Origin of the sequence: Hymenobacter algoricola (assembly GCF_039539525.1) — a bacterium.
Taxonomy (GTDB): Bacteria; Bacteroidota; Bacteroidia; order Cytophagales; family Hymenobacteraceae; genus Hymenobacter; species Hymenobacter algoricola.
This window is the reverse complement of the sequence record NZ_BAABDH010000020.1, coordinates 57,480-108,539: the sequence shown is the minus strand read 5'-3', so window position 1 is coordinate 108,539 and position 51,060 is coordinate 57,480. Positions and strand designations below refer to the sequence as shown.

The window sequence follows — 51,060 nt, the reverse complement described above, 5'->3', positions numbered from 1 at the left end:
TGCGACCACCTGCTGCGCCTGCGCGTAGCCTACAAAAGCCGTAAGTTTGACCTCGTCACCCAACTGCTCAAAAACAACCAAGCGAAGATTTGAATTGCACCCGGTTGTCTACGACCAAATCCACTTTGGCAAACAACTTTTGGGCGAATTCCCCGCTAGTCAGTGAGTAGTAAAAGCGCCACTGCTGCCCATCGGTGATAATCGTGAAAAGAGCCGAGTGGTTGCGGTTGTAGTCCCGCAGCTGACGCTCCACTTTGGCTAGATCGTCGCCGATACGGCCGTGGCCTTTGCATTCAATGAATATGGTGTCGGCTTCAAAATTCTTGGCAAACAAAGCCACATCCACACGGGTGTTGTCCTCCTTTTCGGTAGCCTTGAATTCGGTGTATACTTCAGTCGGGTCCCATATATTCCAGCCGCTAGCCGCTACAATCCGGGCTACCAGCGACAGGCGCACATGCTCTTCATTTTTGTACTCATTAGCCCGCAATCGGGCCCGGATATCCTGCAGTATTTCGAGCATAGCGTTGAAAGATGAAGTCACAAGTTGCAGCTTTTGCCCGGTCTCACAAAAATGCCCCGGCATCTTCCGATACCGGGGCATTTTTGGTAACCGCGACCAACCGGGCGGGGTCTACATCCCGGCGCCGGCGGCGTCCTTCTCTTTTTTCCTCTTGACTTTGGTTTTGCCGCCATCGTCGGTTTTCACCTTCATTTTCTCCACGTCGCTCATGCCGTTGAGCAGGGCCGCGCCGCTGCCGGCCGCGCCCACGCCGGGGTTCGGACCGTTGTTGACGATGGTCATCTCGTCCACGAGGCTTTTGGCGCCGCCGAGCTTCTCCACGCACCAGAGCACGTAGCGGATATCCACGTTGATGCAGCGCTTCAGGTTCGGGTCGTAGGCCAGGTCGCCGGTCATGGCTTCCCAGTTGCCGTCGAAGGCAATGCCGATGAGCTCCCCGCGGCCGTTGATGACGGGGGAGCCGGAATTGCCGCCGGTGATGTCGTTGTCGGTGATGAAGGCTACCGGCAGCTGCCCGTCCTTGCCGGCAAAGCGGCCGTAGTCCTTGGCTTTGAGCAGGGCAATTTCCTTGGTGGGCACCACAAACTCCGGGTTGGTGGCGTCTTCCTTCTCCAGAATGCCCTGGGCCGTGGTTTTGTAGTCAAACTTCACCGCGTCGCGGCCGGTGTAGGAGCGCACGGTGCCGTAGCTCAGGCGCAACGTCGAGTTGGCGTCGGGCGAGTACACCTTGTCGGTGTTCTTGGCGCGCAGCGCGGCCACGTACGCCCGGTTGGCCCGGGTGAGTGGGGCCTGGAAGCCCTGCATCTTCGGCAGAATGTTCTGGGTGTAGTTGCTGTAGAGCGAGTTCAGGGTGGCAAACGCCGGATCTTTCTCCAGCTGGGCCAGCGTGGGCTTGGCCAGGAAGGCCTCGACTTTGCTTTTCGAGGTTAGGAAGGAGCTGGCAAACACGTAGTCGGCGTACTTCTTCATCGAGCCCCCGTACTGCTTCTCCACGGTCCGGAATATTTCGGGCTGCTGACCTTTCGGCACGTCGTTGTAGTAGAGCTGCATCAGGGCCGCGTACACCTTCTTGTCGGTGGCCACATTGTAGTCCTTGAAGAAATCTGCGGTGGGCTCCTTCAGGTCGTCGGTGGCTTTCTTGACGGCGGCGGGGTCGGCTTTCGGGTCTTTCAGCAGGGAGTAGAGCGGCATCATGCGGGCGGCAAAGGCGGTAACCTCGGTGCCCAGCGCGCCTTCAGTCATATATACGCTGCTCAGGTTGTACTCGCGCAGGCCGGCGTAGCTCTGGTTGATGTCGTTCAGGGCCGTGCCGTACTGCTGGGTGCGGGTAGCATCGGCCGAAATCCACTGGGCCAGCGCGGCTTCCTCGGCCTTCTTGGCATCCACGGTCTTCAGGCGCTTCATGCCCTCGTTCTGCCCGAGGAAGTACTTCCAGTAGTTGGCAATGCCGGCGTACTTGGAAGCGTACTTCAGGCGGATGTCCGGGCTCTGGTCCATATCCTCTTTCCACAGCTTCAGGCGAGTATCGCGCAGCTTGATGCGGGCCGGGTTGCTCTGGTCGAGGGTGAGCTGCAGGCCGGCGGCGGGCAGGAAGCGCTGGGTGCGGCCGGGAAAGCCGAAGACCATGGCGAAGTCCCCTTCATTGACGCCCTGCAAACTTACCGACAGGTGCTTTTTGGGCTGGTAAGGCACGTTGTCGGTCATCGAACCGGTAGTGGGCTTGTTGTCCTTGGAAGCGTACACGCGGAACATCGAAAAGTCGCCGGTGTGGCGGGGCCACTCCCAGTTGTCGGTGTCGCCGCCGAACTTGCCCACCGCTTCCGGCGGGGCACCCACCAGGCGTACGTCGCCGAAGCGCTGGTAAACGAACAGGTAGTACTCGTTGCCGCCGAAAAAATCGCGCACGTAGGACACGTACTGGCCGTTTTCCTTGGCCGCATCGGCCAGCTCCCGCTGGTGCTTCTGCACCAGGGCACTGCGCTCCTGCTCGGTCATCTGGGGCGTCACGCCTTCCAGCACCTTGGCGCCCACGTCCTCCATGCGCACCAGGATATCTACGAACAGGCCGGGGTTGGTCTTTTCCTCGGCGGGCGTGGTGGCAAAGAAGCCGTCCTGCAGGATGTTCTTTTCGGGCGTGCTGTGGCTTTGCAGTGCGTCGTAGCCGCAGTGGTGGTTGCTCAGCATCAGGCCGCGGCTGCTCACAAACTCGCCGGTGCAGAAGCCCCCGAGCTGCACAATGGCGTCCTTCAGGCTGGCGTTGTTGACGTCGTAGATTTCTTCGGCTGTCAGCTTGAGGCCTTTTTTCTGCATGTCGGCGTAGTTGAGGCGCTTCACGTAGAGCGGCAGCCACATTCCTTCGTCGGCGTGGGCTACAGCGGGCAGCAGCAGGGCCAGCAGGGCCACCTGAAGCCATTTCATTTTCAGCATGGGAATTTGGGGTAAGGGGAAAGGATTCACAGCCGGCGGCTGTTGACTGATTCGAAGACCAAACTTACGAACTGCCCGCGAGTTATGGGCCGAATGCTGACGCTGGATCCGGCGGCAGCGCCGGTCTGTTGCAAAACCGGCCTGCTGCTACCCAATGTTTCGCCAGGCGCTGCCCACCGGTCTTTTCATTACTTTGCCGCCCCATTCCCGCGCATGTCCTTTCTGTTCCGCTCCCTGTTTCTGGCGCTGATCTGGATCTACCAGAAGCTGATTTCGCCGCTGACGCCGCCCAGCTGCCGGTTTCAGCCGACCTGCTCGGCCTACGCGGCCCAAGCCGTGCGCAAACACGGACCCTGGCGGGGAGGCGGGCTGGCCCTGCGCCGCATCGGGCGCTGCCATCCCTGGGGTGGCCACGGCTACGACCCCGTACCCTAACCGGCAGTTTCTGCGTACACTCGCTTTCCGGTTGCTGCCTCGGCCTTGGGGCCGGGGCAGCTTTTTTTGCACTCGTTACCACCCATTATGCGCCGAATATTTTTGTTTGCCACCCTGCTCAGCACCCTGGTGGGCAGCAGCTGCTCCGAAGCCCAGAGCGACGATAAAGCATTGAAGGGCAAAAAGAAAAAGGATAAGGATAAGACGGCCGCCGACGGGGAGCTGGTGCCCGGCCTGCAGAAAGTAGGGTCCATGGACAACGTGATGGAAAGCTCGGGCCTGGCCCGCGCCAACACGGCCGGGACCTTTTATACCTTCGCCGATGCCGGCAACGAGCCCATTTTGTACAAGGTGGATATGACCGGCCGCCTGCTGGAACGCTCGCAGCTGCCTTTTTCCAACGTGGACTGGGAAAGCATTGCCCAGGACGACAAGGGCACGCTGTTTATCACCGATGCCGGCAACAACAACAGCAGCCGCCGCGACCTGGCTGTGTACCGCCTGAACCCCGGCACGTCCGAAACCACCAAGATCAAGTTCGCCTACGCCGACCAGAAAGCCTTTCCGCCCGGCAAAAAGGACCGCAACTTCGATTGTGAGGCCTCGCTCTGGCACGCCGGCAAATTGTACCTGTTCACCAAGGACCGCGCCCAGCAAACGACCAGCAAAGTGTACACCATGCCAGATCAGCCGGGCCAGCAAACGGCGCGCCTGCTGACCAGCCTGAGCATTCCGGGCGAAGTAACCGATGCCAACCTCAGCCCCGACGGCAAACGACTGGCGCTGCTGGGCCGCGAAGAGCTGTTCATCCTGGAAGGCAGCGACCTGGCCTCGGCCCTGAAGGCGACGCCCCGGCACTTTTCCCTGAAAGGCGCCGGGCAGACCGAAGGCCTGGTTTTCTTTGACGACCAGACCCTGATGATCAGCACGGAGGAAGGCACCCTGTACCAGTATAAGATTCCGCAGTAACGCAGGGTAGTGCTTCCGGCTTCTGCTGCCAAATAGAAAAGGCCCGCTACAGAGCGGGCCTTTTCTATTTGGCGCTGATGGCTTTGTTGGGCTGGGGTACATCGTCCTCCAGGTCGCGGGGTGCGTAGCCGTACGGATTGTCCGGATTTTTGCCGGCCCGGATCAGCACCCAGATACCGACCAGAATCAGGGGCAGGCTCAGCAGCTGACCGAGGTTCATGTGCGTAATAGCCAGCATCTTTCTATCCCAGTCGCCCTGGTCTTCCTTCAGGTATTCACCCAGAAAGCGCTGGGTGAACAGCAGCACCACGAACAGCCCAAACAGCTGCCCGCGCGGGGTGCGCTCCTTGGTGCGGTTCCACATAGTGTAGAGCACGATCAGCAGGGCAATGCAAAACAGCGACTCGTAGAGCTGCGTAGGGTGGCGGGGCACGGCAATCTTGGTGGTCGCCGTCGGGGTATAGCTGGCCGGGTGGGTGGCTACTGTCAGGCTGCCATCGGGCTGCCGGGTGGTTTCCACGAACACCGCGCCCGCGGGCAGCGGCTGCCCGGACTGCGCCGGCTGCAGGTGCTCCGTGTCGCGCGGAAACACGAAAGCCCAGGGCTTGTCGGTGGGCTGGCCCACAATCTCGGAGTTCATCAGATTGCCCAGCCGGATCAGCGCGCCGCCGATGGCTACCACAATCACAATCCGGTCGAGCACCCAGAGGTAGTCGAACTTGTTGTTGCGGGCAAACAGCCAGCAGGCCAGCAGAATGCCGATGGTCGCGCCGTGGCTGGCCAGGCCGCCTTCCCAGATCTTGAGAATGTCGAGCGGGTGCGCCAAGTAGTACTGCGGGTCGTAGAACAGGCAGTGCCCCAGCCGTGCCCCCACCACCGTGCCGATGAGCATGTAGATGGTAATCACGTCGACCCAGCGCGGCGACACCCGCTCCGACTTATAGATGTGCGACAGCACAAACGTGCCAATCACAAATCCCGACATGAACAGCAGCCCGTACCAGCGCAGCGTCAGCGGGCCGAGATGAGCGATGATAGGGTCGGCAGTCCAGGTAATGAAAGCAAGCATCGGTAACAGGGTTACGAAAAGATGGAAAGGACTCAAAGGTACTCAGACATTCGGCTTGCGGCTTGGCAAACTACCCTCCTGCTCAGGCATTGGGCAGGAGGAGCAGCGCGCAACGGCGGTGACCAATCAGCGGGCGGGGAGCGATGCTGGCTGGCCGCCGGGATAGAGTTGATAGGGGTTGGCCGGCGCGGCTGAGCGCAACACCGCACCGTCGCCGCTAAGCAGCAACAGTATACCGAGCATGAAGGCATAGCTGGGCCAGCGCAGCCAGGTGGGCAGCAGTTGGCGCTCCACCGGTGCCTCACCGACGAGCCGGGCACGTACCCGACTATAAAAGAACGGGCGCGGCTGGGCTTTTTGCTGGGCCCGCCATTGCCGCAGCAGGTTTTCCCATTCTTCATCGGCAGGCGGGCGAGTGGCGGAATCAGGCATGACGCAGGGAAAGGGCGAGATGGGTACGAAGAGTTTTGCGGGCGCGAAACAACAGGGATTCCACGGCCGGCACAGTGGTTTTGAGAACAGCGGCTATTTCCTCGTAGCTCAATTCCTGCTCGTGGCGCAGCGTAAAAGCGAGCTGCTGCTGGTCGGGTAACCGGGCAATATGCGCGAGTAAAAGCTCCAGCTGCTGCTGCCCTTCCATTTGCGCCTGCGGATGCGCATGGTCCGTCGGCTCGTGCAGCACCTGGTTGTCGAAGCCCAGCAGGCTGGTGAAATAGGCAAAGCGCTTCCGGGCCCGGGCCCGCTGCCGATGTTTCAGGGCCCGCGAAGTAGCCAGCCGGTAGAGCCAGGTACTTAGGGCGGCATCACCCCGAAACCGGCCAATCGTTTGGTGGACTTCCACAAAGACTTCCTGCGCCACGTCTTCCGCCTCTTCCGGCGACCGTAGCAGGGCCAGTACCGTGCGGTAAATACGATTCTGGTAGCGTTCCACCAGCGTGCGAAACGCAGCCTCGCTGCCCTGTTGCAATTGCGCTACCAGCTCGGCATCGGCCGAAGCACCGCTGCCTTGCGCAGGAGGCCGGGAGCCATGAACGGTCGGCAGCGGAAGGGTATACACCAGTGAAGCGGGAGTTGAAGGATAGAAACGATACCTGTTCAGCTCCCGGCCGGGGCCGCGAATACTGAAGCTACAGCTGCTTAGGCCACGTTAGCGCGTGAAACTTGCGCCAGCCCTTCCAACTTTTCTACAGGCCATTGGCTTACAAGCAATTGCCTTTGCAAAAACCAGCTACTCCCTTCTTCCGAAGCTCAATCCTAATTTACCAGGTAGCTACAGCGCGCTCAGCTCCGCGCCGAAGCCGCCGCTCAGAATCGGGAAGCGCAGCCAGGAGCGCGGGTCCACGTTGTAGTCGTCGAGGTGGAAGGCGGGGGCATACCGCTCGCGCTTCCACTGGTTGCGGCTCCAGAGCGTGTAGAAGCGCCGAACGTAGAGTTTGAGCTGCTCCGGCTCGTAGCTTTCCTCCTCTTCGACCAAGGTAGCCAGCACCTGGGCCGGGCTGAGCCGGTCGTAGAAAGCCAGCCGCTCGATGCGGTTGAGCAGCACGTAGGGCATCAGATCCCGCTCGTCGGTCTGCTGGTCGGCCAGCGGGCGCAGCTCGGCCGTGGGCTGCAGGGCATTCACGTGGCGCAGGCCGGGGTAGCCCAGCTCGGTTTCGGCCCAGCGCAGCCATTTTTTCACGAAGTCCTTGTCGACGCCGGCAATGGGCGAGATGCTGCCGGCCGTGTCGCCGTCCATGGTGCAGTAGCCCACGGAAGCTTCCGAGCGGTTGGAAGTCGTCAGCAGCAGGCCGTTGAGCACGTTGGCCAGCATCCAGATGCCGGGGGCCCGCACCCGGGCCTGAATGTTCTGCAACGCTAAGTCGTCGGTCTGCCAGGTCAGCTTCCGACCCAGGGCGTGCTCAATCTTGCCCACGTAGCCGGTTACCTCCTCATCAATGCCCCAGTTGAAAAACACCGCCCCAATGGAATCCGCCAGCTCTCTGGCCGAGTTGTAGGTGTCATCGGACGAGTTGACGGTGCCCTGGTAGGCGCAGGTGAGCAGCCTTTCCGTTAGTTTCTGGTTGGTGGTTTTTGGTTTTTGGTTTTTGGCAGTTTCACTAAGGGCGCCGGCCGCCTCATTCTTAATTTTCAATTCTTCATTCTTAATTGACAATCGGCGCATAAACTCCTCCACGCCCAGCTCCTCCGTGCCCAGGCGCACCATTTCGGCCACGCCCACGGCGCACATGCACGAGTCGGCGCCGCCACTTAAGCTCAGCACGAAGCCCCGGCTGCGGGCCTTGCGCAGGTAGTCGAACAGGGCCAGGCTCAGGGCCTGGTTCAGCTCCCGGTACTCGTCGGGCGCGGGCAGGGGCACGATGGTTTCGGCCAGGGGCAGGTTCGCGGCAAAATCCACGTCCACGTACTCCATATCCACTTCCTTGAAGCTCAGCAGCTGGTTGCGGTGCAGCAGGTGGCCGTTTCGAGCCACCAGGATTTCCCCGTCGTAGATCATGCGGCCGGCTTCGTTGCCGAGCAGGTTGGCGTAGAGGTAGGTGCAGCGGAAGTTGCGCGAGGCATTCAGCACCAGGTTGTAGCGCACGTCGGTCTTGCTCATGGCAAAGTGGCTGGCCGACGGGTTCACGATCAGGTCCACGCGGCCCATGAGGCGGCAGGCGGGCCGCTCGGTATCGGGGCGCCAGGCATCCTCGCAGATTTCGAAGCCGAACCGCACGCCCTTGTGCTCAAATACCAGGTCGCCGATGGCCCACTCCTGCCCTTCCCAGGCTACGGTGCCGGTTTCGCCGGCCCGCCAGGAGGTAAACCAGCGCGGCTCGTAGTGCACGCCGTCGTTGGCCAGAAACTGCTTGGCCGCGAAGCCCAGGATTTCGCCGTCGCGCAGCACCGCGGCCGTGTTGTAGGTGCGGCCCTGCATTCGGATCGGCAGCCCCACGCACACCAGAATGCCCTGGGTCCAGGGCCGGATCTGCTGCAGGTAAGCCAGTGCCGACTCAGGGAGCCAGTCACTCAGAAACAGGTCTTCGCAGCCGTAGCCCGTCAGGCACAGCTCCGGCAGACACAGCAGCTCCACGCCCGCGGCTTTGGCCTGCTCAATTGCCTCGCGGATGGTGCGCAGGTTGTGTTGCCAGTCGAAGGGAATCTGGTTGAGGGCGGCGCCGGCTATTCGCATGGGACGGAAAGATGGGTTTCAGGAATCAACTGCTTTTCGGTGGGTTGGGTTACCAACAAGCTTTTCGCACAGCATGATCAGGCTGCCGCAGGCTTTGCTGGCCCAAGTTACCGCTCGTTGCCGACGGGGCTTCTGGAAGCACTAAAACCCGCTTTTCTGCCCGTGGCTGTCAATAATAGTGAAAGTGCCGTCTTCCATCCACAACGCTTGGAGCGTTTCGTGCCGATCCGTACGTTCCTGATGCGGCAGGTCGATGGCAATAATCTTTCCGCCGTAGAGCCTTTTGATGCTTTCCACCGGCGTGTGTCCCACAACTATCTGGGTGGCCGCATACGTGCTGAGAATTTGCTTTATCTGTGCCTCAGACGGCTCTTCCAGCACCAGTCCCCGGTACCAATCGGGGCTGCTGGGCGCCTGGGTCACATGCTTGTCTAGCGGCGGCTGGTTTGCGGCGGCCATATCAATACTGGTTCGGGCTAGTACGTTCAGTTGCCGTAGCGAGAGGCGGCGTTCGGCCACTTCCGGGCTGATGCCACCGTGCACGAACAAAACAGGGCCGATTTTTTCCACTACGTTCTTGGTGCGGAGCCACTGCCCCAACACGGTGGAACGGCTATACCATTGGTCATACGCGACGCCTAGCATATCGGCATTCACTTCGTATTTGCGGCGCACGTATTTAAAGTGGCCCATCATGTTCATCCGTTCGTGGTTGCCCAGAATGAAGTGTACTTGGCCGCCAGCCTGCTTGGCTTCCTGCTCAAGCTTGTAGATCAGCCACAGGCATTCCGTCACATTGAGCCCCCGGTCAAAAAAGTCCCCCACCAGTACCAGATGCCCGCGACCAAACTGCCAAGCCAGCTTTTCATCCACCACTCCGGCTCCCTGAAGCAGCATTTCAAAAGCCTTGAAGTTGCCTTCGATATCTGAAATGGCCAATAGCTTTTCCGGGGCGGGGTACGCATCTGCCGGTACTACCGCCGCTGGGCGTAGGGGCACCCGAAACTCGCGGCCCATACTGTCCACGAAGCACCTCAGAACAGCGGTGTCATTGGCTTGCAACGTATCTGTCTCAATGACCAATTGGCTGCCCCGCGGAGCAATCCGCTTGCTGATAAGCCGCTTATTCTGGTAAAAAACCAAGGGACCATCGGCCGCAAAGCCCGATTGATCAACCTTTTTTTTACTCTTCGGACCTTTAACAGACCATCCGGGCCAGAAATAAAGCCGATCAATAACGCCGGCTGCCAACAACCCGATGCCGCCAGCAAAATAAAGCACGACTGCTAGCAGAGAACCTAGTAAGATCTTTTTAATCATCCGTCTATTGCCACTGAATGCTCAATAAGCTATTGACTTCGCCAGTAGCTACAACGCTACACCCCCAGCGCCGTCAGGGCCCGCTCGGCGGCGAGCTGCTCGGCCTGCTTTTTACTCAGGCCCATGCCGGTGGCAATAGCTTCCTCATCGAGCACCACCGTGGCTGAGAACTCCATCACCCCGCCCGAGCGGGCCTCGCCGGTCAGGTCGTAGCGAATGGCTTTGCCGTTGCGCTGGGCCCACTCGATGAGCTTGCTCTTGAAGTTGGTGGTGGTTTCGGTCAGGGACTTGACGTCGACGAAAGGCTTGACCAGCCGCGCCAGCACAAATTTGCGGGCCGCTTTGTAGCCCTGGTCCAGGTACACGGCCCCCACCAGCGCCTCCAGGGCGTTGCCGTTCACGGAGCGTGAGCGGGCGGCCCGGCCCTGGGCGGGGTCGAGCTGCACGAGCTTGTCGAGCCCGATTTTCAGGGCCAGCACGTTCAGGCTTTCCCGGTTCACGATGCGGGAGCGGAGCTCGGTCAGGAAGCCTTCCTGCTCGTAGGGAAACTTGCGAAACAGGTACTCGGCCACCACGGCGCCCAGCACGGCGTCGCCCAGAAACTCCAGCCGCTCGTTGCTCTGGTGCCGGCCCAGGTCGCCCTGCTGCCGCACGATGGACGAGTGGGTGAACGCCAAATGGTACAGCCGCACGTTATCAGGCGTGCGGCCGGTTACCGTGGCAATAGCTTGCCGGAACGCCCGGTCGTGCCCCAGCAGCCGCCGAAAAAAGCCGAAGAGCGGCAACGGCTGTCCGGGACGCAGCATTAGTCCTGAAACTTGCGGAAGACCACCGACGTGTTGTGGCCGCCAAAACCGAACGTGTTGCTCATCGCCACGTTCACTTCCCGCTTCTGGGCCGTGTTGAACGTGAAGTTCAGCCGCGCGTCCAGCTCGGGGTCGTCGGTGAAGTGGTTGATGGTCGGGGGCACGATGCCGTGCTGAATGGCCAGGATGCTGGCTACCGCCTCAATGCCGCCCGCGCCGCCGAGCAGGTGCCCGGTCATGCTTTTGGTCGAGCTGATGTTGAGCTTGTAGGCCTCTTCCCCAAACACCTTCTGAATGGCCTTGATTTCGGCCCCGTCGCCCAGCGGCGTGCTCGTGCCGTGGGTGTTGATGTAGTCCACGTCGGCCGGGCTGATGCCCGCGTCGCGCAGCGCGTTCTGCATCACCAGCACCACGCCTTCGCCGGTAGGGTCGGGCGCAGTAATGTGGTAGGCATCCGATGATAGACCGCCCCCGATGATTTCGGCGTAGATCTTGGCGCCGCGGGCCTTGGCGTGCTCGTAGTCTTCGAGGATAAGCGCCCCGGCGCCTTCACCCAGCACGAAGCCGTCCCGGTCTTTGTCGTAGGGCCGGGAGCCGGATTCCGCGTCGTCGTTCCGCTCGCTCATGGCTTTGAGGGCGTTGAAGCCCCCCACGCCCGCTTCGGTGATGGCCGCTTCCGAGCCGCCGGTTACGGCCACGTCGGCCATCCCCAAACGGATGTAGTTGTAGGCGGCCACGATGGCGTCGGAAGAGGAGGCGCAGGCCGAGGTAGTCACGAAATTAGGGCCCCGGAAGCCGTTCTTAATCGAGATGTTGCCCGACGAGGAGTCGGCAATCATTTTCGGGATGAAGAACGGGTTGTAGCGGGGCGTACCGTCGCCCTTGGCGAAGTTGAAGCACTCGTCCTGAAAGGTTTTCAGCCCCCCGATGCCCGAGCCCCAGATGACGCCCACCCGGTCTTTGTTGACGCCTTCCAGCAGCCCGGCATCCTTGATTGCCTCGTCGGAGGCAATGACGGCAAACTGGGTGAACAGGTCCATCTTCCGGCCTTCCTTGGTGGGGAAGTAATCGTCCGGATTGTAGTTTTTCACCTCGCAGGCGAAGCGGGTTTTGAACTTGCTGGCGTCGAAACGGGTGATGGGCGCAGCACCGCTCACCCCGCGTGACAAGGCGTCCCAGTATTCGGCGACGTTCTTGCCCAGCGGGGTGATGGCACCAAGGCCGGTCACAACAACTCTCCGAAGAGACATAGGCGATTGGGAGACGGGATAAAAAAGCAAAACGGCCGGCGGCGAGCCGGCCGGTAAGCACTAAATGGGGGTAGAAAGACGCAAAAGCTTACTTAGCGTGCTCTTCCAGGTAGCTGATGGCCTGACCCACGGTACCGATGTTTTCGGCCTGATCGTCTGGAATAGACACGTTGAACTCCTTTTCGAATTCCATGATCAGCTCAACCGTATCCAGGGAGTCAGCGCCCAGATCGTTCGTGAACGAAGCCTCCGGCGTTACTTCCGAAGCTTCAACACCAAGCTTATCAATGATAATAGCTTTTACTTTTTCTGCAATTTCAGACATTTCCGTGGGGGTTTGGAGAAAACTAGGCGCAAATAACACTAACTTCCCTAACATTGTCAAACCGAGCCCCCCGATTCTTGCGGGTACAAGATTATGGCCGGCCGGGTTTCAATCGACCGGCGGCGTGCGTAATATTGCCTTTTCTTGCCCTGTAGCCCGCTTATGAAAACGCTAACGCTCGACGTAGAGTATGATTGTGACTTCGACCTGTTTGGTATTGTTTCGTCGAGCCGGGAACACAAGCTGGCCTGGACGCTGAACAGCACGCTGCGCCTGCGACTGGTAAAACAGCAGGACCTGATCTACGATCTACTGGCCCAGGGCCGGCTCGTCATCAGCAATTACCTGCACGCCACCGAGAATCTGTCGCTGCGCCTGTTCCGCAACCGCTCGGTGGACCCGTCACCGCTGAAAAAGCCCTTCCTGGCCCCCGACATCAAGGAATACGACTACCTGATTCAGGTCAGCAACGGCTCCGGCGCGCTGGCCCCGGAGGAGCTGCTCGAGCAGCTCACGCGGCTGCCGGAGGTACAGTATGCCTGTCAGTTCGACCCAAATTCGTTGAAATTCAAAGAAAACTTGCTCTTTTGAGCTTCCAAATGCCGGGCAGCAGGCCCGGCGCAAGCGGAGTGCGGAACTGCTTTTTGCCCCCGGAACAGCCACGTCTTATCCCACAAAGACACGCTGTTTGGGGGGCCGGAAAAGTTCTTCCCTCCGCTTCGTCGCGTTTAGCTGCCAGCCTCCTTACCTGACTTCAACCTTCCCTATGGAACCTCGTCCGCACGTTAACAAAACCAAGATTGTGGCCACCGTTGGCCCCGCCTCCAATACTTACGAAAAGCTGGGCATGCTGATCCGCGAGGGCGTGGATGTGTTCCGCCTCAACTTCTCGCACGGCTCCCACGAAGACCATCTGTCGGTCGTCAACACGGTGCGGCGCCTCAACAAGGACCTGCGCACCAGCGTGGGGCTGCTGCAGGATCTGCAGGGCCCCAAGATTCGCCTTGGCGAAGTGGAAGGCGGCGGCGTGGAAATCAAGCGCGGCGACAAGATCAAGCTGGTCTGCGGCGAAAAGGAAATCAGCACGGCCACGCGCCTGAGCACGATTTACCTGGGCCTGGCCCGCGACGTGAAGGCCGGCGACATGATCCTGATTGACGACGGCAAAATCGAGCTCAAGGTGCTGGCTACCGACCGCGAGTCGGAGGTGGACGTGGAGGTTATCTACGGCGGCCTGGTGAAGCCCCGCAAAGGCATTAACCTGCCCGATTCCGACGTGTCGGCCCCGGCCATGACGGAGAAGGACATCGAAGACCTCAAGTTCGGACTGGAAAATGACGTGGACTGGGTAGCGCTGTCGTTTGCCCGCCGCGCCGAGGACATCCGCTTTATCAAGAAGCTCATTGCCGAAGCCGGCAAGACTACCCGCGTCATTGCCAAAATCGAGACGCCGGAAGGCCTGAAGAACCTCGACGAAATCATTGCCATTGCCGATGCCGTGATGGTAGCCCGCGGCGACCTGGGCGTGGAAGTGAAGATGGAAGAGGTGCCGATGGCTCAGAAGCTGATCATCGAGAAGTGCAACAAGGTGGGCAAGCCCGTCATTGTGGCCACCCAGATGATGGAAAGCATGATTACGGCCCCCCGCCCGACGCGGGCCGAAACCAGCGACGTGGCCAACGCCGTGATGGACGGCGCCGACGCGCTGATGCTGTCGGCGGAAACCGCCGTGGGGGCCTACCCGGCCGAGGTTATCCGCTCGATGGTGGGCACCATTCTGAGCGTGGAAACCCGCACCAGCAGCCTGTATCACCACTGGTTCCCGATTGACGCCACGGCCCCGACCTTCATGGTCGACAGCCTGCTGTCGGCGGCCTGCCACCTGGCCAAAAACACCGAGGCCACGGCCATTACCGGCACCACGCACCGCGGCTACACGGCCTTCCAGATTGCCAAGTACCGGCCCAAAGCCAACATCTTCATCTTCACCGACAACCGCGCCCTGCTCACGGCACTGAGCCTGGTGTGGGGCGTGCGCGGCTTCTACTACGACCGGCTGGTCAGCACCGACAACACCGTATCGGACATCAAGTATATCCTGACCACCACCGGCCACCTCACCGCCGGCGACGTGTTCATCAATACCGGCTCGATGCCGATTCTGGACAAGGGACACGCCAACATGGTCAAAGTGAGCGTGGCGTAAGGAGTAGGCAGTACGTGTACTGGGTGCTCGGATTACGCATAGGCTTCAAGAGCAAGAAAGCCCGCCTGAATCATCAGGCGGGCTTTCTTTTGGGCTGGCTTCGGTGAACAGCGGCTTAGGGCTGGTGCTGCAGCCGCACGTGCCGGGGCGCTTCGCCGGGCAACTGCACTTCTACCAGATACAGCCCGGCGGCCAGGCCCTGCAACTCCAGCGTGGCCGTGCTCTGGCCGGCCGTCAGTGGCTGGGTGAGCACGGCACGGCCTACGCCGTCGAGCAGGCGCACAGTGGCGGCAGCGCGGGCGGGAGCGGGCAGCAGCAGCGTGGCGGAAGTGGTGGCCGGGTTCGGGTAGAGCTGCAGCGACGCTACGCTCTGCGCCCTTTTGACGGGCAACAGCGTGACGAAGTCGGCGCGGCTGCCGCAGGCCTGGCTGTTGCGCCGGGAATAGATCAGCGAGTGCTCATACTGACTTGCCACTCCTACGCCGTTGGCCATTTTGCTTTCCCAGGCGAGGGCGTCCAGGCCGGGCTGATAATTGATGGCGTTGCCGGTACGGTAGAGCATCTGTTGCCGCAGCTTGGCGGCTCCGCCGCAGCCGGCACCGCTGCGCCCGGGCACCACCGGATGGCCCATCAGTATGCTCGACGTACTCTGCGGCCGGTATTCGTAGCTCAACAGCTCTACGTTGTTGAACTTGATAACCGAGTTGGTTTGCGCATTAGCGGCCCAAATGCCCGTGCGACGCGAGGCCGCCAGCCGGATAGTCCTTACCGGCGAAACCGAAACGCTGGCGCCGGGGCAGCCCGGTGCGGCACTGTACTCCGTGCGCCGCTGTTGCTGAAACGTGTAAATCAGACTATCCGCCGTTTCCTGCCGGCTCACGGTGCGCGTCAGCAGCCAGCCCTGGTAGCACATGAAGGTGTTGTAGTAAATTGGCTCCTGCTTGTAGCCCAGCTCGTCGCCGGGCTGCAAGGTAATGAGCTCGGAGGGATTGTAGTAGCTGCGGCCGGCCGCCTCCGGACGGCGGACCAGGGTGAGCATTTGGGGCGCAGGCAGGCCAAAGGCCAAGTCTTTGGGAGCCGAAACCAAGCCGTAGTGCTTGCTCAGCACTACCGTCAGACTGGCACCTACCTGGAACGTGGCAATGGAATCCTGGACGCCATCAATCAGGCTGGTGCCGCGGGAAAGCAGCTTGGTCGTTACGCCGTAGTCGGTGAAGAAACTGCTCCAGGTGGTGCCCACCGGCACGAACGGCTTCAGCACCAGCGCCCGGTCCAGCGAGAAGCCGTTGACCGACCCGCCGTTCCAGAACAGCACGTACGTACGCTGGGCCACGTTGTAGCGCATTTGCTGCCCAAACTGGTTGTTGACCGACTTCTTCCACGAGAAGCTGCTGGCGCGCCGCATGATGCGGTTGAAGTAGTACACCGAGTCGGCACCATTGACGGCGGCCGAGTCGAGGCGCATGGTCAGCACGGTGTCGGGGGCAGCGCCGCGGAAGGCATGCACGTCGCCGTTGGGCCGGAAGGGGCGCCAGTTTTGGGCTTTGGCGGGCAGGCAGCTCAGGCAGGCGCACAGGAGCAGCAAAGGGTACAGTGGCTTCATAAAAAATCGATTAAGGAGTAAGACAGCGAAAAGATAGTAAATAATCAATGGGCCTTGGCGAAACGCGAAAAGGCCCCACACGTGCGTGCGGGGCCTTTCGTATACAAGAGCAGATCGGTCAGGTGGGTGCCTAAGCAGCCAGCGACGACACGAACTTAGCCAACTTCGACTTGTTGTTGGCAGCTTTGTTCTTGTGGATGATGTTCTTCTTCGCCAGACGATCCAGCATCGACGATACTTTCTTCAGCAGCTCCTGAGCGGCCGTAGCATCGGTGGTACCACGCAGCTTCTTGATGGCGGTGCGGGTAGATTTAGCCTGGTAACGGTTCAACACGCGCTTAGCTTCGTTGGAACGGATGCGCTTGAGGGCCGATTTATGATTTGCCATGAGGATGGTAAAATTGACGTTCTGCTCGGTTTTGTATTCAGTTGGGGTGGCAAAGGTAAGGCTTTGGCTGGGAATAGCAAATGCCTCTATCCAAATTAACCGGCACTTGACTGTTTTGCGGATGAATTTTGGGCGTCATTTACCGCATGAAGTTTCTTACCCGCACCATCTGGCTGCTTTCCCTGGTCAGCCTGCTCACCGATCTGGCCAGTGAAATGCTGTATCCGGTGCTGCCGCTCTACCTGCGCAGCATCGGCTTCTCGGTGGTCCTGATCGGGGTGCTGGAAGGTGTGGCCGAGGCGACGGCGGGCCTGAGCAAGGGCTACTTCGGGCAGTGGTCGGACCGGCTGGGGCGGCGCCTGCCCTTCGTGCAGTGGGGCTACGCCCTGAGCGCCCTGTCGAAGCCCATGCTGGCGGTGCTGGCCACGCCGTGGTGGGTATTTGCCGCCCGCACCCTCGATCGGCTGGGCAAGGGCCTGCGCTCCGGGGCCCGCGACGCGCTGCTCACCGACGAAACCACCCCCGCCACCCGGGGCCGGGTTTTCGGCTTTCACCGCTCCCTGGATACACTGGGCGCAGTGCTGGGGCCGGCGGCCGCCCTGCTCTGGCTGGCGCTGCGGCCCGGCGACTACCAGCGGCTGTTTCTGCTGGCCTTCCTGCCCGGGCTGGCCGCCGTAGTAGTCACGCTGCTGGTGCGTGAGAAGCCCCGGGAGCCTTCCCCGCGGCCGGTGCGGCCGTTCTGGGCCACCTTCAGCTACTGGCGGCAGGCGCCGGGGGCGTATCGTCAGGTGGTGGGCGGACTGCTGGTATTCGCCCTGTTCAACAGCTCCGACGCCTTCCTGCTGCTGCTGGCCCGGCAGCGTGGCCTGCCCGACGCCACCGTTATCGGACTTTACATCTTTTATAATCTGGTGTACGCGCTGGCGGCTTTTCCGGCGGGCCATCTGGCCGACCGTTTCGGGCCGCGCCGCATGCTGGCCGGCGGGCTGCTGGTGTTTGCGGGAGTGTACGCCGGCGCCGCCGTGGCCCGGGAGCTGTGGGTTTTCGGGGTACTGTTTGGGCTCTATGGCTTGTATGCGGCGGCCACCGAAGGCGTGAGCAAAGCCTGGGTCAGCACCCTGTGCGCCCGGCCGGATACGGGGGCGGCGCTGGGCACGTTTGCCGGCCTGAGCAGCCTGGCTTCCCTGGTGGCCAGCATCACCGCGGGGCTGCTGTGGCAGTGGGGCGGGCCGGGCCTCACGTTTGGGGTAGCGGGCGCAGTGGCCGGGGCGGTAGCGCTGTACGTCGCCCTGATCCGGCTCAAGCCGGTTCCATTTCAGGCGTAGCGCGAAACTTGCGGCGGCCGAATGAAGTTGCGGACTTAATAGTATGCACGCCGACAATGTGGTATATTAAGCGTGCTTCCGCGCCTGTTCCTTACAGCCATGCCACTCGTAGCCCAGTCTCCGTACCAGCCGCCGTTCTACATGTTCAACGGCCACGTTCAGACCATCGTCCCCAGCCTGTGGCGCTCCGTTCCCGAAGTCCACTACCAGCGTGAGCGGGTGGAAACCGAAGACGGTGACTTTCTTGATCTGGACTGGTCGCAGCGGCCGCAGGGCCACTCCGACACGCTGGTCATCGTCTCGCACGGACTGGAAGGCGATGCCGGCCGGCCCTACGTGCGCGGCATGGTGCGGGCCATGAACAAAGCCGGCTTCGACGCGCTGGCCTGGAACTACCGCAGCTGCAGCGGCGAAATGAACCGCCTGCTCCGCTCCTACCACCTCGGCGACACCGACGACCTCGACTTTGTGGTGCGCTACGCGCTGGGCGTGGGCCACTACCAGCACGTGTACCTCACGGGCTTCAGCGCGGGCGGCAACGTGACGCTGAAGTACCTGGGCGAAAAGCCGGAGCGCGTACCCGTGCAGGTGGAGCGGGCCGCGGTTTTTTCCGTGCCCACCGATCTGAGGTCAAGTTCCCACCAGATTTCCCGGCCCGCCAACCGCCTCTACCTGTACCGGTTTCTGAAGTCGTTGCGGGCCAAGATGCGCCAGAAAGCGGAGCTGCTGCCCGGGCAGGTCGACGTGGCCGACCTCGACCAGCTCAGCGACTTTCCGCAGTTCGACGACCGTTTTACCGCGCCCATGCACGGCTTCAAATCGGCCGACGACTACTACGAGCTGTCCAGCTCGGGCCGCTACCTGGCCAACATCCGTATTCCCACGCTGCTGGTAAACGCCGAAAACGACCCGTTTCTGGCGCCCTCCTGCTTCCCCCGCGACGTGGCGGCCCAGAGTCAGTTCGTGTTTTTGGAAACGCCCCCGGAAGGCGGACACGTCGGCTTTGCCGAAGGCCCGCCCGATGGCGAATACTACTCCGAGCGCCGGGCGGTGGAGTTTCTGACGGCTAACATCCCGGCNCAGTGCCCAATGATTATCGGTGAGCAACGTACGGTCAGCATTCATCTTGAAAATAAGCCTATTACGACTTTGCCATGCCGAACGTTCTTGAGAACACGCCCTAGCCGCACGTTTCGCCGGCCCCCATGAATCCGCTTTACCGGGCTCCCGGGACTTCAAACAATTCTGGCCCAAACAATTTGAATTGTTTGGGCCAGAATTGTTTGAAGTCGATTCCTGGGTCAGACCTGCCTCCGGTTGGTGGGGCCAGCTCTTCCGCTATGCAGGCAGAAGCGGGGAGGAGCCCTGGGGTTATGAGTCCTCACCGACAGCCTATGGCTTAGCATGGCTGCCAACGCCCGAAGGACGGGCACTCGTTTTGCCCTCGTCGCCGGACCAGCTTACGTACGAATACCAGATGCGCGACCATCTGGGCAACCTGCGCGTGGCCTTCCGGGCAACGGCAGGTAGGGAAACGACGGGCCTCAGCTTTGAACAGGATGAGGTAGAAGGCGACTATTCGCACTTTCGCAATATTGCCGCCAGCCGGGCCGACTACAGTTCCTTTCCCGGCAGCAGCCGGCCAACCGTCGCCTCCGGGTCGGTGGGCACCAAGGTGGGGGCTATCACCAACAGCCAGTTTGCACCCACCACCTCCGTACCCGTCAACGATGGGGAGCAGATCAAAATAAAGGTCTACTACAGCACCCCCTACGGGCCCCAGGTGGGGCGCCCAGTTACCATTCCTCCTCCACCGGTCCGCATTCAGCCGCAGTGGGCACTGGTACCAGCCCTGGTGACGCCACCGGTTTCGTCGACTGAGAAGGGGGCACACCGAATTCCTCATCTGGCTCCTGCGGTTCAGGTGAGTATGACCGGTTTGTTGGCCAAACTGGCTAGGTGTATAGTCCCAAGGTGAGCTGGGCCGGGTCTTGTGTGAAGATAGTAGGATTCTTCTGCCACTGCGCACACACAAATTCGTGCGGAGTCAGGCCCCGTAGGCGTTTGAGCCGCTTGGCGTGGTTGTAGGCCAGCAAAAAGGCTTGTAGGTGCTCATTAAGCTGGGCCGTAGACTCGTAGTGGTAGCGCTGCACAGTTGCCTCCTTGATGGTGCGATTGAAGCGCTCGACCTGGCCATTCGTCCAGGGATGGGCCGGTTTGGTCAGCCGATGTTCCACCCCGAAGGCGCGGCAAATGCGGTCAAAGCTATGGCCACCCGGAAACCACTGATGCGGTTGCAGGGTAAATTGCACGCCGTTGTCGGTCAGCACGGTATGTGCTTTGTAAGGCAGCTTCTCCAACACCCGACGCAGAAAATCGGCCGCTAGCATGCGCGTGGCCCGCGGCTGCAACTCGGCAAACGCCACCTTGCTGGTGCGGTCAATGGCCACAAAGAGGTACTGGCGGCCTTGCTCGGTGCGGACTTCGGCAAAATCGACGTGCAGGTAGCCGATGGCATAGTCCTTGAATTTTTTCTTTGGCGCAGACTGCCCATCCTCGCTCAAGGGCAGGCGGCTCACCCCGTGGCGCTGAAAACAGCGGTGCAGCGCCGAACGCGAGAGGTGCGGGATGGTTTCTTGCAGCGCGTAGAGGCAATCATCCAGGGGTAGCAACGTATGCTGGCGAAAGGTGACGGCAATAGCCTCTTCTTCGGCCGTGAGCACCGTCGAGGCCGGCTTTGGCCCCATGGTTGCGTCGGTCGTCGTGGTGCGCTTACGCCACTTGGCAACCGTTTTAGGGTCGATGCTATGTCGCTTTGCTAGCGTTTGGAGGCTTTCCTGACTACGTTGGATACTGCGTCGTATTGCCTGAGTTGTGCGGGCGCTGCCGTGAAGTACTTGTCCCATAACTTTTGCTGGATGGCTCGCCCGAAAGATACCCCACTACACTCTGGGACTATACACCTAGGCTCCCACCGTTCAGCGCCTGTCATCCCCCAGGAAGCGAGGCCGACCAACAAAATGGCGTACTTAACCTGGGCGCTGTATGATAATGAGCAGCGCCTGGTCAGATCGGGCTCTATCCCAGCGCAGGTGGAAAGCAATGACTCGTGGCGGGAATTGGTGGCCGTAGTCCCCATCGACCTGTCGTCAGCCGAAGCGCGTACGGGACAGCTGCGGGTGAGCGTACTCAACGAAGGATCCCAGCCTGTCTACTTTGACTCACTTTCCATTTTGCATCCAAAAGCGGAACTGCTGATTTCGCAGGAAAACCATTACTATCCCTTTGGCATGGCTCTGGGTGGGGTAGCAGTAAACACCCAAGCCGCGGAGGTGGCCAGCAAACACCTCTTCAATGGTGGCTCCCAACTGCAAGATGATTTGCTAGATGCAGAAAATAGCTTTTATTCGACGGAGCTGCGCTCTTATGACCCTACACTTGGACGCTTTTGGGGAGTAGACCCATTAGCGGCTGATTATGCCGCATGGTCGCCATATCACTACGCATACAATGATCCTATTAACTACAATGACCCCACTGGAGCTATAGCGGATTCGTGAACGGTGTGGCCAGTGGTTAAGTGGTCTGTGTATGGTAGCCGCAGTGANTATTGCCTGAGTTGTGCGGGCGCTGCCGTGAAGTACTTGTCCCATAACTTTTGCTGGATGGCTCGCCCGAAAGATACCCCACTACACTCTGGGACTATACACCTAGCTTTCCCTGGCACGGCGGCGGGCCCAGCGCGCTACTCCGTAACGGGGACGAACACGACCTTTTTCGTCTCGAAAAACTCTTCCTGGTAAAAGTCGCTCAGGTCGTGAATTGTGGCTTTCAGGCCCGATTCTTCGATTTCTTCGGTCAGGTCGCCGCCTTTCAGGTAATACAGGCCGCCGGTGGCGGTGGGCTGGGGCTTGTAGCGGTGGGCAATCCAGGTGTGGAAGGTGGCCAGGCGGGCCACGGCGCGGCTGACTACGTAATCGTACTTGGTGCGCAGCTGCTCGGCGCGGATCTGCTCGGCCGTCACGTTGTGCAGCCCGATGGCCGCCGCCATTTCCTGCACGGCATGGATTTTCTTGCCGATGCTGTCTACCAGGTGAAACTTCACTTCCGGAAACAGAATGGCCAGCGGCAGGCCGGGCAGGCCGCCACCCGTGCCCACGTCGAGCACCGAGGTGCCGGCCGCAAACTGCACGACTTTGGCAATGCCCAGCGAGTGCAGAAAGTGCCGCTCGGGCAGGTTGTCGACGTCGGTGCGGGCGACCAGGTTCAGGCGCTCGTTCCAGCTGCGAAACTCCGTGTCGAGGCGCTGAAAGTGACGGCGCTGGACCTCGGTGAGGTCGGGAAAGTAGTGGGCGAGGATATCCATTGGGGCAAAGATAGGGATGTGCGGTAGTGACTCATATACAAAACGCCATGCCGAGCGCAGCCGAGGTATCTCGCCTGCTTTGTTGAGTTGGTACTCAGCCATCAGCACGCGACATACCTCGGCTTCGCACCGCATGACGTTCTAGTTTATCAGCTCACAAAAAAGCCCCGGCTCGCGCCGGGGCTTCAGTATTTGCAAAGCAAGCAGCAGTACCTTAAATGATGTGCTTCTTGTTTTTCACCATGTCATAAAGCAGCTCCCGGGCGCGGTGCAGCTGGGCCTTGACGGTGCCGAGCGGGGCTTTCAGCTCGGTGGCAATTTCCTCGTAGCTCAGCTCGTCGAAGTAGCGCAGCGTCACCAGACGCTGGTATTTGTCAGGCAGGCGGGCCACCACGTGCTGCATGATTTCGATCTTCTGGTTTTTGATGGCCGTCTCCTGGGGGTTCAGGTTATGGTCGCGGAAGTCGATGGTGATTTCGTCGCCGTTGTCAATCTTGATGGCCGAGTCGATGGACATCGTCTTGATCTTATTCTTGCGAATAAAGTCGATGCAGTTGTTGGTGGCAATGCGGAACAGCCAGGTGCTGAAGGCGTACTCGGGGTTGAACTTGTGCAGGTTCCGGAAGGCTTTGGCGAAGGCTTCGATGGTAAGATCTTCGGCATCATCGGGGTTGCGCACCATTTTGAGCACCACGTGATACACCGGCTTCTTGTAGATCTGCATCAGCTCGGCATAGGCCTTCTCGTCGCCGTGCTCCACAGCGGCCCGAATCAGCTTGAAGTCGTGCTTGGCCTTGGCCGAGAACTGTTTCTGAATTTCCTGATTGTTTACTTCCATCGGAGGTTGCGGTAGAGGAACAATGAAATTCCCAAGGCGAGATAGTGAAAAAAATAAACAACGTCGAGTAGAGGCAGCCAGACGGCCGGCAGCGGATCATCGAGCCTACGGCCGAGCTTCGCATACGTGATGCAAATGGCTGCCGTGCGCGCACCCCACAAGACGGCCAAAGGTACCCAATCGGCGCGGGAAAACAGCAACGCTACTGCAGTGATATAAAAAAGCAGATTAGCACCAATAAAGTTTCCAATCCGCAGCCTATCCGCCAACCGGTAGCCCCTGCCCGCCGACAGATGCCGCCGTTTCTGCCGCCACCACGCGCGCCACGTCGGGGCCGCTTCGGTGAGCGTGTGGGCCGCCGGCTCGGCTACCACCGTGGCCCGCTGCCCGTGCTGCACGGCGTCCTGCACCAGCAGGTCGTCGTCGCCGCCGAGGCTGCGGATGTGGGAAGCAAAGCCTTTGGTGGTGCGGAAGCAGTGCTGGGTGTAGGCCAGGTTGCGGCCCACGCCCATGTAAGCCCGGCCCCGCCACGCGAACGACAGATACTGCGCGCCGGTCAGCAAGGTTTCAAACCGGATCAGCTTATTTAAAAAGCCCGGCCCGGGCACGTAAGGTGAATACCCCAGCACCAACTCGGCGGGCCGGGCAAAGCCGCGCTGCATGTGGCTGATCCACTGACTGGTGGCCGGAATACAGTCGGCATCGGTGAAGAGCAGCTGCTCGTGGCGGGCCGTTCTGATACCCAGCGTGAGGGCGTATTTTTTGGGCGAAAGTCCGTCCGGAGTCCGGTCTACCGAGACCAGCCGCACGTTGGGATAGTACTGGGTAAGCTGCTGCACGTAGGGGGAGGTGTCGTCGCCGGACCGGTCGTCGATGAGGATAACCTCGAAGCCCGGCGCGTAGTCCTGCTGGAGCAGCAGCGGCAGCAGGCGGCGCAGGTTTTCCAGCTCGTTGTGGGCGCACACCAGCACCGACACGGGCCCGGCCGCCGCGGCCGCCGTAGGCTCGGCGGGCCGGCGGGCAAAGGGCAGAAAATAATAGCCCACGTAATACAGCTGCACCAGCACACACAGCGCGAGCAGCCACAGAACGGGAGAAAAGGGAATCAGCAAAACGAGGGAGCAAGGATTGGGCCCGCGAAAGTACGCATTGAACCGGGGGCGCGGGTTACCTTTGCAGTCATATCAGTTGCCAGTTGCGGGCTGCCAGTTGCCAGTTTGTTCTTTTAAGGAACGTCTGCTAACTGGCAACTGGCAACCCGCAACTGGCAACTCAAGCTCTATGACCTTCGACCTCGTCGCCCACGATCCGCAAACCAAAGCCCGCGCCGGCGTCGTGCACACCGCGCACGGGGCCATCGAAACGCCCATTTTCATGCCCGTGGGCACGGCCGGCACCGTGAAAGCCGTGCAGCAGCGCGACCTGGTAAGCGACGTGCAGGCCCAGATCATTCTGGGCAACACCTACCACCTGTATCTGCGCCCGGGCCTGGACGTGCTGCGCGCCGCCGGCGGCCTGCATAAGTTCAACGGCTGGGACCGGCCCATTCTCACCGACTCGGGCGGCTACCAGGTGTACTCGCTCAGCGGCACGCGCAAAATCAAGGAGGAAGGCGTCAAGTTCCGCTCCCACATCGACGGCTCGTCCCACCTGTTCTCGCCCGAGGGCGTGATGGACATTCAGCGCACCATCGGGGCCGACATCATCATGGCTTTCGACGAGTGTACGCCCTGGCCCTGCGAGTACGACTACGCCAGCCGCTCGCTCGACATGACCCACCGCTGGCTGAAGCGCTGCATTGCGCAGTTTGACAGCACCGAGGGCCACTACGGCTACCAGCAGACCCTGTTTCCGATTGTGCAGGGCAGCACCTTTAAGGACCTTCGCATCAAGTCGGCAGAGTTCGTGGCCGAGCAGGGGCGCGAGGGCAACGCCATCGGCGGGCTGAGCGTGGGCGAGCCGGCCGAGCAGATGTACGAGATGACCGAGCTGGTCTGCGACATTCTGCCCAAAGACAAGCCCCGCTACCTGATGGGCGTGGGCACGCCGGCCAATATTCTCGAAAACATTGCGTTGGGCGTGGACATGTTCGACTGCGTGATGCCGACCCGCAACGCCCGCAACGGCATGCTCTTCACCACCCAAGGCATCATCAACATCACCAACAAGAAGTGGCAGCTCGATTTTGAGCCGATTGATGCCACGCTGGGTGGCTACGTCAGCACGTTCTACTCGCGCTCCTACGTGCGCCATTTGTTCCAGAGCCAGGAGATGCTGGGCCCGCAGATTGCCTCCATTCACAACCTGTCGTTTTACCTGTGGCTGGTGAAGCAGGCGCGGGAGCAAATCGTGGCCGGCACCTTCCGCGAGTGGAAGGAGAAGATGGTGAAGCAGGTGATGACGCGGCTGTAATGATTGGTTGTTGGTTTTTCGTGGCTGGTTTTTGGCTTTACCGGCAGCACCAGCTGGATTCTTCTTCATCCGACTAGTTTCCCGAAACAACCAAAAACCAAAAACGAATAACCAACAACCAACGTGAAGCTGCTCGACAAGTACATTATCCAGAAGTTCCTGACCTCGTTTTTCTTCGTGGTCGTGGTGCTGGTGGCCGTTATCTGCGTGATTGACTTCACGGAGAAAAACGACGACTTCATCCAGCACGACCTGTCGGCGGGCAAGATTATTTCGGAGTACTACCTCAACCTGTTCCCCTACTACGCCAACCTGCTGAGCCCGATTACGGTGTTTATTTCGGTGGTGTTCGTGACGGCCCGGCTGGCGGCCCGCACCGAAATTGTGGCGATTCTGGCCAGTGGGGTGAGTTTTAAACGCCTGCTGCTGCCCTACTGGATGGGGGCCGCCGTTATCAGCGCCGTCACGTTCGGGCTCACGGGCTGGGGCATCCCCAAAGCCAACAAGACGCGGGTGGAGTTCGAGAAGAAGTACATCAAAAACCCCTTCCGCTACGACGCGCGCAACATCCACATCAAGATCGGGCCGAAGAGCTACGTGTACATGGAAAGCTATGACAACACCAGCAACATCGGCTACAAGTTCGCCCTGGAAACCATCGACGGCACGCTGCTGAAGCGGCGCATGACGGCCGACGCCATCAGCTGGGACTCCACCCGCCGGGCCTGGCACCTCTCGCCCCAGCTGGTGCGCACTTTCAACGGCGCTCAGGAAAGCCTGCGCACCGTGCCCCCCCGCGACACCACGCTGAACCTGTTCCCCAAGGACTTTGCCAGCACCTACCGCCTCTCCGAAACCCTGACCCTGCCCGAGCTGAACGGCTACATCCAGCAGAAAATCGAGCGGGGCGCCGACGACACGCAGGTGTACCTGAGCGAGAAATACGAGCGGTACGCCTACCCCTACGCCATCTTCATCCTGACCACCATCGGCGTGGTGCTGAGTGCGCGCAAGTCGCGGGCCGGCGTGGGCGGGCAGATTGCGCTGGGCTTCGTGCTGGCCTTCATCTTCATCATCTTCGTGATTCTGAGCCGCAACCTGGCCCAGGTCGGCGACATGCCCCCGATGCTGGCGGCCTGGGTGCCCAGCATCGTCTTTACCGGTATCGGGGCGGCCCTGTACCGGTTTGTGCCCCAGTAAAAGCCTTGGGCTGGCAGCTGCTGGCTGTTCGCTTCTGGCCCCGAAAAACAGCCCGCCGCCAGCAGCGGCGGGCGCCACGCCCGACCATGCTCAAAGACTACCTGCGTCTGCACTTTATCGTCCTGCTCTGGGGCTTCACGGCCATTCTGGGCAAGCTTATTTCGGTGCCGCCGGTAGAGCTGGTATTCTGGCGGACCCTGCTGGCCGCCGCCGGCCTGGCCTTATTGCTCACGCTGCGCAAGCAAGCCTGGCGCATTCCCGGGGCCGATGCCGCGCGGCTGCTGGGCGTGGGCGCGCTGGTGGCAGCGCACTGGATTACCTTCTTTCTGGCCGCCCGCCTCTCGTCGGTGAGCGTGTGCCTGGCCGGCATGGCGACCCTGGCGCTGTGGACCTCGCTGCTGGAGCCCCTGCTGCTGTGGCGCCGCATCCGGGCCTACGAGGTTTTTCTGGGCCTGCTGACCATGGTGGGGCTCTACCTGGTGTCGCAGGCCGAGCTGGGCCAGCTGCTGGGGCTGAGCGTGGCCATCGTGTCGGCGGGGCTGTCGGCCCTGTTCAGCGTGCTGAACTCGCGGCTGGTCAAGCAGCACCCGCCCCTGCGCCTTACGTTCTACGAAATGCTGGGGGCCTGCCTGAGCATCGTGCTGTTTATGCCGCTCTACGCCCGCTATTTTACCGACGGCGCGGGCCTGCAGCTCACCTGGCACGGCTACGACTGGCTGTGGCTGCTGCTGCTGGCCGGGGTGTGCACGGTGTACGCGTTTTCCTCCTCGGTCGAGCTGATGAAGCGGCTGTCGGCCTTCGTGGTCAACCTGACGGTGAACCTGGAGCCCGTGTACGGTATCATCCTGGCCGTTATTCTGTTCTGGCTGCACGTGCCGGGCTTTGCCAGTGAGCGGCTGTCCGGGGGCTTCTACCTGGGCACGCTGGTTATCCTGTTCAGCGTCCTGATTCACCCCGTGCTGGACCAGTGGATGAAGCGCCGCCAGCGCAGGGCTGAGGCGGCCGAGGCGGTAGTATAGTTCGCCTTAGAGCCTTCCGTCCCAGACCAGGTGCCCGGCCGCTACCGGCACGGCCGGCGCCGCTTCCCGCCCCGGAAACAGCCCGTACACCGCCGAGCCTGAGCCCGACAGGCTGGCGTACGCCGCGCCGGCCGCGTACAGGGCCTGCTTCAGCTCCCCCAGCACCGGATACAACGGCGTCAGGGCTTCCTCGAAGTCATTGCTGACGGTTTCGCGCCAGGTTTCCATGGGCCGGGCCAGGCTCTGGCGCAGGTCGTGGCGGGGCGGCTGGGCCGTGACGCGGGCATACGCCTCGGCCGTGCTGATGTGCAGGCCGGGGTAGATGACCTTGCAGGCGGTGCCGGCCAAAGGCAGGTCAATGGCCTGAAAAACGTCGCCTTTCTCGTAGGCCAATACCGGCTGGTTGCGGATAAAAAAGGCGCAGTCGGAGCCCAGGCGGCGGGCGTAGCTTTCCAGCTGGTCCAGGGTCAGCGGCAGGGCAAACAGCTCGCTCAGCGCCCGCAGGGCAAACGCGGCGTCGGCGGAACCGCCCCCCAGTCCGGCCCCGATGGGCACGGCCTTGTGCAGGTGCAGATGCACGGGCGGCAGCTCAAAGTCGGCGGCCAGCAGCGCGTAGGCCCGCCGGCAGAGGTTGGTGGCCGGGTCGCCGGGAATCGGGAGGCCGGTCAGGGTCAGCTGATCTTTGGGCGCCGGCACCACTTCCAGCGCATCGCACCAGGGCAGCGGCACAAACACCGATTCGAGGTTGCGGAACCCATCGGGGCGCTGGCCCGTGACGTAGAGGCCGAGGTTGAGTTTGGCGTTGGGGAAGACGAGCATAGGCGGCAGCGGGCAAGGCGGGCCCGACCCGGCGGCAGCAAACGGCGCTCCGCCGCGGCGCGGGGCCGCAAGCTACGGCACGGCAGCAGAAAAAGGATATTTTTGACCCCGGCCCAAGTCTGTCGGCCCTGGCTTCTGCGTATGTTCACCACCCACCCCACCACCTGGTACCGCGCCTGGGGCAAGCGCAGCCTCGACGTGCTGCTGGCCCTGCCGCTGGCGCTGCTCACGCTGCCGCTGCTGCTGCCGGCGGCCCTGGCGCTGGCGTTCCAGAACCGGGGGCAGGTGCTGTTCCGCCAGCTGCGCCCCGGCCGGCAGGGCGTCCTTTTCCCGCTCTACAAGCTCCAGACCATGACCAACGCCCGCGACGCCCACGGCCAGCTGCTCCCCGACGCGGCCCGCCTGCCCCGCCTAGGCCGCTGGCTGCGGGCTACTTCCATTGATGAGCTGCCCCAGCTCTGGAACGTGCTACGCGGCCACCTGAGCCTCGTCGGCCCCCGCCCGCTGCTGCCCCAGTACCTGCCCCTGTATTCGGCCGAGCAGGCCCGCCGCCACGCCGTGACCCCCGGCATTACGGGCTGGGCCCAGGTGAACGGGCGCAACGCCATTTCCTGGGAGCAGAAATTTATTTACGACGTGTGGTACGTCGACAACCTCTCCCTGGGCCTCGATCTGCGTATTCTGCTACGCACCGGACGGCGCGTGCTGGGGGCCCACGGCATCAGCGCGCCCGGCCAGGCTACCACCGAAGCCTTCCGCGGCTCCGCTCCTTCTTCCTCTTCGAACTCCGCCTTATGACCCAGCTTTTCTTTTCCGAATACCACGACGAAGACGACCCGCCACTCCGGCCCCTGGTGATAGTGGGCGCCGGCGGCCTGGGTCGGGAAGTGCGGGTGCTGGTGCAGCAGCTCAACGACCACCACCCTACCTGGAACCTGCTGGGCTTCTACGACGACGTGCGGCCCGCCGCTGCCCTGCCCCTGCCCTACCTGGGCTCCATAGCGGAGCTCAATGCCACCCCCGAAGCCGTAGCCGTGGCCGTGGCCGTGGGCAACAGCCATTCCCGCACCACCGTGGTGGCCCGCCTCACCTCCCCGCACCTGTCGTTTCCCTCCCTGATTCACCCCAGCGTGGCGCAGGCGCCCTATCAGCAGCTGCACATTTCCGAAGGCTGCATCATCACCCAGGGCTGCATCCTGACCACCGATATCCAACTAGGGCGGCATGTGCTGCTCAACCTGGGCTGCACCATCGGCCACGACGCGGTGCTGGAGGATTTCTGCTCCCTGATGCCCCACGCCAACGTCGGCGGGGAGGCGCACCTGGAGTCAATGGTCTATCTGGGCACCAATGCCACCGTTATCAACCAGGTGCGCGTGGGTGCCCGCACCATTGTGGGCGCCGGCGCCGTGGCCGTCCGCGACCTGCCGCCCGATTGTACAGCCGTTGGCGTGCCGGCCCGGGTAATTAAAAACGGAACCCATGCGTAGCCAGGACTACGACCGCCTATATCTTTCGCCCCCCCACCTGGGCCGGCACGAGCTGAACTACGTCCATAAAGCCATTGAAGACAACTGGGTAGCCCCGGCGGGGCCCAATCTGGCGGGCTTCGAGGCCGACATCTGCCAGGCCGCCGGCGTGGCCCACTGCGTGGCGCTGTCGTCGGGGACGGCGGCCATCCATCTGGGGCTGCTGCTGCTGGGCGTGGGGCCGGGAGACGAGGTGCTGTGCCCCTCGTTCACCTTCGTGGCCACGGCCAACCCGATTCTGTACTGCGGAGCCACGCCGGTGTTCGTCGATAGTGAGGCGGAAACCTGGAATATGTGCCCGCAGCGCCTGCGGGAAGCCCTGGACGACCGGATTGCGCGGGGTAAAAAGCCCAAGGCCCTGCTGCTGGTGCACCTCTACGGCATGCCGGCCCGCCTGCCCGAAATCCTGGCGCTGGCCGCCGAGTATGCGCTGCCCGTTCTGGAAGATGCCGCGGAGGCCCTGGGGTCCCGCTTCGACGAGCAGCCGCTGGGCAGCTTTGGCACGGTCGGCGTGTTTTCCTTCAACGGCAACAAGATCCTGACCACCAGCGGCGGCGGAGCCCTGGTCACCAACGATGCCGCGCTAGACCGGCAAACCCGCTTCCTGGCCACCCAGGCCAAGGACGACGCGCCCCACTACCAGCACTCCGAGGTCGGCTACAACTACCGGCTCAGCAACATTCTGGCCGGCATCGGCCGCGGGCAGATGGAGCTGCTCGATGAGCGGGTGAAACGCCGCCGGGAAATATTTGGCTGGTACCGGAAGCACTTGGCTAACCTGCCGGGCCTGACGGTGGCCCTGGCGGAAGAGCGCCCCGGCAGCCGCTCCAACCGCTGGCTGACCACCATCCTGCTGAATCCGGATGAAACGGCCGTCACGCCCGAAGCCCTGCGCCGACACCTCGAAACCCGCAACATCGAATGCCGCCCGCTCTGGAAGCCCCTGCACCTGCAGCCGCTGTTCGAGCACACGCCCATGTATGGCGGCGCGGTCTGCGCCGACCTGTTTGCCCGCGGCCTGTGCCTGCCCAGCGGCACGGCCATGACGGAGGCCGATCTGCGCCGCGTGGCGGAGGCCCTGCAGGAGGCCCTGCAGGAAGCCCTGTAGCCAAATTTCCTTCCAGCACCAAAAAGGCCCGGCAGATACCTGCCGGGCCTTTTTGGTGCTGGATTTTACCTTGCTTAGTCGAGGATGTAGCGCAGGCCCACCTGGGCGCGCCAGCGGCTGTTCAGGTCGGTGTTGTTGGCAAAAGTTTGGTTGCCCCCGCGGAACTGGTAGGTCGGCACGCTGGTGCCGGCCTGGTAGCCCACAAACTCCAGCGGCCGGTTGGTGGTCACAATCTGGCGTACGCCCCAGTCGGAACTGATCAGGTTGCCCAGGTTCTGCACGTCGAAGCTGAGCTGGAAGATGTGCTTTCGCTGGCTGATCATCAGGGAGAAATCCTGCAGCAGCTTGGCATCGAGCTGGGTGTACCAGGGGCTCAGGTTGCCGTTGCGCTCCGTGTACTGGCCCCGGCGCGTGCTGAGGTACTTATCCTGCCCGATGTAGGCATTCAGCAGCTGCCACTGCTGGTTGGCCGTCACGACGGCGCCCCGGCTGTTGGTGTAGTCCACGAGCTGGATCTGGTCCTGCGAGGCGGGCACAAAAACCAGGTCGTTGCCGGAAAACCCGTCGCGGTTCATGTCACCGGCGTAGGTGTAGGTGAAGCGGTTGCCCTGGGCGGCCTCGAAGAAGAAGCTGACCGTGGTGGCCAGGTGGTCCTGCGCGTAGCTGAAGCGCTTGCCGGCCGCCCCGATGATGCGGTGCTGCAGGCCGAAGTCGCTGTAAGCCAGCTGGGGCTGGTTGGCGTTGCCCACAATCGGGTTGCGCTGAAAGGCGTCGCCGGCAATTTCCCCGGGGTTCGACGTGACGTCCTTGGCCCGCGAGAAAGTGTAGGCCGTGCTCAGAAACAGGCCATTCTCAAAGTCCTTCTTCAGCTGGCCCGTCAGCGAGTACTGGTAGCCTTTCTTGGTGTTTTCGAGCACGATTACGCCCGCCTCCAGAAAGATGGGGTTGCCATCGGTGCCGGTGAAGGTGTTGAGCGACGCTCCGGTGGCGGGGTAAATCAGGCGGTTATCCGCCCCGGCGGCCCGGCTGGTTGGCGTTACCAGGTTGTAGTTGCGGTGAATTGCGGCATTCAGGTCTTTGGAATAAATACCTTCGACCGTGGCCACCACGCCGCCGGGCAGTACCTGGTCGACGGCCAGGTTGGAGCGCCACACCTGCGGAAACTTAAAGTTGCGGGCCGTGCCATTGATCTGGAAGGTGTAGCCGTTGTCCAGCTGGGTGTTGGAGGCCTGGTTGCTGATCCAGACAAACGGAATGCGGCCGGTGAAAATGCCCGTTCCGCCGCGCAGCTGGGTAGTATAGTCGCCTTCCACGGAGTAGTTGAAGCCGATGCGGGGCGACCACAGCGGGGTAGCTTTCGGAAAGGCCGTCAGGTCTACTTTGGCGGGCTGGCCTTCCGAATCGAGGAAGGTGGCGGCGGCAATCTGCGGATTCGGGGCTACCTCGGTGTCGTAAATCGGCATGTCGGCCCGGATGCCGGCCGTCAGCTTGAAGACCGGCGTCACCGTCCACTCGTCCTGGGCGTAGAGCCCGAGCTGGGCCACGTTCACGTCGACGGACTTGATGCGGGCCCGGGCTCCGGCAGCGGCCGTAGCGTTGAAGTCGATGAAAGCCGGGTTTGAGCGGTCCGTTACTTTGAAAAAGTCTTCGACTTCAAAGCGGCCGTAGCCGAAGCGCTGCAGGTTAAAGGCATTCACAAAGCTGAACCGCTCGTAGGTCAGGCCCGCCGTCAGCACGTGCGCCCCGGCGAAGTAGCTCAGGTTGTCGGTAAACTGGGTGATGTTCTGATCGAGGCGGTTTTCGGCCGAAAACTGCTCGGTGCCCACGCTGGCGTAGGTGGTGCCGTTGCGCATGATGTCAATCATCGGGAACAGGTTGGCCTCGGGCAGCTCGCGGAAGTCGCGGAAGGCCGAAAAGCTCAGCTGGGCCTTGTTGCTGAATTTCTCCCCGAAGCGGGAGTTCAGCTCGCCTACCACCGAGTTCAGGTCGTTGTTGATGGTGTAGCCCGAGTGGGCATACTGCAGCACGCTCACGCCCTGCACCCGCGTCGAGTTGGACGGGGAAATGGCGTTGGGGTGGGGTCCCTGCTCACGGAAGCTTTTCAGGTAGTTGTAGCGCAGCGAGAAGGTGTTCTTGTCGTTGACGTTCCAGTCGAGCTTCACCAGGAACTTGTCGCTGGAGGTGCGGTACTTGAAGCCCTGGTAGTCGCCCGGGTCGTAGCCGTACACGCTGAGCAGGCGCTGGCGAATGGCAATCAGGTCACTTTCGAGCACCCGGCTTACCCCGGGAGCATTGCCATTCGTCGCCTTGTCGGCCTCGGCGTCGTCGCGGGCGGGCCGGAAGGTCACGCCCGGGTCGTCGCGGCGGGTGACTTCGGCATTGGTGAAGAAGAACAGCTTGTTTTTGATGATGGGGCCGCCCACCGCGAAGCCGGTCTGGTTGAACTTCAGATCAGGGTTCGAAATTTTCACGTCGCCCACCTTCCTGCCGATCAGCTTTTCGTTGCGCACATACGTGTACACCGTCCCTTTAATGGCGTTGGTGCCGCTCTTGGTCACGGCATTGATGCCGGCGCCCGTAAAGCCGCCCTGGCGCACGTCGTAGGGAGCCAGGCTCACTTCCAGCTGCTCGATGGCGTCGAGGCTCACCGGCTGCGAGTTGGTCTGGCCGCCGGGCGTGGGCGCGTCGAGGCCAAAGGAGTTGTTGAAGATGGAGCCGTCGAGGGAGAAGTTGTTGTAGAGCGTGTTGCGTCCCCCGAAGCTCAGGCCGCTGCTTTGGGGCGTGAGCCGGGTAAAGTCCTCCTGCGAGCGGCTGATGGTAGGCAGCGTGCGGATGGCGGTGTTGTTGATGTTGGTCGAGGCACCCGTGCGGTCCTTGTTGATCTGCCCGTCGCGGTTGCCTTTGATGACCACCTCGCCCAGGGCCTGGGTGTCGTCGGTGAGCGTAACGCGGCTGTCGAAGGTCTTGCCCAGCACCAGCTGAATGCCGGTAGCGGTGTACGTCTGGGAGCCCACAAACGACACTTTCAGCTCGTAGGGGCCGCCCACCCGCATGTTCAGCAGGTTGTACTGCCCGTTGTCGCGGGTGGCAATGCCGTACTTGGTGCCCGAGGGCAGGTGCGTGGCCACGACCGTAGCGCCGGGCACCGGCTGGCCTTTGCTGTCGAGGACCAGGCCCATCATGGCGGAGGTGGTGACCCCTTGGGCCAGGACGCTATTTCTACCCGTGAAAAGCACAAAGCCGAGCAGCAAAAACAGGAGTATTCTGTTTTTCATAAGAAGGGGCTTTTTTATTTATCCGGGGCATTTCCCCGGAATTTCAGGGCAAAGCTAGGTTAAGGAATTGTGTAGTAGGCTTGCCTAACAATTTGATAACAATTAGGAAACATCGGCCTGCCTCGCCTGGGGCCGAATATCCGCCTGATTTGCGTCGCCTATCTACCTGCTTTCCAAAGCCTAACCGCCGCCTGTTTGCTTCCCTTCCGCTGCCGCTCGTACCGACTGGGTACCTACGCAAAGCACTTTATATTCAATAAGCAGCATTTTAACTTTATAAGCATTGCCGCTGCTCTATACTTACTGCCCTACCCAGCATGGCCGGGCATGGCAACTAGCTGGAAAGCACTCCGCCGCCACGTCAGGATCAGACCGTTGCCTCCGAAGTCCACCGCCTCTGCATCCGGACCGGCGGCAGTGGAGCAGCGCGGCTGGGTGGGCTTGCCCGAGTATCCGACTGGGCATGCAGTAGCCCGTGCTGACCAGCAGCCAGCTGTCGGGCCGCGGCATCAGGCGCGGCCACCCAGGATTTGCCGCCGGCGCTAGCCCAGGGCCTGCGCCAGGTCAGCCAGCAACTCTTCCACCAGCTCGATGCCCACGCTCAGCCGTACCAGGCCGACGGTGATGCCCAGGGCCTGCTGCTGCTCGGCCGACAGGGAGCGGTGCGAAGTACCCAGCGGATACGACAAAGAAGAGTCAACCCCGGCCAACGAGGGAGCAAACGGGAACCGCTGACTGCGCCGCATAAAGCGGTTGACCACGTCCGCGTCATCAGCCAACAGAAACGACATCATACCGCCAAACTGCCCCGCGCCCTGCTCCACGGCCAGCGCATGCTGCGGATGAGTTTCGAGCCCCGGATAGTTCACCTGCCGCACCTGCGGGTGTTCGGCCAGAAACCGGGCAATGACTAGGGCGTTGTAGCTGTGCTCCCGCATGCGGATGCGCAGCGTCTTGAGGCCGCGCACCGCCAGCCAGCTTTCCATCGGACTCAGCGTCAGCCCGTAAAACACGCCAATCTGCTGGAGCCGGGCGGCCACGGCCGGGTCGGCTGCCACCACGGCTCCGGCCGTCACGTCGCTATGGCCGGAAATGTACTTGGTGACGCTGTGCAGGGTGATATCGGCGCCCAGCTCCAGCGGGCGGGTGATGATGGGCGAGGCAAAGGTATTATCCACCACCAGCTTCAGGCCGTGGGCGTGGCACTCGGTAGCCAGGCGGCGCAGGTCGGCCACGCGCAGCAGCGGGTTGCTGATGGTTTCGGCCAGCAGCAGGCGGGTGGTAGGCTGCACAAACTGCGCTAACCCGTAGAGCTGTCCGAAGGGCACGTAGGTAACCGCAATACCCATCCGGCTCAGCTCGGCGTTGATCAGGGCCGAGGAGCCCCCGTAGATGTCGGCGGCGCACAGCACATGGTCGCCGGCCTGGCAGAAAACGGCAATGGCGGCGAAAATGGCGGCCATGCCGGAGCCGGTAACCGTGGCCCCCGCCCCTGCTTCCAGCTGATTTATCTTGTCGGCCAGCTCATCCGGGTTCGGGTTGCCGTTGCGCGAGTACAGGTAGCGGCTGCCGGGCTCCCCAAAGTACTGCTCCAGCTCGTTCAGGTCGTCGAACTTGAAAACGGAAGACTGGTAGATCGGGGTGATTTTGGGTTTGATCAGCATCAGCAGAGTTGGTAGAGTCAGGATGCCGCCGGCCGGCGGGCCAGCGGCGTTTTTTTTGCGCGGGGCGCGCTACGGCTGGCCGCCTTCTTTCTTTGTTTTCCCCGCCGCCAGGGCCGCCCGGTTTTCGCGCCGGAACACCTCCATCAGCACCAGAAAGTAGGACACCAGCAGCGGCCCCACTACCAGCCCGATGATGCCGAAGATTTCGACGCCCAGCACCAGCCCCACCAGCGTTACCAGCGGGTGAATGTCGCCCATGCGCTTGGCCAGCACGATGCGCAGCACGTTGTCCACGTTGATGATGACGATAAAGCCCACCAGCAGAATGCCCAGGGCTGACCCGGTCTGCCCCTGCGAGTATTGGTACACGGCCGCCGGCCCCCACACCAGCGGGGTACCCAGCACCGGTAGAAATGCCATGAAAAAGGCCACCACACCCCAGAACAGCGGATCGGGCACGCCAAACAGCCACAGCATAAGGCCCGTGAGTACGCCCTGCACCAGCGCCACCAGCACCTGCCCCAGCACGTTGGCATTCACGTTGTTTTTCAGCGACTCGCCCAGCTCACCCATCGTGTCGCCGCGGAAGGGCAGGTAACGGCGCAGCCCCAGCAGGAAGTAGGTTTCCTGCATAAACAGATAGTAGAGCGTGAACAGCATCAGCCCCACCACCACCAGGAAGTTGAGGGCACTGCTGGCCAGCGTGGGCAGCCAGCGGCTTACCTGGCCGGCGGCCTGCTCCAGCAGCTGCCGCACGTTCTGCTTGGCCAATAGCTGCAGGCCGGTAGCCTGCTCCAGCTTGTGGAGCACGTCCAGAATCCGCTCGGGGTGCCGGGCAAACGCCACGAGCCGGTCGATGAGCAGGGTGCTGAGAGCATAGAAGGGAATGATGAGCACGACCACCGTCACCAGCAGCACCCCAATCGTCACCAGCTGCCGGTTCCAGCGCCGCTGGTGTACCAGCGCCACCCACACCGGCCGGAAGATCACAAACAGAATGCCCGCCCCCACAAACGCCGTCAGGTACTGCGCCAGGCCCACCACGATCAGCGCGCCCAGCCCCAGCAACGATGCCACCAGCAGCACGTGCCGCTGCCGGGGCGTGTAGATGTTTTCGATGGCGGAGAAGAAGTCGGGGGGCAGCTGCATAACGAAAGCCGGGTGAGCTTGAGGCGTAAAGGTAAGCGACGGCCGCGCGGCGGCTATACCGCCGGCTAGTTAGCAAAAAAGCCGCTTCTGCGGGGCAGAAGCGGCTTTTTCAAGCTAATCGAGTTTGAAATGGCCTAGGCCACAACGCCTTCAGCCAGCACGATTACGTTGTTGCGGAGCACTTCCACCACGCCACCGGCAATGTGGAACGCCTCGCGGCCCGCCGCGCTGGTTACCGTAATGTCGCCGGCTTTCAGCGCGCTGATGAGCGGCGCGTGGTTGTTGAGCACCTCAAACAGCCCGTCGGTACCCGGAAACTGAGCCGACGTAACCTCGCCCGCGAATACCTGGCGGTCGGGCGTGATGATTTCTAAACGCATCCTTTTGGGAATTATGAATTCAGAATTAATAATTACTTGGCTTCGGCCATCAGCTTAGCCCCCTTGGCTACGGCATCTTCGATGTTGCCGACCAGGTTGAAGGCCGACTCCGGCAGGTGGTCGTGCTTGCCGTCGATGATTTCGTTGAAGCCTTTGATGGTGTCCTTGATGTCGACCAGCACGCCGGCCAGGCCGGTGAACTGCTCGGCCACGAAGAAGGGCTGCGACAGGAAGCGCTGCACCCGGCGGGCGCGGTTTACGACCTGCTTATCCTCTTCGCTCAATTCGTCCATACCCAGGATGGCGATGATGTCCTGCAGCTCCTTGTAGCGCTGCAGAATCTCCTTCACGCGCTGGGCGGTGTTGTAGTGCTCAGCCCCCAGCACCTCAATCGAGAGAATGCGCGAAGTGGAGTCCAATGGGTCAACGGCGGGGTAAATGCCCAGCTCGGCAATCTTCCGCGACAGTACCGTCGTGGCGTCAAGGTGAGCGAAGGTGTTGGCCGGGGCCGGGTCAGTCAAGTCATCGGCGGGCACATACACGGCCTGTACCGAGGTGATGGAACCGCGCTTGGTGGAGGTAATCCGCTCCTGCATAGCGCCCATCTCGGTAGCCAGCGTGGGCTGGTAGCCGACGGCCGACGGCATGCGGCCCAGCAGAGCCGATACTTCGGAACCGGCCTGGGTGAAGCGGAAGATGTTGTCGATGAAGAACAGGATGTCGCGGCCGGCACCGGTGCCGTCGCCGTCGCGGAAGTTCTCCGCAATGGTGAGGCCCGACAGGGCTACGCGGGCCCGGGCTCCGGGAGGCTCGTTCATCTGGCCAAACACCAGTGTCGCCTGCGACTTGGCCAGCTCGGTCTGATCCACCTTCGAGAGGTCCCAGCCGCCCTGCTCCATCGAGTGCTTGAACTCGGCGCCGTAGCGAATGATGTCCGACTCAATGAATTCGCGCAGCAAATCGTTGCCCTCACGGGTCCGCTCGCCCACGCCGGCAAACACCGACAGACCTTCGTAGGCCTTGGCAATGTTGTTTACCAGCTCCATGATGAGGACGGTTTTGCCTACGCCGGCGCCACCAAACAGACCGATTTTGCCACCCTTTACATAAGGAGCGAGCAAGTCGATTACTTTGATACCGGTATAGAGGATTTCCGACGACGTGGCCAGATCCTCGAAGGGTGGCGGCTGGCGGTGAATCGACATCGGACCCGCGCTGACAGGCTGCGGAATGCCGTCGATGGCGTAGCCGATGACGTTAAACAGACGACCTTTTACGCCTTCGCCGGTCGGCATCGAGATGGGCGAGCCCAGGTCGATGACTACCGCGCCGCGGGTCAGGCCCTCGGTCGAGTCCATGGCGATGGTACGCACACGGTCTTCGCCCAGGTGCTGCTGGCACTCGAGAATGACCACCTGGCCATTGTCTTTGGTTACCTGCAGTGCGTCGAGGATGTTTGGAAGCTTGGTGTTTTCACCAGCGAAGCTCACGTCCACAACGGGACCGATTACCTGGGTGATTTTGCCGTTATTCGCCATTGCGGGTCTTTATAGTAAATGGTGCAACGTTTTCAGGGCGCAAAACTACGGCTTAATCCCCGCTTTGCCAAAGCTCGTTCGGGGGAAAGATTTGGCAGTTTTTTACGGGGCCGTCGTCAGCTGAAAATCAGGCCTTCACCTCCCGGAGGTGGCCTTTTGGAGGGAAGGGAGCCAAAATATCTTTGGAAAATTTTTGCCCGAAAATTTGCCTCCCATAAATCCGGTAGTACATTTGCACACCCAAACAGCACACTGGTTTGGTTTTTTGTCCGATGGTGTAACTGGCAACACGCTTGATTTTGATTCAAGAAAGTCCAGGTTCGAGCCCTGGTCGGACAACTCTAAGTAACGCGAAAGGCGCTGATCCTTCCTCCCCGGAAGCATCGGCGCCTTTCGCTTTTTCAGTTCGTTTCAGTTTCGTCCCTTTTCCCCTTTGCCATGTCCATGTCACAGCGCGTTAAAATCTTCGCGGGAAATGCTTCCCACGAACTCGGTGAAAAAATTGCCGCCTCCTTTGGTCAGCCCCTCGGCGACCTGAGCATTCAGCGCTTCGCCGACACCGAGCTGGGGCCCAGCTTCAACGAAAGCGTGCGGGGCTGCGCCGTGTTCCTGATCCAGAGCACCAACCCGCCGGCCGAAAACCTGATGGAGCTCATGCTGATGGTGGACGCGGCCAAGCGCGCCTCGGCGGCCTCCGTGACGGTGGTGATGCCCTACTACGGCTACGCCCGCCAGGACCGCAAAGACAAGCCCCGGGTCAGCATTGGGGCCAAAGTGGTGGCCGACTTCGTGCAGAGCGTGGGCACCGACCGGCTGATGACCTGCGACCTGCACGCGGGCCAGATTCAGGGCTTCTTCGATATTCCCGTCGATCATCTGGACGGCGCCACCGTGACGGCGCCTTATATCAAGTCGCTGAACCTGGACAACCTGATTTTTGCCTCCCCCGACGTGGGCGGCGTGGTGCGCACGCGCGCTTTTGCCAAGAAGTTCGGGGCCGAAATCGTGGTCTGCGACAAGATGCGCCTGCGGGCCAACGAAATTGCTTCGATGCAGGTTATCGGCGACGTGACGGGCATGAACGTGGTGCTGGTCGATGACATCGTGGATACGGCCGGCACCATCTGCAAGGCCGCCGAGCTGCTGATGGAGCGCGGCGCCCTGTCGGTGCGGGCCGTCATTACCCACGCCGTACTCAGCGGCCCGGCCCACGAGCGAATCCGCACTTCGGCCCTGACTGAGCTCATCGTGTGCGACACGATTGCGCTGCGCGAGGAAAACCCCAAAGTGAAGGTCATTTCCCTGGCCCCGCTGTTTGCCAGCGCCATCCGCAACGTCGTGTCGCACGAAAGCATCAGCTCCTTGTTTGTATAAGTAAGGCCCGGCGTTGAGCCTGGCCTTGCGAGCATTCTGCGCATAAAGCAGAGACGAAGCAAGTCGTCCGGTAGCTGAGCTAAGCGTTGTAAAAGCAGAAAGCCCCGACGTTGGCGCGCGTCGGGGCTTTCTGCGAAAAAGCAGTTCGGCTCATTTCAGCGGACGGATTGCTTCGCTTGGCTGGCAATGACAGCAGCGGCTTTCCAATCCCAAACTATCCACCTATCTTTGCGGCCCGTTTGGGGCTGATTTTCAGCTTGGGCGGCAAAATACATCTTCATTTTTCTCAAAACACAAGCTTATGAAAAGCCTCGAGATTGTAGGGTTTAAAAGAGCGAATCTCGGTAAGAAGGATGCCAAAGCGTTGCGTCTTGACTCGTATGTGCCGTGCGTATTGTACGGTGGCACCGAGCAGGTTCACTTCTCGACTCCCGCTATCCTCTTCCGCGAACTGCTGTACACGCCCGAAGCCCACATCGTTGATCTGAACGTGGAAGGCACCCTGTACCGCGCTATCGTGCAGGACGCCCAGTTCCACCCCGTCAATGAAATGCTCCTCCACGTTGACTTCCTCCAGCTGGAAGAAGGCAAAGAAGTGAAGATGGACATTCCCGTGAAGTACATCGGCGTTTCGCCCGGCGTGCTGGCCGGTGGCAAGCTGGTAAGCAAGCTGCGCAAAGTGAAGGTGAAGGCTCTGCCCGAGAACCTGCCCGACTACGTAGAGGTAAACATTGCCGACCTCGAGCTCGGCAAGTCGGTGAAAGTAGGCCAGGTAGAGCCCAAAGGCTACACTATCCTGACCAACGTGGCTTCGCCGATTGCGACCGTGGCCATCCCACGCGCCCTGAAAGGCACGCTGGCCGCCGACAAGTAAGTCGACTCCGCTTCGTGAATACCGGGAAATCCTGCTTTGCTTCGGCAAGGCAGGATTTCCTTTTTCCAATTTCCCCGTATTTCGCGCTATGAAATTCCTGATTCTGGCCCTCGGCAACATTGGCCCCGAATACGCCGACACCCGCCACAACATTGGCTTCATGGTGGCCGACTACCTGGCCGCCAAGCACGACGCCCGCTTTGAAATAGGCCGCCACGCTTTCGTGACGGAAATCAGGGCCAAGGGCAAAACCTACGTGCTGGTGAAGCCCACCACCTACATGAACCTGAGCGGGAAGGCCGCCGCGCATTACCTGAGTAGCCTAAAGCTGGAGAAGGAACAGATGCTGGTCGTGACCGATGACCTGGCCCTGCCCTACGGCAAGCTGCGGCTGAAGGGCAAAGGCTCGGCCGGCGGGCACAACGGCCTCAAGTCCATCCAGGAAACCCTCGGCTCCGATGAGTACGCCCGCCTGCGCTTCGGCGTGGACGCCAACTTCCCCAAGGGCCGGCAGGTCGACTACGTGCTGGATCCGTTCTCCGCCGACGAGCGGATTGACCTGCCCCTGCACATCGAAAAAGCCGCCGACGCCGTGCTGGCGTTTGGGGCGCTGGGCATTGAGCGGGCCATGAACGTGGTGAACGTGAAGTAGGCCCGGCCTTGCCTGTCATTGCCAGGACGAAGCACGAAGCAATCCGTCCTGGACAATGAGCTGAGCTCTGTTTCATAAAAAAGCCCCGACACCAAGCAGGTGTCGGGGCTTTCCTGTTAACAAGTCTTTTTACATTTTAGAGGCCGAATTGCTTCGTAGTACCTCCTCGCAATGACAGGATAAAAATTACGCCACGAAACTCCCCGGCTTCACCGGCTGCCCGGGCTGCATGAGCTGCAGGGTGCCGTCGGCATCTTCGGCCATGAGCAGCATGCCCTGGCTCTGGATGCCCTTGATTTCGCGGGGGGCCAGGTTCAGCAGCACCATCACCTGCTGGCCGATGAGAGCTTCGGGAATGAAGTACTCGGCAATGCCGCTGACGATGGTGCGCTGGTCGAGGCCGGTATCGACGGTGAGCTTGAGCAGCTTCTTGGTCTTGGCTACTTTCTCGGCCGCTACCACGGTGCCCACGCGCAGGTCCATGCGGCCGAAGTCGTCGAAGCTGATGTCTTCCTTTGCCGGCGCGGTTACGGCGTTGGCCATTTCGTTGGCTTTCTTGGTGTCGAGCAGCTTCTGCACCTGGGCGTCCACGGTGGCATCCTCGATTTTGTCGAAGAGCAGCGCGGCGGCCCCGATTTCGTGGCCGGCGGCCAGCGCGTCGGGCCGGCCGGCCTGCGGCCAGGTGCCTTTTTCCAGGCGCAGCATGCCGCCCAGCGTGGCGGCGGAAGCGGGCAGGAAAGGTTCGAGCAGCGTAACCAGACCGGCAGCCAGCTGCAGGGCCACGTGCAGCACGGTGCCGGTGCGGGCCTCATCGGTCTTGATGAGCTTCCAGGGCTCGGTTTCGGCCAGGTACTTGTTGCCGGCCCGGCTCAGGTTCATCAGCTCATTGAGCGCGTCGCGGAAGCGGTAGTTTTCGATCAGCTCGCCGATGCGCTGGGGAAACTGGGCCAGCTGGGCCAGCACATCCCGGTCAATGTCCTGCAGCTCGGCAGCCGCCGGCACTTGGCCGGCGAAGAACTTGTGGGTCAGCACCACGGCGCGGTTCACGAAGTTGCCCAGGTTGGCCACCAGCTCGTTGTTGTTGCGGGCCTGAAAGTCTTTCCAGGTGAAGTCGTTGTCCTTGTTTTCCGGGGCATTGGCGCAGAGCACGTAGCGCAGCACGTCGCCTCTGCCGGCGAAATCCTGCAGGTACTCGTGCAGCCACACGGCCCAGTTGCGACTGGTGCTGATCTTGTCGCCTTCCAGGTTCAGAAACTCGTTGGCGGGCACGTTGTCGGGCAGGATATAGTCGCCGTGGGCCTTGAGCATCGCCGGGAAGATGATGCAGTGGAACACGATGTTGTCTTTGCCGATGAAGTGGACCAGCTTGGTGCCGGCGTCCTTCCAGTACGTTTCCCAGGTATCGGGCAGCAGGTCTTTGGTGGCCGAGATGTAGCCGATGGGCGCGTCGAACCACACGTAGAGCACCTTGCCGTCGGCGCCGGCCACCGGCACGGGCACGCCCCAGTCCAGGTCGCGGGTTACGGCGCGGGGGTGCAGGCCCTGGTCGATCCAGGATTTGCACTGCCCGTACACGTTGGCTTTCCAGTCGGCCTTGTGGCCTTCCACGATCCACTCCCGCAGCCAGGGCTCGTACTGGTCGAGGGGCAGGTACCAGTGCTTGGTTTCGCGCAGCACGGGCTGGTTGCCGCTGAGCATGGAGCGCGGACTGATCAGCTCGTTGGGGCTGAGCGAGGAGCCGCACTTCTCGCACTGGTCGCCGTAGGCGTTGTCGTTGCCGCAGTTCGGGCAGGTGCCCACGATGTAGCGGTCGGCCAGGAATTGCTCGGCCTTCTCGTCGTAGTACTGCTGGGACGTCTGCTCGATGAACTTGCCCTCCTCGTAGAGCTTGCGGAAAAAGCCGCTGGCCACTTCGCTGTGCGTCTTCGACGACGTGCGCGAGTAGATGTCGAACGAGACGCCGAAGTCCTGGAACGAGTCGCGGATGATAGCGTGGTACTTATCCACGACCTGCTGGGGCGTGACGCCCTCCTTCTGGGCCCGGATGGTGATGGGCACGCCGTGCTCGTCGGAGCCGCAGATGAACTTGACGTCGCGGCCCATGGCGCGCAGATAGCGCACGTAGATATCGGCGGGCAGGTAAACCCCGGCCAGGTGGCCGATGTGCACCGGACCGTTGGCATAAGGCAGCGCCGCCGTGACGGTATAGCGTTGGGGAACAGCTTGCATGGAAAAGAAAAAAAGCCTGGAGAAAGCGAAACAGCCGAAGCCTCCCGGCACGTGAAGTCAGAAACGAAGGCGCAAAGAAACGAGGAAAAGCAGGAACGGCTTGGCCAAAAATCGGCACATAGCGTTTGAGGAATGGATTAGTATATATTTGAGGGCAAGCTCACCCCCGCCTCCCCGACTCGAACCCCAACCATTCTGCCCCATGAAAAAGTCTGCTCCCGAGCAATCCGAGAAAAAGGACAAGAAAGACCCGGCGCAAAAAGCCCAGCGCAAGGCCGCCAAAGCCGCCGCCAAAGCTACCGACACCATGAAGTCGGTGAAGACGAGCAAGAAGGCGGATCAGAAAAAGTCGCTGAAGCTGGCGGCCAAGCAGCTGCAAAAAGAGCTGGACGGCCGCATTGCGGAAGTGGTGAAGCGCATCCGTAAAGAGACGAAAGACCAGTTGAAGGAAGTGGTAAAGGACGCCACCCGCCGCCTCGATCAGGACACCCAGCAGCTGTTTGAGCAAGCGCTGCACACAATAGTGCGCACCCACGAAAACGGCACTCCGGCCGCTTCCGACAGCATTTCTACTGCTTCTACCGCCGTGAAGAAGCCGGCTGCCAGCCGCCCCAGCCGCCCTTCCCGGGCCGCGGCCGCCCCTGCTACCGCTTCGGCCAAAGCGCGGCCTGGCACCGCGGGTGCGCCGGCCTTAGCCGCGGCCAGCCGCAGCAAGCCAGCTGCCGGGACCACGCCGGCCCGCCGGCCGGCCGCCAAGCCCAAAGCCTCCGGCCAGGCCGCCGGCACAGCCGATTCCCCGACCGGCGGCGACAACAGCTAACCAGGTTGCTCCCGGCGCTTAACAGCGGCCCGCTCCTTCGCCGGAGCGGGCCGCTGTTGGTTTAGGGGCGCCGCAGCGTATCCATGGGAGCATCGTCGAGGCGGCGCATGCGGGTTTCGGGCGTGGTGTTGTTCGGGTCGTTGGTATTGAGGGTTTCCACGCGCTTGCGGGAGTTGGTGCCGCTGGCCTGCTCACCCAGGTTGACCCGGCCGGGCGTGGCATCGGGCACGGAGCCACCGTAGCCCGCGCCGCTGTTGTAGGCGGCCTGCCGGTCGGCGTCGGAGCGGATGGTGGTGGGCACCGGGGCGCGGTCTACTTCGCCGGCGCTTTCCTGCGCAGTCGTGCAGGCACTCAGCAGCGCACTGGTCAGCAGCAGACCGGGAAGAATATGGCTGGTTTTCATGGGGCGTGGTCGTAAAGCTGCTCCAGAGCGGAGCCGCTCTGGTACAACGCGCATCGGCCCCGGGAAGTTAACCTACGAGGCGGCCGGGACCGGTGTGCTGAGCGTTTGACGAATGCCGTTCCACAGTGCCATGCGGGCCTGCATACAGCGGCTGGCCACGTCGCGGCAGTCGTCCCAGCACTGGGCGTCGTGCCCGCACAGCTCGCGCACCATCTGCTCGGCCAGGGGCGTGTGTACTTCCTCATCGAGCTGAATGTGCCGGTCCAGGTAGTAGGTGAACGTGTCGAGCTGGCCGGGAAAGCGCTGGCGCAGGTCAGCAATCAGGTGGCGGAACATGTCGGGAATTACGTCCTCGCGGCCAAACGTGAAGGCGGCCGCGACGGCGTGGGGCTTGCCCGAATGGATGATGCTGAACGTGCTGAGCACGAACTGCTGGACGGAGTAGGGCGCATTGGCCCGCAGCAGCGCCTGCTCCACCGACTCGCCCACCGACAGCGCGTCGAGCAGGCGGCGGATGGGCTGGGTATCGGCGCCGCACTCTTCCATGGCCCGCAGGTACAGCTCAAAGTGGCTGGTAGGCTGGCCGTGCTGGTCTACGTCGGTTTCCTCTTCCAGCACGATTTCGTTGATCAGGCGGCGGGTGGCGGGGTTGCCGCGGGGCACCCAGGGCACCGTCACGCAGGTCAGGTCGCGCTGCAGGCACTTGAGCAGCGACATAAAATCCCACACGGCAAACACGTGGTGCTCCATGAACTGGCGCAGATCTTCCAGCGAATGCAGCCCCTGATACACGCCGTGCGCGACGAGCTGCTCCCGGGCGGGAGCCAGCTGTTGGTGCAAAGTCTGAATATGGTCGGTGGTGGTGGTAGTTGACATGGGCGCGGGGCGGAACCGGAGTCCGCAGTTGGTGAAGGCAGGCAGCCTGAATAAGCGCAACGGCGCTGCAATGTTCGGGCTATATTTTTCGGCTAAAAGAAATGACCGGCCGGCAGAGGCGGCCGGCCGGTCATTTTCAGCAGGAGCAACCCGACTTACTTCTTCTCGAAGAGCATGGCGTCGGAGTCCATGCAGTAGCGCTGGCCGGTGGGCTTGGGGCCGTCGTCGAACACGTGGCCGAGGTGGCCGCCGCACTGGGCGCACACGATTTCGTCGCGGCTCATGCCCATCGTGTTGTCACCCGTGACCTTCAGGCTGGCCGCCGTGGCCGGCGCCCAGAAGCTGGGCCAGCCGGTGCCCGACTCAAACTTGGTTTCCGAGGAAAACAGCAGGTTGTGGTCGGCCGCGCAGTAGTAGTTGCCCTTCTCGTGGTTGTCGTGGTACTTGTTGGCAAAAGGCCGCTCGGTGCCCTGCTGGCGCAGGATAAAGTACTGCTCCGGCGTCAGCTGGGCCTTCCACTGGGCGTCGGTTTTGCGGATCGGAAACTCGTCGGGCTTGCCGGTCACCACCGCCGGCTTGGGGTAGGATTTAGCCGCATCCGACGGGTTGGTTACCGGGCGGGACGAGTCGGCGAGGTCCATTTTGGCGTCGCGGGCGCTTTTTTTCTGGGAGCAGGCCGAGCCCAGCGTCAGGGCTGAGAACAGCAGGATTAACAGGGAGGAACGCATACGGAGAAAGAGCATTAGGGCGAAATTCGGGGCCGGCGGGAGTGCCGGCGCTACGGGTCAAACATACGCGGTGGGCATTGGGTTCGGTTCTGTTTGACCCGTAGGTTTCAGTCTCAGGAAGTTATCATTTCGGCAGCCTGAGAATTTGCGCCAAACATTCCGTACCTTTGCACCCGGAAAACCCTTTGTATGCAGAACATTCGGAATATCGCAATCATTGCGCACGTTGACCACGGCAAGACTACGCTCGTGGACAAAATCATTCACGCCTCGAAGCTATTCGACGAGCACCAGCAGTTCGACGACTTGATCCTCGACAACAACGACCTGGAGCGCGAGCGAGGCATTACCATCGTCTCCAAGAACGTATCCGTACGCTACAAGGACGTTAAGATCAACATCATCGACACCCCTGGTCACGCCGACTTCGGCGGCGAGGTGGAGCGGGTGCTGAAGATGGCCGACGGCGTATTGCTGCTCGTCGATGCCTTCGAAGGTGCCATGCCCCAGACCCGTTTCGTGCTGGGCAAAGCCATTGACCTGGGCCTGAAGCCGATTGTGGTGGTGAACAAGGTGGACAAGGAAAACTGCCGCCCCGACGAGGTGTACGAGCAGGTTTTCGACCTGATGTTCAACCTCGGCGCTTCGGAAGACCAGCTCGACTTCGTGACGCTGTACGGCTCCTCGAAGCAGGGCTGGATGAGCACCGACTGGAAAGAGAAAACCGACAACATCATTCCGCTGCTCGACGCGGTTGTCGCTTCGATTCCGCCCGCTCCGACCCTGGACGGTACCCCCCAGATGCAGGTTACCTCGCTCGACTACTCGTCGTTCGTGGGCCGTATCGCCATCGGCCGCGTGCACCGCGGTACGCTGAAGGAAGGCGCCAACATGAGCCTGGTAAAGCGTGACGGTACGATCAAGAAAGTAAAGATCAAGGAGCTGCAGGTGTTCGAAGGCTTGGGTCGCACCAAGGTTTCGGAAGTTAGCTCCGGCGAAATCTGCGCCGTAACCGGCATCGAAGGCTTCGACATCGGCGACACCATCGCCGACGCCGAAAACCCCGAGGGCCTGACGGTAATCAGCATCGACGAGCCGACGATGAACATGCTGTTCACCATCAACAACTCGCCGTTCTTCGGTAAGGAAGGCAAATTCGTGACCTCCCGCCATTTGCGGGACCGGCTGTTCAAGGAAACCGAGAAAAACCTCGCTTTGCGCGTAAAGGAAACCGATAAGGAAGATACGTTCCTGGTCTATGGCCGCGGTATTCTTCACTTGTCGGTTCTCATCGAGACCATGCGTCGCGAAGGGTTCGAGCTGCAGGTAGGCCAGCCGCAGGTACTGTTCCGCGAAGACGAGGACGGTCACCGCACCGAGCCTATCGAGCACCTGGTGGTCGACGTACCGGAGGAAACTGCTGGTAAGGTGATTGAGCTGGTGACGATGCGCAAAGGCGAGCTGACCATCATGGAGCCGAAAGGCGACCTGCAGCACCTCGAGTTCAACATCCCGGCCCGGGGTCTGATCGGTCTGCGTAACAACGTACTGACGGCAACGGCTGGGGAGGCCATCATGAACCACCGCTTCGCCTCGTACGAGCTATATAAGGGCGTAATTCCCGGCCGTATCTCCGGCTCGCTGATTTCGATGGACACCGGTGCCGGCACCGCCTACACCATCGACAAGATGCAGGACCGCGGTGAGTTCTTCGTTGATCCGGGTGAGGAAGTGTACGCCGGCCAGGTTATCGGTGAGCACACCCGCCCGAACGATTTGACCATCAACATCCAGAAAGGCAAGAAGCTCACGAACATGCGTGCGTCGGGTACCGACGACAACGCCAAGATTGTTCCCAAGCGCCAGTTCTCGCTGGAAGAAGCCATGGAATACATCCAGAAGGATGAGTACCTGGAAGTAACGCCCAAGTCGGTGCGGATGCGCAAGATCCTGCTCGACGAAAACGAGCGTCTGCGCTCGGCCAAGAAGATCGACTAATTTTTGGTCTGACAATAGAAAAGGGGTGCAGCCGATGGCTGCACCCCTTTTTTGTGCCTTCCCGTTTCGGTTACCGCTTACGCAGCAGCCACACGTCCTGGCTGGCGGCGGCGCCCTGCCGCTCACCGGGAAGGTGCTCCAGCACCTCACACTGCCGGCCGAACAACTCGTGTAGGAATGTCGGCGGCTGAAAGGCGGCAAACACCCGGTGTCCCTCGTCCACGTTGCTGCGGATGACCAGCTGCCCCGCGTCGAAGGTAGCTCGCTCGGCGTCGGTCATGATGGCGCGGAAGGCGGCGCCGTGGGTGGTAAACAGCAGCACGCCCCCGGGCCGGGTCACGCGCAGCAGCTCGTCGTACCAGCGCTGGTGGCCCGAAGCGGAAAGGTGGGTGAAGATGGAAATGCCACACACCGCATCAAACGCCGCTCCCGCCGCCTGCAGGGGCGGATCGATGCCGTTGAGCAGGAATTCAATGCCGGGCAGGTGCCGGCGGCACCAGTCGATGGAGCGGGCGTTGTAGTCGGTGCCGGTGTAGCGGCAGCCCCGGCCCACTACCGCGGGCAGGTGGCGGATAACCCGGGCCGGGCCGCAGCCCCAGTCGAGGATATGCTGATTCTGCAGGTCCAGGTGGCGGGCCAGATGGTCGCGCACCCACTCGGCGGTTTCGCGGCCCCCTTCGTAGTATTTGTGGTAGTTGAGCTGAAACGACTCGTACATCAGGTAGTCCGGCGGCAGCGCCACCGACGGGTGGGCGGCGCGAAACGCCTGGTTGGGCCGGCGGTTGCGGTAGCGCAGCAGCCCGTAGCGGACCCGGTCGGCGGCGTGCATCAGGCCGACGCGGCGGAGCAGGGTGGTTAGCAAAGCTTTATTCATCCCTGCAATATCCCACTTTAGCGGCAGCAGGCACCATCCTCTTCCGCACCCGTTGCCCTACTTGCAGCAGTCCGGGGCTCTCAGCCGGGTTTCGCGGCCTTGTCCGGGCGGGCACAATGCGTGGAAGTACCACTTTTTGGCGAACAGCCGCTTTGTAGAAGTGCCGGTCAGGCCCATGAGGGCAGGTTTCAAGTGGGCAAAACCGGGCAGCCCGACCCTTGTAAAAAGCCCCACGCAGTTTTGACTTACCCCCGCAGCCACCCCAGCAGCCTGGAGTGACAGCAAACCGCCGCAGTACGATATAGTCGTCCGAACTGCGATATTGCGACCACAACTTGCCACGCACTTACCCAGCACAATGAAAAGAATCCACGTATTCGAGCTGGAGGACTTCGCCTGGTTTCCCAATTGGCTTAGGGCCTGTCTGACGAAGCTCATGGTGGTAATGCACCAGATGGTGGGCTCGCCCGAGGATTTAGCCAGGCTGATTGGAAAAGCCTTGCAGCATTCCCATAAGCACACCATAGTGGACCTGTGCTCCGGCAGTGGCGGGCCCATGCTACAGGTGTTCGAAAAGCTGAAAAGTCAACCCGGCATGGCCGATTTACACTTAACGCTCACCGACCTCTACCCAAACCAGGAAGTCGCCACAGAAGTAAATAATAGCCAAACCCCTAATCTGGCTTACCACCTGGCTGCCGTGAATGCCGCCGAAGTTCCGGCCGACTTAATCGGGGTGCGCACCCTGGTGGGCAGCTTCCACCACATGCCCCCCGAAACGGCCCGGCGCATCCTGCAAGATGCTCAGGCCAGCCAGCAGCCCATCTGCATCTACGAGATAAGCGACAACAGCCTGCCCACGGCGCTTTGGTGGATTTCGCTGCCCCTGATATTTCTCATGAGCTTTTTCATTACCCCATTTGCCCGTTCCTTAACCTGGAAGCAGCTGGCCTTTACCTACCTGCTTCCCATCATTCCCCTCTGCTTTGCCTGGGACGGCGCCGTCTCCAACGTCCGCACCTACACTCTGGAAGACCTGGACAGCCTGCTAAACGGGCTCGAAACGGAACACTACACCTGGGAAAAGGGCCGAATCACCGGCCGGGTAAAAAAGCTGTAT

The 51,060-nt window shown here is 61.5% G+C and carries 47 protein-coding genes and 1 tRNA gene (1 of these 48 cut by a window edge); 21 read left to right on the top strand and 27 right to left on the bottom strand.

Going from position 1 to position 51,060, the window contains the following annotated elements; all coding sequences use genetic code 11:
* Nucleotides 1–67: 67 nt before the first annotated feature.
* Entirely contained in the window at nt 68–523 is a 456-nt protein-coding gene (locus tag ABD842_RS06575; protein ID WP_345111739.1) for a type I restriction enzyme HsdR N-terminal domain-containing protein, read from the bottom strand.
* Between the two features lie 111 nt (nt 524–634).
* The gene (locus ABD842_RS06570) at nt 635–2,950 is read right to left on the bottom strand and encodes a S46 family peptidase (protein ID WP_345111736.1); all 2,316 of its coding nucleotides are present in this window, start codon (nt 2,948–2,950) and stop codon (nt 635–637) included.
* Between the two features lie 213 nt (nt 2,951–3,163).
* On the opposite strand from ABD842_RS06570, the gene yidD reads away from it, so the two are divergent.
* Together yidD and ABD842_RS06560 are read left to right on the top strand one after the other, a co-directional pair.
* A complete protein-coding gene (gene yidD / locus ABD842_RS06565) occupies nt 3,164–3,385 on the top strand; it encodes a membrane protein insertion efficiency factor YidD (protein WP_345111734.1) in 222 nt (73 codons plus the stop codon).
* Nucleotides 3,386–3,472: 87 nt separating this feature from the next.
* Nucleotides 3,473–4,354, top strand: coding sequence for a hypothetical protein (locus ABD842_RS06560; protein ID WP_345111733.1), 882 nt, complete (start codon nt 3,473–3,475; stop codon nt 4,352–4,354).
* A gap of 64 nt (nt 4,355–4,418) precedes the next feature.
* Here the strand turns inward: ABD842_RS06560 and lgt are convergent, their stop codons facing one another.
* The 8 genes from lgt to ABD842_RS06520 all read right to left on the bottom strand — a co-directional run bounded on the left by lgt (nt 4,419) and on the right by ABD842_RS06520 (nt 12,293).
* The gene (gene lgt, locus ABD842_RS06555) at nt 4,419–5,423 is read right to left on the bottom strand and encodes a prolipoprotein diacylglyceryl transferase (RefSeq protein WP_345111730.1); all 1,005 of its coding nucleotides are present in this window, start codon (nt 5,421–5,423) and stop codon (nt 4,419–4,421) included.
* A 126-nt stretch (nt 5,424–5,549) separates the two neighbouring features.
* On the bottom strand, nt 5,550–5,855 hold the full coding sequence (locus tag ABD842_RS06550; protein WP_345111727.1) for a hypothetical protein: 306 nt from the start codon (nt 5,853–5,855) through the stop codon (nt 5,550–5,552).
* Nucleotides 5,848–6,480: an RNA polymerase sigma factor gene (locus ABD842_RS06545; protein ID WP_345111724.1), complete on the bottom strand. Its 633-nt coding sequence runs from the start codon at nt 6,478–6,480 to the stop codon at nt 5,848–5,850. The genes ABD842_RS06550 and ABD842_RS06545 overlap by 8 nt, the downstream gene beginning before the upstream one ends.
* Before the next feature lie 213 nt (nt 6,481–6,693).
* Nucleotides 6,694–8,592 carry an NAD(+) synthase gene (gene nadE, locus ABD842_RS06540; RefSeq protein WP_345111721.1) on the bottom strand — a complete coding sequence of 633 codons (1,899 nt, stop codon included), beginning with the start codon at nt 8,590–8,592 and terminating at the stop codon, nt 6,694–6,696.
* A 141-nt stretch (nt 8,593–8,733) separates the two neighbouring features.
* A complete protein-coding gene (locus ABD842_RS06535; protein WP_345111718.1) occupies nt 8,734–9,912 on the bottom strand; it encodes a metallophosphoesterase in 1,179 nt (392 codons plus the stop codon).
* A gap of 56 nt (nt 9,913–9,968) precedes the next feature.
* On the bottom strand, nt 9,969–10,718 hold the full coding sequence (gene rnc, locus ABD842_RS06530) for a ribonuclease III (protein ID WP_345111716.1): 750 nt from the start codon (nt 10,716–10,718) through the stop codon (nt 9,969–9,971).
* Nucleotides 10,718–11,968, bottom strand: a complete 1,251-nt coding sequence (gene fabF / locus ABD842_RS06525) for a beta-ketoacyl-ACP synthase II (RefSeq protein ID WP_345111713.1) — start codon at nt 11,966–11,968, stop codon at nt 10,718–10,720. Before fabF ends, rnc begins: the two co-directional genes overlap by 1 nt.
* Before the next feature lie 88 nt (nt 11,969–12,056).
* Nucleotides 12,057–12,293: an acyl carrier protein gene (locus tag ABD842_RS06520; protein WP_019948606.1), complete on the bottom strand. Its 237-nt coding sequence runs from the start codon at nt 12,291–12,293 to the stop codon at nt 12,057–12,059.
* A 162-nt stretch (nt 12,294–12,455) separates the two neighbouring features.
* Here ABD842_RS06520 and ABD842_RS06515 point away from each other — a divergent pair, with 162 nt between their 5' ends.
* Nucleotides 12,456–12,884 (top strand): IPExxxVDY family protein, encoded by a 429-nt coding sequence (locus tag ABD842_RS06515; protein ID WP_345111710.1) that lies wholly within the window; start codon nt 12,456–12,458, stop codon nt 12,882–12,884.
* A gap of 175 nt (nt 12,885–13,059) precedes the next feature.
* The gene (gene pyk, locus ABD842_RS06510) at nt 13,060–14,499 is read left to right on the top strand and encodes a pyruvate kinase (protein WP_345111707.1); all 1,440 of its coding nucleotides are present in this window, start codon (nt 13,060–13,062) and stop codon (nt 14,497–14,499) included.
* Nucleotides 14,500–14,614: 115 nt separating this feature from the next.
* On the opposite strand, the gene ABD842_RS06505 is transcribed toward pyk, so the two are convergent.
* Together ABD842_RS06505 and rpsT are read right to left on the bottom strand one after the other, a co-directional pair.
* Complete coding sequence (locus ABD842_RS06505; protein WP_345111704.1) at nt 14,615–16,102, bottom strand: T9SS type A sorting domain-containing protein; 1,488 nt, start codon at nt 16,100–16,102, stop codon at nt 14,615–14,617.
* A gap of 130 nt (nt 16,103–16,232) precedes the next feature.
* A complete protein-coding gene (gene rpsT, locus ABD842_RS06500) occupies nt 16,233–16,490 on the bottom strand; it encodes a 30S ribosomal protein S20 (RefSeq protein WP_345111702.1) in 258 nt (85 codons plus the stop codon).
* Between the two features lie 146 nt (nt 16,491–16,636).
* On the opposite strand from rpsT, the gene ABD842_RS06495 reads away from it, so the two are divergent.
* The 3 genes from ABD842_RS06495 (at nt 16,637) to ABD842_RS06485 (ending at nt 19,793) form a co-directional block, all read left to right on the top strand.
* Nucleotides 16,637–17,815, top strand: coding sequence for an MFS transporter (locus ABD842_RS06495; RefSeq protein ID WP_345111700.1), 1,179 nt, complete (start codon nt 16,637–16,639; stop codon nt 17,813–17,815).
* 99 nt (nt 17,816–17,914) lie between these two features.
* Nucleotides 17,915–19,024: a YheT family hydrolase gene (locus ABD842_RS06490; RefSeq protein WP_345111698.1), complete on the top strand. Its 1,110-nt coding sequence runs from the start codon at nt 17,915–17,917 to the stop codon at nt 19,022–19,024.
* A 229-nt stretch (nt 19,025–19,253) separates the two neighbouring features.
* Nucleotides 19,254–19,793: a hypothetical protein gene (locus tag ABD842_RS06485; RefSeq protein WP_345111696.1), complete on the top strand. Its 540-nt coding sequence runs from the start codon at nt 19,254–19,256 to the stop codon at nt 19,791–19,793.
* On the opposite strand, the gene ABD842_RS06480 is transcribed toward ABD842_RS06485, so the two are convergent.
* On the bottom strand, nt 19,771–20,721 hold the full coding sequence (locus tag ABD842_RS06480; protein ID WP_345111694.1) for an IS481 family transposase: 951 nt from the start codon (nt 20,719–20,721) through the stop codon (nt 19,771–19,773). The two genes, ABD842_RS06485 and ABD842_RS06480, sit on opposite strands and share 23 nt — an antisense overlap.
* A gap of 114 nt (nt 20,722–20,835) precedes the next feature.
* Here ABD842_RS06480 and ABD842_RS06475 point away from each other — a divergent pair, with 114 nt between their 5' ends.
* A complete protein-coding gene (locus ABD842_RS06475; RefSeq protein WP_345111692.1) occupies nt 20,836–21,375 on the top strand; it encodes an RHS repeat-associated core domain-containing protein in 540 nt (179 codons plus the stop codon).
* 185 nt (nt 21,376–21,560) lie between these two features.
* On the opposite strand, the gene rsmG is transcribed toward ABD842_RS06475, so the two are convergent.
* The 3 genes from rsmG to ABD842_RS06460 form a co-directional block, all read right to left on the bottom strand.
* Complete coding sequence (rsmG, locus tag ABD842_RS06470) at nt 21,561–22,181, bottom strand: 16S rRNA (guanine(527)-N(7))-methyltransferase RsmG (protein WP_345111689.1); 621 nt, start codon at nt 22,179–22,181, stop codon at nt 21,561–21,563.
* Nucleotides 22,182–22,395: 214 nt separating this feature from the next.
* A complete protein-coding gene (locus tag ABD842_RS06465) occupies nt 22,396–23,019 on the bottom strand; it encodes an RNA polymerase sigma factor (protein ID WP_345111686.1) in 624 nt (207 codons plus the stop codon).
* Nucleotides 23,010–24,131, bottom strand: a complete 1,122-nt coding sequence (locus ABD842_RS06460) for a glycosyltransferase (RefSeq protein ID WP_345111683.1) — start codon at nt 24,129–24,131, stop codon at nt 23,010–23,012. Before ABD842_RS06460 ends, ABD842_RS06465 begins: the two co-directional genes overlap by 10 nt.
* Before the next feature lie 169 nt (nt 24,132–24,300).
* Between ABD842_RS06460 and tgt the strand changes: the two genes are divergently transcribed.
* The 3 genes from tgt to ABD842_RS06445 all read left to right on the top strand — a co-directional run bounded on the left by tgt (nt 24,301) and on the right by ABD842_RS06445 (nt 27,650).
* A complete protein-coding gene (gene tgt / locus ABD842_RS06455) occupies nt 24,301–25,431 on the top strand; it encodes a tRNA guanosine(34) transglycosylase Tgt (RefSeq protein WP_345111679.1) in 1,131 nt (376 codons plus the stop codon).
* 123 nt (nt 25,432–25,554) lie between these two features.
* Nucleotides 25,555–26,631, top strand: coding sequence for an LptF/LptG family permease (locus ABD842_RS06450; protein ID WP_345111677.1), 1,077 nt, complete (start codon nt 25,555–25,557; stop codon nt 26,629–26,631).
* Between the two features lie 86 nt (nt 26,632–26,717).
* Nucleotides 26,718–27,650 carry a DMT family transporter gene (locus ABD842_RS06445; RefSeq protein ID WP_345111674.1) on the top strand — a complete coding sequence of 311 codons (933 nt, stop codon included), beginning with the start codon at nt 26,718–26,720 and terminating at the stop codon, nt 27,648–27,650.
* A gap of 6 nt (nt 27,651–27,656) precedes the next feature.
* Here ABD842_RS06445 and ispE read toward each other — a convergent pair whose 3' ends face one another.
* Nucleotides 27,657–28,469 (bottom strand): 4-(cytidine 5'-diphospho)-2-C-methyl-D-erythritol kinase, encoded by an 813-nt coding sequence (ispE, locus tag ABD842_RS06440; protein WP_345111671.1) that lies wholly within the window; start codon nt 28,467–28,469, stop codon nt 27,657–27,659.
* Nucleotides 28,470–28,610: 141 nt separating this feature from the next.
* Here ispE and ABD842_RS06435 point away from each other — a divergent pair, with 141 nt between their 5' ends.
* Genes ABD842_RS06435 through ABD842_RS06425 form a run of 3 tightly spaced genes read left to right on the top strand, consistent with a single transcriptional unit; the run spans nt 28,611 to nt 31,106 of the window.
* Nucleotides 28,611–29,267 carry a sugar transferase gene (locus ABD842_RS06435; RefSeq protein WP_345111668.1) on the top strand — a complete coding sequence of 219 codons (657 nt, stop codon included), beginning with the start codon at nt 28,611–28,613 and terminating at the stop codon, nt 29,265–29,267.
* Nucleotides 29,264–29,959, top strand: coding sequence for an acetyltransferase (locus ABD842_RS06430; protein WP_345111665.1), 696 nt, complete (start codon nt 29,264–29,266; stop codon nt 29,957–29,959). The genes ABD842_RS06435 and ABD842_RS06430 overlap by 4 nt, the downstream gene beginning before the upstream one ends.
* The gene (locus ABD842_RS06425) at nt 29,952–31,106 is read left to right on the top strand and encodes a DegT/DnrJ/EryC1/StrS family aminotransferase (RefSeq protein ID WP_345111663.1); all 1,155 of its coding nucleotides are present in this window, start codon (nt 29,952–29,954) and stop codon (nt 31,104–31,106) included. The genes ABD842_RS06430 and ABD842_RS06425 overlap by 8 nt, the downstream gene beginning before the upstream one ends.
* Nucleotides 31,107–31,180: 74 nt before the next feature.
* Here the strand turns inward: ABD842_RS06425 and ABD842_RS06420 are convergent, their stop codons facing one another.
* From ABD842_RS06420 to atpD, 5 genes are all read right to left on the bottom strand, one after another.
* On the bottom strand, nt 31,181–34,381 hold the full coding sequence (locus ABD842_RS06420; RefSeq protein ID WP_345111660.1) for a TonB-dependent receptor: 3,201 nt from the start codon (nt 34,379–34,381) through the stop codon (nt 31,181–31,183).
* Nucleotides 34,382–34,923: 542 nt separating this feature from the next.
* The gene (locus ABD842_RS06415; RefSeq protein ID WP_345111658.1) at nt 34,924–36,045 is read right to left on the bottom strand and encodes a trans-sulfuration enzyme family protein; all 1,122 of its coding nucleotides are present in this window, start codon (nt 36,043–36,045) and stop codon (nt 34,924–34,926) included.
* A 69-nt stretch (nt 36,046–36,114) separates the two neighbouring features.
* A complete protein-coding gene (locus ABD842_RS06410; protein WP_345111655.1) occupies nt 36,115–37,194 on the bottom strand; it encodes an AI-2E family transporter in 1,080 nt (359 codons plus the stop codon).
* Nucleotides 37,195–37,328: 134 nt separating this feature from the next.
* Nucleotides 37,329–37,574 carry an ATP synthase F1 subunit epsilon gene (gene atpC / locus ABD842_RS06405; RefSeq protein WP_345111652.1) on the bottom strand — a complete coding sequence of 82 codons (246 nt, stop codon included), beginning with the start codon at nt 37,572–37,574 and terminating at the stop codon, nt 37,329–37,331.
* A 32-nt stretch (nt 37,575–37,606) separates the two neighbouring features.
* The gene (gene atpD, locus ABD842_RS06400) at nt 37,607–39,112 is read right to left on the bottom strand and encodes a F0F1 ATP synthase subunit beta (RefSeq protein WP_345111649.1); all 1,506 of its coding nucleotides are present in this window, start codon (nt 39,110–39,112) and stop codon (nt 37,607–37,609) included.
* A 266-nt stretch (nt 39,113–39,378) separates the two neighbouring features.
* Here atpD and ABD842_RS06395 point away from each other — a divergent pair.
* From ABD842_RS06395 to pth, 4 genes are all read left to right on the top strand, one after another.
* A tRNA-Gln gene (locus ABD842_RS06395) sits at nt 39,379–39,451 on the top strand.
* A 99-nt stretch (nt 39,452–39,550) separates the two neighbouring features.
* Nucleotides 39,551–40,486 (top strand): ribose-phosphate pyrophosphokinase, encoded by a 936-nt coding sequence (locus ABD842_RS06390; protein ID WP_345111646.1) that lies wholly within the window; start codon nt 39,551–39,553, stop codon nt 40,484–40,486.
* Between the two features lie 301 nt (nt 40,487–40,787).
* A complete protein-coding gene (locus ABD842_RS06385; protein WP_345111643.1) occupies nt 40,788–41,360 on the top strand; it encodes a 50S ribosomal protein L25/general stress protein Ctc in 573 nt (190 codons plus the stop codon).
* Nucleotides 41,361–41,448: 88 nt separating this feature from the next.
* On the top strand, nt 41,449–42,012 hold the full coding sequence (pth, locus tag ABD842_RS06380; RefSeq protein ID WP_345111640.1) for an aminoacyl-tRNA hydrolase: 564 nt from the start codon (nt 41,449–41,451) through the stop codon (nt 42,010–42,012).
* 186 nt (nt 42,013–42,198) lie between these two features.
* Here pth and metG read toward each other — a convergent pair whose 3' ends face one another.
* Nucleotides 42,199–44,241 (bottom strand): methionine--tRNA ligase, encoded by a 2,043-nt coding sequence (gene metG / locus ABD842_RS06375; RefSeq protein ID WP_345111637.1) that lies wholly within the window; start codon nt 44,239–44,241, stop codon nt 42,199–42,201.
* Between the two features lie 202 nt (nt 44,242–44,443).
* Here metG and ABD842_RS06370 point away from each other — a divergent pair, with 202 nt between their 5' ends.
* The gene (locus tag ABD842_RS06370; RefSeq protein ID WP_345111634.1) at nt 44,444–45,061 is read left to right on the top strand and encodes a hypothetical protein; all 618 of its coding nucleotides are present in this window, start codon (nt 44,444–44,446) and stop codon (nt 45,059–45,061) included.
* A gap of 61 nt (nt 45,062–45,122) precedes the next feature.
* Here ABD842_RS06370 and ABD842_RS06365 read toward each other — a convergent pair whose 3' ends face one another.
* From ABD842_RS06365 to msrB, 3 genes are all read right to left on the bottom strand, one after another.
* A complete protein-coding gene (locus ABD842_RS06365) occupies nt 45,123–45,464 on the bottom strand; it encodes a hypothetical protein (RefSeq protein ID WP_345111631.1) in 342 nt (113 codons plus the stop codon).
* Between the two features lie 72 nt (nt 45,465–45,536).
* Entirely contained in the window at nt 45,537–46,340 is an 804-nt protein-coding gene (locus ABD842_RS06360; protein WP_345111628.1) for a DUF3050 domain-containing protein, read from the bottom strand.
* A 155-nt stretch (nt 46,341–46,495) separates the two neighbouring features.
* The gene (gene msrB / locus ABD842_RS06355; RefSeq protein WP_345111625.1) at nt 46,496–47,068 is read right to left on the bottom strand and encodes a peptide-methionine (R)-S-oxide reductase MsrB; all 573 of its coding nucleotides are present in this window, start codon (nt 47,066–47,068) and stop codon (nt 46,496–46,498) included.
* Between the two features lie 189 nt (nt 47,069–47,257).
* Here msrB and typA point away from each other — a divergent pair, with 189 nt between their 5' ends.
* Entirely contained in the window at nt 47,258–49,066 is a 1,809-nt protein-coding gene (gene typA / locus ABD842_RS06350) for a translational GTPase TypA (RefSeq protein WP_345111622.1), read from the top strand.
* Between the two features lie 70 nt (nt 49,067–49,136).
* Here typA and ABD842_RS06345 read toward each other — a convergent pair whose 3' ends face one another.
* A complete protein-coding gene (locus ABD842_RS06345; RefSeq protein WP_345111619.1) occupies nt 49,137–49,940 on the bottom strand; it encodes a class I SAM-dependent methyltransferase in 804 nt (267 codons plus the stop codon).
* Between the two features lie 358 nt (nt 49,941–50,298).
* Here ABD842_RS06345 and ABD842_RS06340 point away from each other — a divergent pair, with 358 nt between their 5' ends.
* Nucleotides 50,299–51,060, top strand: the 5' portion of a protein-coding gene (locus tag ABD842_RS06340) for a class I SAM-dependent methyltransferase (protein WP_345111616.1). The gene runs 24 nt beyond the window's last position; the window shows 762 of its 786 coding nt (coding positions 1–762); its start codon is at nt 50,299–50,301; its stop codon lies off the right edge, out of view.

Excerpts from the sequence above, each read along its gene's own strand:
- ABD842_RS06445 (WP_345111674.1), top strand. The coding sequence starts at position 26,718 with ATGCTCAAAGACTACCTGCGTCTGCACTTTATCGTCCTGCTCTGGGGC.
- ABD842_RS06560 (WP_345111733.1), top strand. The coding sequence starts at position 3,473 with ATGCGCCGAATATTTTTGTTTGCCACCCTGCTCAGCACCCTGGTGGGC.
- ABD842_RS06535 (WP_345111718.1), bottom strand. The coding sequence starts at position 9,912 with ATGATTAAAAAGATCTTACTAGGTTCTCTGCTAGCAGTCGTGCTTTAT.
- ABD842_RS06515 (WP_345111710.1), top strand. The coding sequence starts at position 12,456 with ATGAAAACGCTAACGCTCGACGTAGAGTATGATTGTGACTTCGACCTG.
- msrB (WP_345111625.1), bottom strand. The coding sequence starts at position 47,068 with ATGCGTTCCTCCCTGTTAATCCTGCTGTTCTCAGCCCTGACGCTGGGC.
- typA (WP_345111622.1), top strand. The coding sequence starts at position 47,258 with ATGCAGAACATTCGGAATATCGCAATCATTGCGCACGTTGACCACGGC.
- atpD (WP_345111649.1), bottom strand. The coding sequence starts at position 39,112 with ATGGCGAATAACGGCAAAATCACCCAGGTAATCGGTCCCGTTGTGGAC.
- ABD842_RS06435 (WP_345111668.1), top strand. The coding sequence starts at position 28,611 with ATGTTCACCACCCACCCCACCACCTGGTACCGCGCCTGGGGCAAGCGC.
- ABD842_RS06505 (WP_345111704.1), bottom strand. The coding sequence starts at position 16,102 with ATGAAGCCACTGTACCCTTTGCTGCTCCTGTGCGCCTGCCTGAGCTGC.
- ABD842_RS06480 (WP_345111694.1), bottom strand. The coding sequence starts at position 20,721 with ATGGGACAAGTACTTCACGGCAGCGCCCGCACAACTCAGGCAATACGA.
- rnc (WP_345111716.1), bottom strand. The coding sequence starts at position 10,718 with ATGCTGCGTCCCGGACAGCCGTTGCCGCTCTTCGGCTTTTTTCGGCGG.
- pth (WP_345111640.1), top strand. The coding sequence starts at position 41,449 with ATGAAATTCCTGATTCTGGCCCTCGGCAACATTGGCCCCGAATACGCC.
- metG (WP_345111637.1), bottom strand. The coding sequence starts at position 44,241 with ATGCAAGCTGTTCCCCAACGCTATACCGTCACGGCGGCGCTGCCTTAT.
- nadE (WP_345111721.1), bottom strand. The coding sequence starts at position 8,592 with ATGCGAATAGCCGGCGCCGCCCTCAACCAGATTCCCTTCGACTGGCAA.
- ABD842_RS06390 (WP_345111646.1), top strand. The coding sequence starts at position 39,551 with ATGTCCATGTCACAGCGCGTTAAAATCTTCGCGGGAAATGCTTCCCAC.
- ABD842_RS06420 (WP_345111660.1), bottom strand. The coding sequence starts at position 34,381 with ATGAAAAACAGAATACTCCTGTTTTTGCTGCTCGGCTTTGTGCTTTTC.
- ABD842_RS06475 (WP_345111692.1), top strand. The coding sequence starts at position 20,836 with ATGGCGTACTTAACCTGGGCGCTGTATGATAATGAGCAGCGCCTGGTC.
- ABD842_RS06550 (WP_345111727.1), bottom strand. The coding sequence starts at position 5,855 with ATGCCTGATTCCGCCACTCGCCCGCCTGCCGATGAAGAATGGGAAAAC.
- rpsT (WP_345111702.1), bottom strand. The coding sequence starts at position 16,490 with ATGGCAAATCATAAATCGGCCCTCAAGCGCATCCGTTCCAACGAAGCT.
- ABD842_RS06430 (WP_345111665.1), top strand. The coding sequence starts at position 29,264 with ATGACCCAGCTTTTCTTTTCCGAATACCACGACGAAGACGACCCGCCA.
- ABD842_RS06520 (WP_019948606.1), bottom strand. The coding sequence starts at position 12,293 with ATGTCTGAAATTGCAGAAAAAGTAAAAGCTATTATCATTGATAAGCTT.
- atpC (WP_345111652.1), bottom strand. The coding sequence starts at position 37,574 with ATGCGTTTAGAAATCATCACGCCCGACCGCCAGGTATTCGCGGGCGAG.
- pyk (WP_345111707.1), top strand. The coding sequence starts at position 13,060 with ATGGAACCTCGTCCGCACGTTAACAAAACCAAGATTGTGGCCACCGTT.
- ABD842_RS06425 (WP_345111663.1), top strand. The coding sequence starts at position 29,952 with ATGCGTAGCCAGGACTACGACCGCCTATATCTTTCGCCCCCCCACCTG.
- fabF (WP_345111713.1), bottom strand. The coding sequence starts at position 11,968 with ATGTCTCTTCGGAGAGTTGTTGTGACCGGCCTTGGTGCCATCACCCCG.
- ABD842_RS06410 (WP_345111655.1), bottom strand. The coding sequence starts at position 37,194 with ATGCAGCTGCCCCCCGACTTCTTCTCCGCCATCGAAAACATCTACACG.
- rsmG (WP_345111689.1), bottom strand. The coding sequence starts at position 22,181 with ATGGATATCCTCGCCCACTACTTTCCCGACCTCACCGAGGTCCAGCGC.
- ABD842_RS06365 (WP_345111631.1), bottom strand. The coding sequence starts at position 45,464 with ATGAAAACCAGCCATATTCTTCCCGGTCTGCTGCTGACCAGTGCGCTG.
- ABD842_RS06465 (WP_345111686.1), bottom strand. The coding sequence starts at position 23,019 with ATGGAAGTAAACAATCAGGAAATTCAGAAACAGTTCTCGGCCAAGGCC.
- ABD842_RS06385 (WP_345111643.1), top strand. The coding sequence starts at position 40,788 with ATGAAAAGCCTCGAGATTGTAGGGTTTAAAAGAGCGAATCTCGGTAAG.
- ABD842_RS06360 (WP_345111628.1), bottom strand. The coding sequence starts at position 46,340 with ATGTCAACTACCACCACCACCGACCATATTCAGACTTTGCACCAACAG.
- tgt (WP_345111679.1), top strand. The coding sequence starts at position 24,301 with ATGACCTTCGACCTCGTCGCCCACGATCCGCAAACCAAAGCCCGCGCC.
- ABD842_RS06575 (WP_345111739.1), bottom strand. The coding sequence starts at position 523 with ATGCTCGAAATACTGCAGGATATCCGGGCCCGATTGCGGGCTAATGAG.
- ABD842_RS06570 (WP_345111736.1), bottom strand. The coding sequence starts at position 2,950 with ATGCTGAAAATGAAATGGCTTCAGGTGGCCCTGCTGGCCCTGCTGCTG.
- ABD842_RS06370 (WP_345111634.1), top strand. The coding sequence starts at position 44,444 with ATGAAAAAGTCTGCTCCCGAGCAATCCGAGAAAAAGGACAAGAAAGAC.
- ABD842_RS06345 (WP_345111619.1), bottom strand. The coding sequence starts at position 49,940 with ATGAATAAAGCTTTGCTAACCACCCTGCTCCGCCGCGTCGGCCTGATG.
- ispE (WP_345111671.1), bottom strand. The coding sequence starts at position 28,469 with ATGCTCGTCTTCCCCAACGCCAAACTCAACCTCGGCCTCTACGTCACG.
- lgt (WP_345111730.1), bottom strand. The coding sequence starts at position 5,423 with ATGCTTGCTTTCATTACCTGGACTGCCGACCCTATCATCGCTCATCTC.
- yidD (WP_345111734.1), top strand. The coding sequence starts at position 3,164 with ATGTCCTTTCTGTTCCGCTCCCTGTTTCTGGCGCTGATCTGGATCTAC.
- ABD842_RS06495 (WP_345111700.1), top strand. The coding sequence starts at position 16,637 with ATGAAGTTTCTTACCCGCACCATCTGGCTGCTTTCCCTGGTCAGCCTG.
- ABD842_RS06415 (WP_345111658.1), bottom strand. The coding sequence starts at position 36,045 with ATGCTGATCAAACCCAAAATCACCCCGATCTACCAGTCTTCCGTTTTC.